General features: G+C 63.4%; 53 protein-coding genes (2 of these 53 cut by a window edge). 26 read left to right on the forward strand and 27 right to left on the reverse strand.

Annotation, left to right across the window (positions count from 1 at the left end; all coding sequences use genetic code 11):
- The 5 genes from pcaQ to D886_RS0121675 all read left to right on the forward strand — a co-directional run.
- Window positions 1-186, forward strand: the end of a protein-coding gene (gene pcaQ, locus D886_RS0121655; protein WP_027595899.1) for a pca operon transcription factor PcaQ. It extends 747 nt beyond the left edge of the window; only the last 186 of its 933 coding nucleotides appear in the window; its start codon lies off the left edge, out of view; it ends in the stop codon at window positions 184-186.
- Window positions 187-408: 222 nt separating this feature from the next.
- Window positions 409-1,155, forward strand: a complete 747-nt coding sequence (locus D886_RS0121660; RefSeq protein ID WP_027595900.1) for an FKBP-type peptidyl-prolyl cis-trans isomerase — start codon at window positions 409-411, stop codon at window positions 1,153-1,155.
- A gap of 280 nt (window positions 1,156-1,435) precedes the next feature.
- On the forward strand, window positions 1,436-1,876 hold the full coding sequence (locus D886_RS0121665) for a YkvA family protein (RefSeq protein ID WP_027595901.1): 441 nt from the start codon (window positions 1,436-1,438) through the stop codon (window positions 1,874-1,876).
- A gap of 100 nt (window positions 1,877-1,976) precedes the next feature.
- Entirely contained in the window at window positions 1,977-2,318 is a 342-nt protein-coding gene (locus D886_RS0121670) for a helix-turn-helix transcriptional regulator (RefSeq protein WP_027595902.1), read from the forward strand.
- Window positions 2,315-2,683 carry a hypothetical protein gene (locus D886_RS0121675; protein WP_027595903.1) on the forward strand — a complete coding sequence of 123 codons (369 nt, stop codon included), beginning with the start codon at window positions 2,315-2,317 and terminating at the stop codon, window positions 2,681-2,683. Before D886_RS0121670 ends, D886_RS0121675 begins: the two co-directional genes overlap by 4 nt.
- 174 nt (window positions 2,684-2,857) lie before the next feature.
- Here D886_RS0121675 and D886_RS0121680 read toward each other — a convergent pair whose 3' ends face one another.
- Window positions 2,858-4,939: a carboxy terminal-processing peptidase gene (locus tag D886_RS0121680; protein ID WP_027595904.1), complete on the reverse strand. Its 2,082-nt coding sequence runs from the start codon at window positions 4,937-4,939 to the stop codon at window positions 2,858-2,860.
- 140 nt (window positions 4,940-5,079) lie between these two features.
- Between D886_RS0121680 and D886_RS0121685 the strand changes: the two genes are divergently transcribed.
- Window positions 5,080-6,042, forward strand: a complete 963-nt coding sequence (locus D886_RS0121685) for an NAD(P)H-quinone oxidoreductase (RefSeq protein WP_027595905.1) — start codon at window positions 5,080-5,082, stop codon at window positions 6,040-6,042.
- A gap of 121 nt (window positions 6,043-6,163) precedes the next feature.
- On the opposite strand, the gene D886_RS0121690 is transcribed toward D886_RS0121685, so the two are convergent.
- The 6 genes from D886_RS0121690 to D886_RS0121715 all read right to left on the reverse strand — a co-directional run bounded on the left by D886_RS0121690 (window position 6,164) and on the right by D886_RS0121715 (window position 11,459).
- Window positions 6,164-6,817 carry an HAD family phosphatase gene (locus D886_RS0121690; RefSeq protein ID WP_027595906.1) on the reverse strand — a complete coding sequence of 218 codons (654 nt, stop codon included), beginning with the start codon at window positions 6,815-6,817 and terminating at the stop codon, window positions 6,164-6,166.
- Window positions 6,818-6,831: 14 nt separating this feature from the next.
- On the reverse strand, window positions 6,832-7,821 hold the full coding sequence (locus D886_RS0121695) for an ABC transporter ATP-binding protein (RefSeq protein WP_027595907.1): 990 nt from the start codon (window positions 7,819-7,821) through the stop codon (window positions 6,832-6,834).
- A gap of 1 nt (window position 7,822) precedes the next feature.
- Window positions 7,823-8,617 carry an ABC transporter permease gene (locus D886_RS0121700; RefSeq protein WP_027595908.1) on the reverse strand — a complete coding sequence of 265 codons (795 nt, stop codon included), beginning with the start codon at window positions 8,615-8,617 and terminating at the stop codon, window positions 7,823-7,825.
- The gene (locus D886_RS0121705; protein ID WP_027595909.1) at window positions 8,607-9,446 is read right to left on the reverse strand and encodes an ABC transporter permease subunit; all 840 of its coding nucleotides are present in this window, start codon (window positions 9,444-9,446) and stop codon (window positions 8,607-8,609) included. Before D886_RS0121705 ends, D886_RS0121700 begins: the two co-directional genes overlap by 11 nt.
- Window positions 9,443-10,249: an alkaline phosphatase family protein gene (locus D886_RS0121710; protein ID WP_027595910.1), complete on the reverse strand. Its 807-nt coding sequence runs from the start codon at window positions 10,247-10,249 to the stop codon at window positions 9,443-9,445. Before D886_RS0121710 ends, D886_RS0121705 begins: the two co-directional genes overlap by 4 nt.
- Before the next feature lie 145 nt (window positions 10,250-10,394).
- Window positions 10,395-11,459, reverse strand: a complete 1,065-nt coding sequence (locus D886_RS0121715) for an ABC transporter substrate-binding protein (RefSeq protein WP_027595911.1) — start codon at window positions 11,457-11,459, stop codon at window positions 10,395-10,397.
- A 328-nt stretch (window positions 11,460-11,787) separates the two neighbouring features.
- Here D886_RS0121715 and D886_RS0121720 point away from each other — a divergent pair, with 328 nt between their 5' ends.
- The gene (locus tag D886_RS0121720) at window positions 11,788-12,501 is read left to right on the forward strand and encodes a UTRA domain-containing protein (protein ID WP_027595912.1); all 714 of its coding nucleotides are present in this window, start codon (window positions 11,788-11,790) and stop codon (window positions 12,499-12,501) included.
- 38 nt (window positions 12,502-12,539) lie between these two features.
- Here D886_RS0121720 and D886_RS0121725 read toward each other — a convergent pair whose 3' ends face one another.
- From D886_RS0121725 to minC, 7 genes are all read right to left on the reverse strand, one after another.
- The gene (locus D886_RS0121725) at window positions 12,540-14,693 is read right to left on the reverse strand and encodes a mechanosensitive ion channel family protein (RefSeq protein ID WP_027595913.1); all 2,154 of its coding nucleotides are present in this window, start codon (window positions 14,691-14,693) and stop codon (window positions 12,540-12,542) included.
- 44 nt (window positions 14,694-14,737) lie between these two features.
- Window positions 14,738-14,905, reverse strand: a complete 168-nt coding sequence (locus D886_RS28420) for a hypothetical protein (protein ID WP_167334464.1) — start codon at window positions 14,903-14,905, stop codon at window positions 14,738-14,740.
- A 194-nt stretch (window positions 14,906-15,099) separates the two neighbouring features.
- The gene (locus D886_RS0121735) at window positions 15,100-16,389 is read right to left on the reverse strand and encodes a M18 family aminopeptidase (RefSeq protein WP_027595914.1); all 1,290 of its coding nucleotides are present in this window, start codon (window positions 16,387-16,389) and stop codon (window positions 15,100-15,102) included.
- Between the two features lie 136 nt (window positions 16,390-16,525).
- Window positions 16,526-17,161, reverse strand: a complete 636-nt coding sequence (locus tag D886_RS0121740; protein WP_027595915.1) for an RluA family pseudouridine synthase — start codon at window positions 17,159-17,161, stop codon at window positions 16,526-16,528.
- Between the two features lie 156 nt (window positions 17,162-17,317).
- Window positions 17,318-17,572 (reverse strand): cell division topological specificity factor MinE, encoded by a 255-nt coding sequence (gene minE, locus D886_RS0121745; protein ID WP_003252572.1) that lies wholly within the window; start codon window positions 17,570-17,572, stop codon window positions 17,318-17,320.
- A gap of 3 nt (window positions 17,573-17,575) precedes the next feature.
- Window positions 17,576-18,388, reverse strand: coding sequence for a septum site-determining protein MinD (gene minD, locus D886_RS0121750; RefSeq protein ID WP_027595916.1), 813 nt, complete (start codon window positions 18,386-18,388; stop codon window positions 17,576-17,578).
- A 99-nt stretch (window positions 18,389-18,487) separates the two neighbouring features.
- The gene (gene minC, locus D886_RS0121755; protein ID WP_027595917.1) at window positions 18,488-19,240 is read right to left on the reverse strand and encodes a septum site-determining protein MinC; all 753 of its coding nucleotides are present in this window, start codon (window positions 19,238-19,240) and stop codon (window positions 18,488-18,490) included.
- Between the two features lie 111 nt (window positions 19,241-19,351).
- Between minC and D886_RS0121760 the strand changes: the two genes are divergently transcribed.
- Together D886_RS0121760 and D886_RS0121765 are read left to right on the forward strand one after the other, a co-directional pair.
- Window positions 19,352-20,287 (forward strand): lipid A biosynthesis lauroyl acyltransferase, encoded by a 936-nt coding sequence (locus tag D886_RS0121760; protein ID WP_027595918.1) that lies wholly within the window; start codon window positions 19,352-19,354, stop codon window positions 20,285-20,287.
- Between the two features lie 127 nt (window positions 20,288-20,414).
- Window positions 20,415-21,563: a patatin-like phospholipase family protein gene (locus tag D886_RS0121765; protein ID WP_027595919.1), complete on the forward strand. Its 1,149-nt coding sequence runs from the start codon at window positions 20,415-20,417 to the stop codon at window positions 21,561-21,563.
- Between the two features lie 115 nt (window positions 21,564-21,678).
- On the opposite strand, the gene D886_RS0121770 is transcribed toward D886_RS0121765, so the two are convergent.
- Window positions 21,679-22,503 carry a VacJ family lipoprotein gene (locus D886_RS0121770; RefSeq protein ID WP_027595920.1) on the reverse strand — a complete coding sequence of 275 codons (825 nt, stop codon included), beginning with the start codon at window positions 22,501-22,503 and terminating at the stop codon, window positions 21,679-21,681.
- Window positions 22,496-23,794 (reverse strand): serine/threonine protein kinase, encoded by a 1,299-nt coding sequence (locus D886_RS0121775; RefSeq protein WP_027595921.1) that lies wholly within the window; start codon window positions 23,792-23,794, stop codon window positions 22,496-22,498. The genes D886_RS0121770 and D886_RS0121775 overlap by 8 nt, the downstream gene beginning before the upstream one ends.
- 191 nt (window positions 23,795-23,985) lie before the next feature.
- Here D886_RS0121775 and D886_RS0121780 point away from each other — a divergent pair, with 191 nt between their 5' ends.
- Window positions 23,986-24,354 (forward strand): hypothetical protein, encoded by a 369-nt coding sequence (locus D886_RS0121780; RefSeq protein ID WP_027595922.1) that lies wholly within the window; start codon window positions 23,986-23,988, stop codon window positions 24,352-24,354.
- 122 nt (window positions 24,355-24,476) lie between these two features.
- On the opposite strand, the gene D886_RS0121785 is transcribed toward D886_RS0121780, so the two are convergent.
- A complete protein-coding gene (locus D886_RS0121785) occupies window positions 24,477-26,042 on the reverse strand; it encodes a beta-1,6-glucan synthase (RefSeq protein WP_027595923.1) in 1,566 nt (521 codons plus the stop codon).
- A gap of 196 nt (window positions 26,043-26,238) precedes the next feature.
- On the opposite strand from D886_RS0121785, the gene D886_RS0121790 reads away from it, so the two are divergent.
- The 3 genes from D886_RS0121790 (at window position 26,239) to D886_RS0121800 (ending at window position 29,313) form a co-directional block, all read left to right on the forward strand.
- Window positions 26,239-27,099, forward strand: coding sequence for a glycine betaine ABC transporter substrate-binding protein (locus D886_RS0121790; RefSeq protein WP_027595924.1), 861 nt, complete (start codon window positions 26,239-26,241; stop codon window positions 27,097-27,099).
- A gap of 241 nt (window positions 27,100-27,340) precedes the next feature.
- Window positions 27,341-27,652, forward strand: a complete 312-nt coding sequence (locus D886_RS0121795) for a DUF485 domain-containing protein (RefSeq protein WP_027595925.1) — start codon at window positions 27,341-27,343, stop codon at window positions 27,650-27,652.
- Window positions 27,649-29,313, forward strand: coding sequence for a cation acetate symporter (locus D886_RS0121800; RefSeq protein ID WP_027595926.1), 1,665 nt, complete (start codon window positions 27,649-27,651; stop codon window positions 29,311-29,313). Before D886_RS0121795 ends, D886_RS0121800 begins: the two co-directional genes overlap by 4 nt.
- Window positions 29,314-29,380: 67 nt before the next feature.
- Here D886_RS0121800 and D886_RS28005 read toward each other — a convergent pair whose 3' ends face one another.
- Window positions 29,381-29,533 carry a DUF3309 family protein gene (locus tag D886_RS28005; protein WP_003252624.1) on the reverse strand — a complete coding sequence of 51 codons (153 nt, stop codon included), beginning with the start codon at window positions 29,531-29,533 and terminating at the stop codon, window positions 29,381-29,383.
- Between the two features lie 206 nt (window positions 29,534-29,739).
- Between D886_RS28005 and D886_RS0121810 the strand changes: the two genes are divergently transcribed.
- Both D886_RS0121810 and csrA read left to right on the forward strand, forming a co-directional pair.
- The gene (locus tag D886_RS0121810) at window positions 29,740-30,549 is read left to right on the forward strand and encodes an SDR family oxidoreductase (RefSeq protein WP_027595927.1); all 810 of its coding nucleotides are present in this window, start codon (window positions 29,740-29,742) and stop codon (window positions 30,547-30,549) included.
- A gap of 120 nt (window positions 30,550-30,669) precedes the next feature.
- A complete protein-coding gene (csrA, locus tag D886_RS0121815) occupies window positions 30,670-30,858 on the forward strand; it encodes a carbon storage regulator CsrA (RefSeq protein ID WP_027595928.1) in 189 nt (62 codons plus the stop codon).
- A gap of 5 nt (window positions 30,859-30,863) precedes the next feature.
- On the opposite strand, the gene D886_RS0121820 is transcribed toward csrA, so the two are convergent.
- From D886_RS0121820 to mnmC, 5 genes are all read right to left on the reverse strand, one after another.
- Window positions 30,864-31,091: a YheU family protein gene (locus D886_RS0121820; protein ID WP_027595929.1), complete on the reverse strand. Its 228-nt coding sequence runs from the start codon at window positions 31,089-31,091 to the stop codon at window positions 30,864-30,866.
- Window positions 31,092-31,172: 81 nt separating this feature from the next.
- The gene (locus D886_RS0121825) at window positions 31,173-32,357 is read right to left on the reverse strand and encodes an osmoprotectant NAGGN system M42 family peptidase (protein WP_027595930.1); all 1,185 of its coding nucleotides are present in this window, start codon (window positions 32,355-32,357) and stop codon (window positions 31,173-31,175) included.
- A gap of 100 nt (window positions 32,358-32,457) precedes the next feature.
- Entirely contained in the window at window positions 32,458-34,203 is a 1,746-nt protein-coding gene (gene ngg, locus D886_RS0121830) for an N-acetylglutaminylglutamine synthetase (RefSeq protein WP_027595931.1), read from the reverse strand.
- A gap of 3 nt (window positions 34,204-34,206) precedes the next feature.
- On the reverse strand, window positions 34,207-35,994 hold the full coding sequence (locus tag D886_RS0121835) for an N-acetylglutaminylglutamine amidotransferase (protein ID WP_027595932.1): 1,788 nt from the start codon (window positions 35,992-35,994) through the stop codon (window positions 34,207-34,209).
- Between the two features lie 366 nt (window positions 35,995-36,360).
- On the reverse strand, window positions 36,361-38,328 hold the full coding sequence (gene mnmC / locus D886_RS0121840; RefSeq protein WP_027595933.1) for a bifunctional tRNA (5-methylaminomethyl-2-thiouridine)(34)-methyltransferase MnmD/FAD-dependent 5-carboxymethylaminomethyl-2-thiouridine(34) oxidoreductase MnmC: 1,968 nt from the start codon (window positions 38,326-38,328) through the stop codon (window positions 36,361-36,363).
- Window positions 38,329-38,448: 120 nt separating this feature from the next.
- Here mnmC and pap point away from each other — a divergent pair, with 120 nt between their 5' ends.
- Both pap and D886_RS0121850 read left to right on the forward strand, forming a co-directional pair.
- Window positions 38,449-39,942: a polyphosphate:AMP phosphotransferase gene (gene pap / locus D886_RS0121845; RefSeq protein WP_027595934.1), complete on the forward strand. Its 1,494-nt coding sequence runs from the start codon at window positions 38,449-38,451 to the stop codon at window positions 39,940-39,942.
- Between the two features lie 268 nt (window positions 39,943-40,210).
- Complete coding sequence (locus tag D886_RS0121850) at window positions 40,211-41,176, forward strand: DMT family transporter (RefSeq protein WP_027595935.1); 966 nt, start codon at window positions 40,211-40,213, stop codon at window positions 41,174-41,176.
- Between the two features lie 152 nt (window positions 41,177-41,328).
- Here D886_RS0121850 and D886_RS0121855 read toward each other — a convergent pair whose 3' ends face one another.
- Window positions 41,329-42,723, reverse strand: coding sequence for a class II fumarate hydratase (locus tag D886_RS0121855; RefSeq protein ID WP_027595936.1), 1,395 nt, complete (start codon window positions 42,721-42,723; stop codon window positions 41,329-41,331).
- A 154-nt stretch (window positions 42,724-42,877) separates the two neighbouring features.
- Here D886_RS0121855 and D886_RS0121860 point away from each other — a divergent pair, with 154 nt between their 5' ends.
- From D886_RS0121860 to D886_RS0121890, 7 genes are all read left to right on the forward strand, one after another.
- Complete coding sequence (locus tag D886_RS0121860) at window positions 42,878-43,402, forward strand: DUF2059 domain-containing protein (RefSeq protein ID WP_027595937.1); 525 nt, start codon at window positions 42,878-42,880, stop codon at window positions 43,400-43,402.
- A gap of 10 nt (window positions 43,403-43,412) precedes the next feature.
- Window positions 43,413-43,709 (forward strand): BolA family transcriptional regulator, encoded by a 297-nt coding sequence (locus tag D886_RS0121865; protein WP_027595938.1) that lies wholly within the window; start codon window positions 43,413-43,415, stop codon window positions 43,707-43,709.
- Window positions 43,710-43,902: 193 nt separating this feature from the next.
- Window positions 43,903-44,835, forward strand: coding sequence for a rhodanese-related sulfurtransferase (locus D886_RS0121870; protein WP_027595939.1), 933 nt, complete (start codon window positions 43,903-43,905; stop codon window positions 44,833-44,835).
- Between the two features lie 3 nt (window positions 44,836-44,838).
- Entirely contained in the window at window positions 44,839-45,471 is a 633-nt protein-coding gene (locus tag D886_RS0121875; RefSeq protein WP_027595940.1) for a DsbA family protein, read from the forward strand.
- Window positions 45,464-47,296 (forward strand): ABC transporter ATP-binding protein, encoded by a 1,833-nt coding sequence (locus D886_RS0121880; protein WP_027595941.1) that lies wholly within the window; start codon window positions 45,464-45,466, stop codon window positions 47,294-47,296. Before D886_RS0121875 ends, D886_RS0121880 begins: the two co-directional genes overlap by 8 nt.
- Window positions 47,297-47,427: 131 nt before the next feature.
- Window positions 47,428-49,884 (forward strand): EAL domain-containing protein, encoded by a 2,457-nt coding sequence (locus D886_RS0121885; RefSeq protein WP_027595942.1) that lies wholly within the window; start codon window positions 47,428-47,430, stop codon window positions 49,882-49,884.
- Between the two features lie 62 nt (window positions 49,885-49,946).
- Window positions 49,947-50,732 carry a TenA family transcriptional regulator gene (locus tag D886_RS0121890; RefSeq protein WP_027595943.1) on the forward strand — a complete coding sequence of 262 codons (786 nt, stop codon included), beginning with the start codon at window positions 49,947-49,949 and terminating at the stop codon, window positions 50,730-50,732.
- Between the two features lie 125 nt (window positions 50,733-50,857).
- Here the strand turns inward: D886_RS0121890 and D886_RS0121895 are convergent, their stop codons facing one another.
- The 3 genes from D886_RS0121895 to ubiG form a co-directional block, all read right to left on the reverse strand.
- Window positions 50,858-51,598, reverse strand: coding sequence for a YciK family oxidoreductase (locus tag D886_RS0121895; RefSeq protein WP_027595944.1), 741 nt, complete (start codon window positions 51,596-51,598; stop codon window positions 50,858-50,860).
- 154 nt (window positions 51,599-51,752) lie between these two features.
- Window positions 51,753-52,424, reverse strand: coding sequence for an N-acetylmuramic acid 6-phosphate phosphatase MupP (gene mupP, locus D886_RS0121900; protein WP_027595945.1), 672 nt, complete (start codon window positions 52,422-52,424; stop codon window positions 51,753-51,755).
- Window positions 52,425-52,426: 2 nt separating this feature from the next.
- Window positions 52,427-53,125, reverse strand: a complete 699-nt coding sequence (gene ubiG, locus D886_RS0121905; RefSeq protein WP_027595946.1) for a bifunctional 2-polyprenyl-6-hydroxyphenol methylase/3-demethylubiquinol 3-O-methyltransferase UbiG — start codon at window positions 53,123-53,125, stop codon at window positions 52,427-52,429.
- 110 nt (window positions 53,126-53,235) lie between these two features.
- Between ubiG and mtnA the strand changes: the two genes are divergently transcribed.
- A complete protein-coding gene (mtnA, locus tag D886_RS0121910; protein WP_027595947.1) occupies window positions 53,236-54,312 on the forward strand; it encodes an S-methyl-5-thioribose-1-phosphate isomerase in 1,077 nt (358 codons plus the stop codon).
- Between the two features lie 356 nt (window positions 54,313-54,668).
- On the forward strand, window positions 54,669-56,178 hold the 5' portion of the coding sequence (gene gyrA, locus D886_RS0121915) for a DNA gyrase subunit A (RefSeq protein ID WP_027595948.1). It continues 1,253 nt past the right edge of the window; 1,510 of the gene's 2,763 nt are visible here — the first part of the coding sequence; the start codon lies at window positions 54,669-54,671; the stop codon falls past the right edge of the window.

Below are 56,178 nucleotides of genomic sequence, written 5' to 3' on the forward strand. Positions count from 1 at the left end.
CGGGATGCTGTGCTGATCGACCTGGGCCGTGGTGAACTGGTCGAGCTCGACTTGGGCGTGCGCGAGCCGGGCGGGTCGGTGGGCCTGTGCCGCAACGCGGCGCTGGAGCAGAGCGTGCCAGGGCAGTGGGTGTGCGAGGTGCTGCGTGAGGTGGCGGGGCAGTACCGAGAGGGGCAATACCCCTGACAACTCAGAACGAAGTGAAATTTTTGGCGCGTAAACCCAGGCGAATTCGGCATAAAGGGTCAATACTGGCCAGTGGCTCTAATGCGTCAGATGAATAACCCTTTAAGTACTGAACTTCCTTAGCAAAACCCGCTCCTATGCCGGTAGCCATTGGTCATGGCCGCCTGCTAAGCTCGCGGCTTTACCCTGATTGCCCTTATGGCGCATGAACAAGGAAATAGCATGAAACAGCATCGTTTGGCGGCTGCGGTTGCCCTGGTAGGCCTGGTATTGGCTGGCTGCGACCAACAGGCCAGCAGCCCCGAGCTGAAGACTCCGGCACAGAAAGCCTCCTACGGTATCGGCCTGAACATGGGCAAGAGCCTGGCTCAGGAAGGCATGGAAGACCTTGATTCGAAAGCGGTCGCCCTCGGCATCGAAGACGCCGTCAGCAAGAAAGAGCAGCGCATCAAGGACGAAGAGCTGGTAGAAGCCTTCACCTCGCTGCAGAAGCGCGCCGAAGAGCGTCTGGCCAAGGCCAGCGAAGAAGCCGCCTCCGCCGGCAAGAAGTTCCTCGAAGAAAACGCCAAGAAGCCGGGTGTTGTCACCACCGCTTCGGGCCTGCAATACGAAGTGATCAAGAAGGCCGACGGCCCGCAGCCTAAGCCGACCGACGTAGTGACTGTTCACTACGAAGGCAAGCTGACCGATGGCAAGGTGTTCGACAGCTCCGTCGAGCGCGGCAGCCCGATCGACCTGCCTGTCAGCGGCGTGATCCCAGGTTGGGTCGAAGGCCTGCAACTGATGCACGTCGGCGAGAAGTACAAGCTGTTCATCCCGGCCGAACTGGCCTACGGTGCCCAGAGCCCGAGCCCGCTGATCCCTGCCAACTCGGTACTGGTGTTCGACCTTGAGCTGATCGCCATCAAAGACCCGGCCCAGCTGCAGGGTGCCGAGCCAGAAGCGCCAGCAGAAGAGCCTGCCAAGTAACACTGGCTGGTTTGCGTAAAACGCCCCGTCTTGACGGGGCGTTTTCGTTTGGGGCAATCGGCTGAGAAGAACCTCTGGCGGCTGATACTGTCCGAGCAATAGCAGCGTGATGAAGTAGGATGCTTCTGACGCAAATCGTTTGCGAATCTGAAACGACTGTGTAAAAAACGCCCGATCTGACCGGGACCCTTGCCTAGTGGGCACCTGACGTCAGAAACTTCGCCCTGTTCACAAGGTTATCCACAATAAATGTGGATAACCTGTCCCTCTCGGAGGCTCCATGAGCGCACCCTGGAATTTCGCCCGTTTTCTGCCGTTGGCCGAGCGCCTGCTCAGCCGCGGGCGGTTGCCGGCCTTGCTGTTCGCCGTGGCCCGCAAAGGCCCGCGGATCGGCCAGCTGCGCGAGGATGTAAAGCTGCTGCAGTCGCTGTGCCTGGCCTGGTGGCGCGGCGAGTACCGCGCCATCAGCCCCAAAGCGCTGGTGACCATCGTTGCCGGCCTGTTGTACTTCGTCAGCCCTATCGACGCCATCCCCGACTGGCTGCTGGGCGTGGGCTTTCTTGACGACATCGCCGTGCTGGGTTGGGTGTTGAAGACCGTGGCCGATGAGCTGGCACGTTTCAAAGCCTGGCGCGACAGCCAGGCCCCAGAGCGCTTGCGCGTGGTGGAACGCTTGCCGGATACCCCCGAAGCCCTGCGCCTGGAACGCAATACGCAGTGAAATCAGCCTGAGCTGCACAGACTCCCGTACTTGGTAATATAATTGGCATAAGGATTATGCCTACGGATTACATGCCGTAATCCTAAGTAAGGGGGTTGTAATGGGTATTCAGGTTATTAGCCGGGACGGTCAGCCCGAGTACGCCGTCGTTCCCTGGGAGCAATACCAGGCACTGCTGAAGGCAGCGGGGCAGCCGCCCGTCGAGGCGGGTGTCAGTGAAGTGCAAAGCGATGCTGCCAGTGCTGCACCTTTACCGGCGTTCAGCGAGGTGGCACAGATTCGTGAGGCGAAGGGCATCGCCCCTGAGCTTTTGGCGCGCAATGTGGGTGTGAGCCCCGCGTACCTGGCCATGATCGAGTCAGGCGAGCGACAGCCGGACGCTGCCATCCGCCGCGCCCTGGCCTGGCACCTGGGTGTGGCGGGTTGGAGCGAACACTCATGAGCCAGGTCAGGATCAGCCGCCAGCACTGGCAGAGCCTGCTGGACGAGCTTGACCTGGCCCGTCGTCAACGTCATCTGCTGACGTACCGTGCGCTTATCGAGCGCTTGCAATTGCCCAGCCCGGCCATGCAGACGCTGACCGCCGCGCTGGAGTACCTGGCGGTGCTCGACGCCCGCGCCGAGCAGCCTTTGCGCAGTTCGCTGGTGATCAGCCAGGGTGCCAGCCGCCTGCCGCGCACCGGTTTTTTCGAGTGTGTAGAGCGGCTCGGGCGTTTTGCCGGGCCGGTCGATGGCATGGAAGCGGCGTCCTGGCATGCCTCGGAAGTGGTTCGGGTGTTCGAGTACCGTTACCCCGAAGAAGCCTGATTCAGCCGAGCGCAGGACGTTGTAGGAGCAGCCTTGTGCTGCGAAGAGGCCAGTGAAAACACCAAAGATCTGCGGTGTTTTCACTGGCCTCTTCGCAGCACAAGGCTGCTCACATACAAAGAAAAGGGCCGGGTGCTTTCACACCCGGCCCTTTTGGTTAACGCATGCCTAACCTCAGTGCTTGGCCACCTGCGAGCTTGCGCTCAGGTAGTCGAGCAGAATGCGCCCTGTCTCGGACAGGTAGGCATCATCTTCCGGCTTGGTGTTTTCATCTTCAGCCGGCAATGCGTCTTCATCTTCCTTCTTCAGCTCTTTGAGCGGCTCTTCGCCTTTGGCCTTGCGGCGGATGTTTTCCAGGGCCAACTGCTTGCCCTCGATCTCATCGTGGCGGGCACGGCGTTCTTGCTCGTTGAGGCTGACGGTCTTCTCGTTCATCAGCTTCTGGGCCAGGGCCAGGCGGTCGCGGATGTAGGTGAACTCGGCATCCTTGGCGCTGCGCGCTTCATGCTGTGCCTTGAGCTGGGTCAGGTACGGCTTGAACGGGTCGGCCGCTGGCTTGACCACCGGGCGGATGGTGTCCCACGGCATCGCCTCGGGCAGGGCGCTCTCGCCGATTTCCTTGGTGTCGATGATCGATGGGTAGTCGATGTCCGGCAGCACGCCCTGGTGCTGGGTGCTCTGCCCAGACACCCGGTAGAACTTGGCCAAGGTCAGTTTCAGCTCACCATGATTGAGCGGCTGGATGGTCTGCACAGTGCCTTTGCCGAAGGTCTGGCCACCGACGATCAGTGCGCGGTGGTAGTCCTGCATGGCACCGGCGAAGATCTCCGAGGCCGAGGCCGACAGGCGGTTGACCAGCAGTGCCAGCGGGCCTTTGTAGAAGGCGCCCGGGTTTTCGTCCTCGAGCACGTCGACACGGCCGTCGCTATTGCGCACCAGCACCGTCGGGCCCTTGTCGATGAACAGGCTGGTCAGCTCAGTGGCTTCCTGCAGCGAACCGCCGCCGTTGTTGCGCAGGTCGATGACTACGCCATCGACTTTCTCTTTTTGCAGTTCGGTGAGCAGCTTCTTCACGTCGCGCGTGGTGCTCTTGTACTCCGGATCACCGGCACGGTAGGCCTTGAAGTCCAGGTAGAAGGCCGGGATCTCGATGATGCCCAGCTTGTAGTCACGGCCGTCCTGCTTGAGCTTGAGCACCGACTTTTTCGCCGCCTGCTCTTCAAGCTTGACGGCTTCGCGGGTGATCGAAACGATCTTGCTGGTCTGGTCGCTCGGGGCATTGCTGGCCGGGATGACCTCCAGGCGCACCACCGAGCCTTTCGGGCCACGGATCAGCTTGACCACTTCGTCCAGGCGCCAGCCGACCACGTCGACCATTTCCTTGTTGCCCTGGGCCACGCCGATGATCTTGTCGGCCGGGGCGACCTGCTTGGTCTTGGCGGCAGGGCCTGCCGGCACCAGGCGGACGATCTTGACCTGGTCGTTGTCGCTTTGCAGTACTGCGCCGATGCCTTCGAGCGACAAGCTCATGTTGATGTCGAAGTTTTCTGCGTTGTCCGGCGACAGGTAGTTGGTGTGCGGGTCGTAGGACTGGGCGAAGGTATTGATGTAGGCCTGGAAGATATCCTCGGCACGGGTCTGGTCCAGGCGTGCCAGCTGGTTCTTGTAGCGCTTGGTCAGGGTTTCCTGGATCTGCTTGGGCTCTTTGCCAGCGATCTTCTGGCGCAGCACTTCGTCTTTGACACGCTTGCGCCACAGGTCGTCGAGCTCGGCCTGGTTTTTCATCCACGGGGCGTCCTTGCGGTCGATCAGCAAGGTTTCCTTGGTGGTGAAGTCGATCTTGTCGACGCCTTTGTTCAGCTCGGCCAGGGCAAAGTCCAGGCGCTGCTTGACGCGGTCAAGGTAGCGTTTGTAGATGGTGAAGCCCGGGTCGAGGTTGCCGCTTTTGAGGAAGTCGTCGAACTGCGTCTTCCACTTGTCGAACTCGGCGATGTCGGCCGCGGTGAAGTAGCTGCGCGCAGGGTCCAGCAGCTTGATGTAGCTGTCGTAGATGATCACCGAGCGGGCGTCATCGAGCGGTGGCTTGCTGTAGTGGTGGCGCTTGAGCAGTTCCACCACATTAAGGCTGGCGACGATTTCGTCGCGGTCCGGCTGCAGGCTGTCCCACTTGTTGGCGGCCGCCGCATTGCCGCCGAGCGTAAGGCTGCCGAGGCCAATCATCAGGGCCAGGGCGGTGCTTGGGAGGAAATGCTTCATGCTGATTCGACGTGGAGGCAATTGATCACGCATAGTAGGCCGTCTTTTCCGTTGCCGGTTCCATGGAGCCGGACAAATACTGCAAAAAGCCCGGGGCGAGGGTTCCCCAGGCTCAGTCATGATTCAACTATGGAGGCACTGTGAAGGCATTGCAAGGCGAAGACGGACATGTGGAGTGGGTCGAGGCCGAGCGCCCGGCCCTTGACGCGGGCCAAGTACGCATTCGCGTGGCTGCTGCGGGGCTGAACCGCGCCGACCTGTTGCAAATGAAGGGGCTGTACCCGCCACCGCCTGGCGCCAGCCCTTATATGGGCCTGGAGTGCGCCGGCATTATCGAAGAAGTTGGGCCGGGCGCCGATTGGCGTGTGGGCGAGCGGGTGTGTGCGTTGCTTGCCAGCGGTGCGATGGCGGAAGAAGTGGTGGTCGATGCCCGCCATGTGCTGCCGGTGCCTGAAGGCCTGAGCCTGCACGAAGCGGCGGCGCTGCCTGAGGTGTACGCCACGGCGTGGTTGAACATCTTCCAGTTGGGCGCCGTCAAAGCCGGCGAGAAAGTGCTGGTACACGCAGGGGCCAGCGGCGTGGGTTCGGCGGCGATCCAGTTGTGCAAGGCGTTTGGCAACCCGGTGTATGTGAGTGTTGGCTCGCAGGATCGCCTGGCCTACTGCGAAGCGCTGGGTGCTGCCGGTGGCGTGGTACGTAACGAGAACCTTGATGCGCTGGAAGGCGTTGGGCCCTTCGACGTGATTCTTGACCCGGTGGGTGCCAGCTATGGGGAACTCAACCTCAAGCTGCTGGCGCGTGACGGGCGTTGGGTAATCATCGGCCTGATGGGCGGACGCAAGTTCGAGCTGGACCTGGCACAGGTGCTGGGTAAGCGCCTGGAAATCACCGGCTCAACGCTGCGCAACCGTGACGACGGCTTCAAGGCCGAGTTGCTGCGTGAGTTGCTGCAGCAGGTGTGGCCGCTGTTCACCGAAGGGCGCTTGTCGGCGCAGTTGGTGGATACCTACCCGGTGGAATTTGCCCAGGCGGCGTATGCCGAGCTTGAGACTAACCAAGTGTCGGGCAAGCTGGTGATGGTGATCGATCCGAGCCTGGTGTAAGCAGGCTCGGCCTCTTCGCGGGGCAAGCCCGCTCCCACAGGTAAATCACTGATCCTGAGCCTGTGATATTCCTGTGGGAGCGGGCTTGCCCGCGAAGAGGCCAGTAGGTTCAGCGCCAATATCAGCTCCAGCTCAAGATCGGCCACCCATTGACCTCGGCATGCTCGCGCAACACCGCATCTGGGTTCACCACAAACGGATGGTCCACCTTCAACAACAACGGCAGATCGTTCCGCGAATCGGAATAGAAACTCGCCCCTTCCAGGTTCTCCTGCTCCTGATCCAGCCACTCCAGCAACCGGGTGATCTTGCCTTCACGGTAGGTCAGCACCCCATGGGTCTTGCCGGTGTACACCCCATTCACCGCCTCCAGCTCGATCGCCAGGTACTCGTCCACGCCCAACCGCGCCGCAATCGGCCCGACCAAGTGCGTACCCGAAGCGGAAATGATCAGAATACGGTCGCCACGCTTGCGATGCTCAGCGATGCAGCGGCAAGCGTCGCCGAAAATGATCGGCTCGATAACGTCCTCCACCCACGGCTCCACCAGGTGCTCGACCTCTTCCAGGGTGCGCCCGGCAATCGGCTCCAGGCTGAAGGCCATGTAGTCCTCCATCGCCAGGTGGCCCTTGCCATAGGCCTCCATCAATTCATGGTCGCGACGCAGGAAGTCCTTGCCGTCGACCCAGCCCAACCGGGCCATCTGCTCGCTCCACAGTGACGCGCAGTCGCCGTGAATCAGGGTTTCGTCCAGATCGAAAATTGCCAGTGCCATTGTGTTGAATCTCCTTAAGCCACTTCCCGCAGCGCCGTGGGGTCGATCGACAAGGATACCCGCTGGCCGTCCGGATGCAGGTCGGCAGACGAGCGGTTGAGCACGTCGACTACCAGCTCCACCTCACGCACCCGCACCCGGTAACGGATGACGTTGCCAAGCAGGCTGTGGCTGCGCACTTCACCGTCCAGTTCGCCATTCAGGCCCAGGGTGATGGATTCGGGGCGAATGGCCAGGCGGCTGGCCACCGGGCGTTGCAGCAGGCGGCTGGCGCTTTCCGGGTCGAGCAGGTTGTAGTTGCCGATAAAGCCCGCAGCAAACAGGTCCACGGGCGCGGTGTAGAGGGTTTCGGCATCGCCGCTCTGGACGATGCGGCCCTGGTTCATCAGGAAAATGCGGTCTGACATCGTCAAGGCCTCTTCCTGGTCGTGGGTGACGAAGATGGTGGTCAGCCCCAGTTCACGCTGGATCGCGCGAATCTGCTCGCGCAGGTGCTTGCGAATGCGCGCATCCAGCGCCGACAGCGGCTCGTCGAGCAGCAGCAGGCGCGGGCGGGTCACCAGTGAACGGGCCAGGGCCACGCGCTGGCACTGGCCACCCGACAGCTGGTGCGGATAGCGCCCGGCGAAGCTGCCCAGCTCCACCAGGTCGAGCACCTCACGCACCCGCGCCTGGCTCTCGTCGGCCTTGACCTTTTGCATGCGCAGGCCAAAGGCAACGTTCTGTTCCACGGTCATGTTGGGGAACAGCGCGTAGCTCTGGAACACCATGCCGATGCCGCGCTTCTGCGGGCTCAGTGGCACGATGTCCTGGCCATCGAGCAGGATGCGCCCCCCGTCCACCGGGGTCAGCCCGGCGATGCAGCGCAGCAGAGTGGACTTCCCGCAGCCGGAAGGGCCGAGCAGGGTGACGAACTCGCCGCGTTCGATCTGGCAGTCAATGTTTTCGAAAACCGGTGTGCCGGCATAGCGTTTGTGCAGTTGCTGTACGCTGACGAAGCTCATGTCAGGTCTTGTCCTTGTTCAGGCGGTTGGCGACCCAGGTGAGTACCAGCACGAAGGCGAAGTAGGAGATCACCAGCGCGCTGTTGAAGTGGCCGCTGCTGTTGCGCATGTTGTTCAGGTACACCTGCAGCGTCTCGTAGCGGGTGCCGACCAGCAGGTTGGCGAACACGAACTCGCCGAACAGGAACGAGAACGACAGCAGCAGGGCCACCATCAGGCCTTTGCGCAGGTTCGGCAGCACCACCAGAAACGCCGCTTGCCAGGTGCTGGCCCCGAGCAGTTGGGCGGCGTCCATCAGGTCGCGCAGGTTGATCGCCTGCAGGTTGTTGGTGATCGCCCGGTACATGAACGGCAGGGCGATGGTGAAATAGCAGCCGATCAGAATCCACGGGGTGCCGACCATGGCCATGGGCCCGCTGCCATACAGCTGCAGCAACCCTACGGCGGACACCACCGGCGGCACCGCGAACGGCAGCAGGATGAGGATGTTCATCAACGCGTCGAGCTTGGGGAAGTGGTAGTGCACCACGAACAGCAGCGGCAGGATCAGCACCACCGACAGTATCAGTGCGCCCACGCACACCAGCAGCGACTGGCCGAACGCCGCCAGAAAGCGCGGCTCGCTCCACAGCGCCACGTACCACTTCAGGGTCAGGCCGCTGGGCAGCAGGCTGGCCGACCAGCTCGTGGCCACGGAGTAGAGCAGGGTGCCGGCCAGCGGCAGCAGCAGAATCAGGAACAGCAGGTACACCACCAGGCGGTGGTAGAGGCTGCTGGCGTTGGTTTCAGCGCGCATGGTAGCTCCTTTTCAGCAGCCATTGATGGACCACCGTGACCAGCGTCATCAGCCCCACCAGCACCATGGCCAGGGCACTCGCAAGGTTAGGGTCGAGGCTGATGTCACCGGCCACCAGGCCAGCGATGCGGATCGGCAGCACGTTGAAGTTGCCGGTGGTCAACGCGTACACCGTGGCATAGGCGCCCAGGGCATTGGCCAAGAGGATGACGAAGGTGCCGAGCAACGCCGGGGTCAGCACCGGCAGGCCGATATGGCGCCAGAATTGCCAGTGGTTGGCGCCGAGCAGGGCGGCCGACTCACGCCAGTCTTCACGCAAGGCATCGAACGCCGGGTACAGCAACAGCACGCCCAAGGGGATTTGGAAGTAGGTGTACACCAGGATCAGCCCGCTTTTGGAGTAGATGCTGAAGTCTTCCAGCAGGCCGATCTGTTTAAGCAGCAGGGTCAGTGCGCCATTGAAACCCAGTAGGATGATGAAGGCGAAGGCCAGTGGCACGCCGGCGAAGTTGCTGGTCATGTTGGCGAAGGCACTGACAAAGTCGCGCAGCCGCGAATCCACCTGGCGCAGCGAGTAGGCCCCGAGGGTAGCGATGACGATACCGAACAGGCTCGACCAGAAGCTGATCTCCAGGCTGCGTTGCAAGGCCTGCAGGTAGAACTTCGAGGCGAACACCTTGCTGAAGTTTTCCAACCCCCAGCCCGCCTCGGACTGCACGCTGTTGATCGCCACCCAGGCCAGCGGGGCGATCTGGAAGATGATGAAGAACACGGCGAATGGCAGCAGGCAGAGCAGGGCAAGGTAACGGCCGCGATGGCTGGCATTCACTTGAGCAGCTCCCGGCACACGGTCTTGTCGTGGGCCACGCCAAGCAGCTCGCAGATGGTGCCGCACAACTCGGTTTGCAGCGGCTTGGCAGCAGGGTCGAGGCTGAAGCCATCACCAAAGACAAACAGCGGGACCTCGCGTTCCTCGGCCAGCAGGCCATTGTGCGAGCGGTCGTTGTTCATGCCGTGGTCGGCGGTGACCAGCACCTGATAACCCTCTTCGAGCCAGCGCGGCAGGTAGTCGGCCAAGAGGATGTCAGCGCTGCGTGCCGCGTTGCGGTACTGGCTGCTGTCCAGGCCATGGCGGTGGCCGACGTCGTCGATGCTCATCGGGTGCACCAGCAGGAAGTTCGGCGCATGCCGGCGGCGCAGGTATTCGGCGTCGGCCAGCAGGTGTGAATCGGGGTAGCGGTCGTCCCAGTAGAACAGGCCGTGCTGGATCGGCAGCTTCGGCGCATGGGTGTGGCGGTCGCGCTGCGCATCGAACGGCGAGCGGTTGTACAGCTCGCTCATCCAGTGATAGGCCGCCGCCGCAGTACCCAGCCCCGCTTCGCGGGCGTAGTGGAACACGCTGCGCTGGTTGGACAGGCGGTTGACGTTGTTGTGCACGATGCCGCTGTCGATCGGCGTGACGCCGGTGAGGATGCATTCGTACAACGGGCGCGACAGTGACGGTAGCTCGCATTCCACGCGGTACAGCGCGGCGCGATCGGCCTCGACGTAGGCGTGCAGGTGGCCCATGGCATGGTGGGCGACCTGGTGGTTGAGGCCGTCGAGCAGGACCAGGATGACGTTGTGTTGCATGGTGGCTCCAGTCAATAACCGCGTTGTCCTCTTCGCGGGTAAACCCGCTCCCACAAAGTTATCGCTATCCCCGAGGGCTGCGCTGTATCTGTGGGAGCGGGTTCACCCGCGAAGAGGCCGGTTCAGGCGCTAGAGATCTAGCCCCTTACTCCATCTCGATGATCACTTGCTCCTGCCACTTCTGCGGCAGTGCCTTCGAAGTCGTTTCCCAAACAGCGGCATCCTTGATCGGCTGGGCAGCACCATACTGCTCGTTAGGCAGTAGCTTGGCCTGCACATCGGCCGGCAGCTTCAGGTGCTCGGCGCGGATCGGCCGGGCGTGACCGATGGCAAGGTTAGTCTGCCCGGCATCGCTGAAGATGTACTCACGCGCCAGCTTGGCTGCGTTCGGGTGCTTGGCGTACTTGTTGATGATGGTGGTATAGCCCGAGATCACCGAACCGTCCGAGGGGATCAGCACTTCGAAGCGCTTGGGGTCGATCTGCTCGCGGTAGCTCAGGCCATTGAAGTCCCACACCACACCCACTTCCACTTCACCTTTTTCCAGGGTCTGGATGGTGGGGTTGGCGAGCGACAGGCGCTTCTGCTGGGCCAGCTTGGTGAACAGTTGCAGGCCTGGCTCAATGTTGCTTTCGCTGCCTTTGTAGGCGATGGCCGCGGCCAGTACACCATTGGCGGCCTGGGCGGCGGTGCCGACATCGCCGATGGCAACCTTGTACTTGCCTTTCTCCAGGTCATGCCAGGTTTTCGGGCGTTCTTCTTCTTTCACCAAATCCTTGTTGATGATGAAGGCGATGGTGCCGGTATAGGCCAGCGCCCAGTGCCCGTCCTTGTCCTTGGCCCATTCGGGTACCTGGTCCCAGGTGCTCGGCTTGTACGGTTGGCTCACGCCCTTGGTCACGGCAATCGGGCCAAAGGCGGCGCCGACGTCGCCGATGTCGGCACTGGCGTTGTCTTTCTCGGCCTCGAACTTGGCGATTTCCTGGGCCGAGCTCATGTCGGTGTCGCTGTGCTTGAGGCCATATTTATTGGCCAGGTCCTCCCAGGTGCCTTTCCAGTTGGCCCAGGCATCGGGCATGCCCACGCTGTTGACGGTGCCTTCCTTGCGGGCGGCGTCTTCCAGGGCCTTGAGGTCGGTGCCGGCGGCCATGGCCGTGGTACACAGGGCGATGGCCGAACCGAGCAGTGACGCCATGAAGAACTTTTTCATCCGAAGCTCCTTGGGTGGGTGCCTGTTGCGATCGTTGTCGTGAATGAGGCAGTTGTCAGCGACCTTTGGTCTAGGTCAGCAAACCTTGAGCCAAGGTAGGCCGCTTGCGTGACAGTTTGATGTAGGGGGAGGCTTCAACCGGGGGTTCCGGCTACCTGAAAATACAGCGTAGACCAGATCGCAGGCCCTGATTTAGCGGGCTTGGCCCGAAACTGGCAAAGCCCGTGCGGTGCCTTTGTCACAGGATGTTCATCAGCCCTGCCTAGGCTTGCACTACTCTCCAATTGCCCCGTCATGGGGCTGGCCTAGTCCAGATAGGTAACCTTTGATGCAACCGATGCCCCCGCGTGCGGTAACAGCCATCTGCCACGCCCTGCAGGAGCAGATCGAACACGGCCTGCTGGCGCCGGGTGGCAAGCTGCCGGCCGAGCGCAAGCTCAGCGAGGTGTTCGATACCACGCGCATTACCCTGCGCGAGGCCTTGGCACAGCTGGAGGCCCAGGGGCTGATCTACCGGGAAGAGCGGCGCGGCTGGTTCGTCGCCCCACAGCGGCTGACCTATGACCTGATCGAGCGTAGCCACTTTCATGCGATGGTGCGTGACCAGGGGCGGGTGCCGAGTACCGAGCTGTTGTCGGCGCGGCTGCAGCCGGCTTCTGCCGTTGTCTGCGCACGGCTGCAATTGCCGGCGTTGTCCAGTGTGGTGCGGATCTGCCGGCTGCGGCGTATCGATGGGCGGGCGGTGCTGTATGCCGAGCACTACCTGAACCCGCGGTATTTCCCGGGCATTCTCCAGCAGGACCTGGCGCAGTCGCTGACCGAGATTTATGGGCGGGTATACGGCATCGGCTATGGGCAGGTGTGCTTCGAGATTCTGCCGACGGCGTTGCCGATCGAGGCAGCGGCCGCGTTGAAGGTGTCGGTCGGCAGCCCGGGGCTACACATCACCCGGGTCAACAGTGACCAGCAGGGGCACCTGATCGACTGTGACCTGGAATATTGGCGGCATGATGCAATCCGCATCCGCGCCCAGGCGGGGTAATGGGGTGGCTTCTTCGCGGGCAAGCCCGCGAAGAGGCCCTAACTGGAGGAACTGGTTTCGCTCATACCGCCCCCGCCCGCCGTCACCACCTGCACCGACAACCGCGGCGTCGCCAGGTCCAGCCCCGCTTCATCCAGCTGGCGTTTCAACGCCAGGTTGAACGCCCGCGACACTTCCCATTGCTTGATCGGCGCAGTCTTGAAGCGGGCCCGCAAAATCGCCGAGCCCGACTCGAAGCTCTCTACGCCCTGCAGTTCCAGCGGCGACCAGATATTACGGCGCATCAACGGGTCGTTACGCAGTTTCTGCCCCACCTCGCGGATCAGTGTGATGGCCTGGTCGATGTTCATGCTGTGCGGGATCGCCACGCGGAAAATCGCGTAACCGAACTCCCGCGAGTAGTTCTTGATGCTCTTGATCTCGCTGAACGGGATGGTGTGCACGATGCCGTCGATGTCGCGCAGGCGCACGGTGCGGATGGTCAGGCCCTCGACCGTCCCCAGGTGCCCACCGACATCCACGTAGTCGTCGATGGCCAGCGAATCTTCGATGATGATGAACAACCCGGTGATCAGGTCGGCCACCAGGGACTGGGCGCCAAAACCGATGGCCAGGCCGATCACACCGGCACCGGCCAGCAACGGGGTGACGTTCATGCCCATGTTGGCCAGGGCAACGATCACCGCGATGATGAAGATGGCCACGAACATGACGTTGCGGATCAGCGGCATCATGGTTTGCGCGCGGGCGTTGGCCAGCCCGCGGCGCGAGCGCACCAAGGCGTGGTGCACGGCCGTGTCGGCCAGGATCCACACCAGCCAGGCGGCGATCAGCGTGCCGGCCAGGCCCAGCAGGCGCAGGCTCACCTCGTGGCCGTCGCCTTCGGCAAAGGTGATCATCGACAAGCCCCACACGCGCAGCCCCAGCTCGATGAACAGCAGCCAGATGAACAGGTGCACCAGGGCATAGGCGAAGTTGCGCAAGCGCTCGGTGTACACCGCTTGGCGCTTGTTGGCGCGTTTGGGGTTGGCCGCGTGGCGGCGCACCAGGCCGTTGAGCACCATGCACACCACCACCAGCACCGTGCACATCAACGACTGGCGAAGGGCGGTACTGGTGTCGCCGGCCGAGACGAAGGTCGCGAACAGCGAAATACCCACCAGGATCAACGCGGGCGCGAACCAGAAACTGCCAAGGATCTCGATGGTGTCGCTCAGGGTGCGCCGGGTCAGGCGCCGGTCCAAGGGTTGGTTGCGGATCAGGTGGGCGATCGGGCGGCGGAACCGCAGGATGAACAGCCCGGTGCAGATCGCCGCGATGACGTTGGCCAAGGTGGCCAGGGCATGGGCCAGGTGGGTGCCTAGTGCGACGGTCAGCCTAGGGTCGCTCATGGCCTCACCGAAGGCGGCAAAGCTGCCGATCAGCCACAGCGGGCGGAAGGCCTGGTGCCGCAGGATATGCAGGGCGCGGTGGCGGTGCGGGCCGTCGAGCAGCGAGAAGGCGATCACGCAGATGGCCGAGAAGCAGGTGCCGACCACCAACGCATACGCCAGCACCATGGCCATCGACTTGCCCAGCGACGAGGGCAGGGCGAAGCTCAGGTACACGGTGAACACCAAGGCCACCAGCCAGGGCCCGAGCTTGCGCAGGGCAAAGCGCACCAGGTCCCAGGTGCGCGGGTGCTGGGGCAGCTCTTCAGTGAGGCCGAAGCGTAGCCGCACCCGGTGGCCAATCCAGTTGAAGGCGTATGCCAGCAGGCTCCAGACCGCGATGATCGCGGCAAAGCCGAACAGGATCGCCGGCCACTGGTGCACCGGGACCACCAGTTCGGTCAGTTCTGCCTGGGCTTGCTCGATTTCCGCCGCCCAGCGGTGGAAGGGGCTGGCATCGCCACTGAACTGCTGTTCGAAATCATGCAAAGCGCCACCGATCAGGCCTAGCACGCCCTGTTCGACGGTGGGTTGTGATTGCTTGGTGGCGTCGCGCAGTTTTTTCAGGTCGGCCAGCAACTTGGCGCGTTGCTGGTCGTTTTCGAGGTTTTTGATCACCTCGTCCAGCGACTTGCCCAACGGCTCGGTGGCCTCAGGCTGCGCAGGCGCGCTGGAGCCGAGCAGGCTCGGCAGGCCCGCGGCCTGAACCGGGGTGATGAACAATAACAGCAGCAGGGACAGGCAACGCAGAAGGGCAGGCACCGGGAAATCTACCTCAGGTCAAACGATGGACCGAGTGTAGAGGTTTATGTGGGCAGTTTCTCCAGGATCTTCCAGCAGGTGAGGCCGAAGATGCCCAGTGTGCCGATCCACATCATCAGCACACCGATGTTGCGCTCGCGCAGGCTGAAGCCGATGGTCAGCAGCAGCAGGAACAGAAACACCGGCACGAACAGGGACAGAAAGGGGGACATGGACAGCAATCCTTTTGCAGTGGGGCCATGTAGTAAGCATAGCGGGTAGCAGGCGAAGCGGGTTGATCCGTGGCACTAGTAGTGCCTGTGCTGGCCCATCGCCGGCAAGCCGGCTCCCACAGGTACGCCACAGTTCTTGAGGTTTGTGCTGTTCGTGTGGGAGCCGGCTTGCCGGCGATGAGGCCAGTGCGGACTTACGGCAGGTCGCGGCTGCGGTAGAACGCCGTCAGCACTTTCACCAGGTGCGCCAGGTCATGGCTGCCGCACAACTCGCGGATCGAGTGCATGGCAAAGGTTGGCAAGCCGATATCGACCGTGCGCACACCCAGGTTGCTGGCGGTGATTGGGCCGATGGTCGAGCCGCAACCCATGTCGCTGCGCACCACGAAGCTCTGCACCGGCACTTCTTCGGCCATGCACAGGTGGCGGAAGAACCCGGCGGTTTCGCTGTTGGTGGCGTAGCGCTGGTTGTTGTTGACCTTGATCACCGGCCCGGCGTTGAGCTTGGGCCCGTGGTTGCCGTCGTGCTTGTCGGCATAGTTGGGGTGCACGCCATGGGCGTTGTCAGCCGACACCATCAGCGAGCGCTGAATGGTCCGCACATAGCTGTCACCCTCGGGCAGCAGGCGTTGCAAGGTCTGCTCGAGCATGGGGCCGTCGGCGCCACAGGCCGAGCACGAGCCGACTTCTTCGTGGTCGTTGCACACCAGCACGCAGGTTTCGTCGCTGTCGGCAGCCAGCAGCGCTTGCAGGCCGGCATAGCACGACAGCAGGTTGTCCAGGCGGGCACCGGCGATGAAGTCGCGGTTGATGCCGATCAGCGCAGCATCTTGGGTGTCGTAGAAGCTCAGCTCGTAATCCAGCACCACGTCGGCGTTGAGCTCGTGCTCACGGGCCAGCTGTTCGGTGAGCAGCGCGCGGAAGTCGATGCGCTCGTCGCCGGCGACCTGGGCCAGGATGGGCGGCAGTTCGTTCTGCGGGTTGATCTGCCAGCCTTCGTTGGCGGTGCGGTTGAGGTGGATCGCCAGGTTGGGGATCACCGCGATGGGCAGCTTGAAGTCGATCAGCTGGCTTTCGACCTTGCCGTCACGGCGGAAGGTGACTCGGCCGGCCAGGGACAGGTCGCGGTCGAACCAGGGTGCCAGCAGCGCACCGCCGTAAACCTCGACGCCCAGCTGCAGGAAGCCTTGGCGCTGCAGTTCGGGTTGCGGCTTGACGCGCAGGCACGGGCTGTCGGTGTGGGCACCGACCATGCGGATACCGCCAAGCAGGGGCGCTTGCTTGCCCAGTTTGATAGCGATGATCGAGGAGTCGTTGCGGGTGACGTAATACCGACCACCCGGCACCGTTGACCAGCTGTCGCGCTCGTCCAGGCGCTGGTAGCCGGCGGCCTCGAGGCGCTGGGCCAGGCTGGCGGTGGCATGGAAGGGCGTGGGGGAGGCCTTGAGGAAATCGATCAGGCCAGTGTTCAGTGCTTCGCGCATAACTCACTCCAGACAGCAGTGGCGCGAGTTTAACGCAGATAGATCACAAATTGTGTCGGCCTCTTCGCGGGGCAAGCCCGCTCCCACCTGTGGGAGCGGGCTTGCCCGCGAAGAGGCCGGAACTGCCACCCATCAATCAGAACGGTGCCGGGCACTCGAACTTCAACCGCTCCCCGCTGACCGGGTGGGTAAAGCTCAGCATTGCCGCATGCAGGCACAACCGGTCATAGGCCGCCAAGGCTTCAGGGTTGGCATACAAGCGGTCACCCAGCAGCGGGTGGCCGATCGACAGCATGTGCACGCGCAGCTGGTGCGAGCGCCCGGTAATCGGCGTCAACTCGACCCGGCAGTGGTCGCCGCAACGCTCCAGGACGCGCCAGAAAGTCAGGGCATGCTTGCCTTGCTCATGGTCCACCACATGCCGTGGCTTGGTCGGCGGGTCGTAGCGCAGGGGCAGGTCGATGCTGCCGCTGTCCAGCGCCGGCTGGCCCCAGCACAGGGCGGTATAGGCCTTTTCGGTCTCGCGGTCGTGGAACTGGCGCGACAGCTCGCGGTGGCTGTCGGCATCGCGGGCCAGCAGGATGATGCCGGAGGTTTCCCAGTCCAGACGGTGCACGATCAGCGCATCGGGGTAGCCGTTTTCCTGCAGGCGGGTGATCAAGCAGTCCTTGTTGTCATCGGCACGGCCGGGCACTGACAGCAGCAGGGTTGGCTTGTTGACCACCAGGATGGCGGCGTCTTCGTGGAGGATCTGGACGTTTGACAGCGGCATTGCGTGGTCTCGGTTAAATCGGGGAAAACCATTGGGGCCGCGTTGCAGCCCATCGCCGGCAAGCCAGCTCCTACAGGTACAGCGCGGACCCTGTAGGAGCTGGCTTGCCGGCGATGGGCTGCAACGCAGCCCCAATGATCACGCCAGAACGCTGAATCAGCGATCTGGCAAGGTAATGTTCAGCTCCAGAATCGAGCAGCTGCCCTGGTTTTCCAGCTCGATGTGCACATCATCGTTGCCGATGTTCACATACTTGCGGATCACTTCGAGCAGTTCTTTCTGCAGTGCCGGCAGGTAGTCCGGTTCGCTGCGCTGGCCGCGCTCATGCGCCACGATGATCTGTAGACGCTCTTTCGCCACCGACGCGCTGGTCTGTTTCTGTCTGCCACGAAAGAAGTCAAAAAGGTTCATGGTTTACTTGCCTCCAAACAGGCGCGCGAAGAATCCTTGCTTCGGCACTTCGATGAACCGCAGGGGCTTTTCTTTGCCCAGCAGACGGTCGACGGTGTCGCTATAGGCCTGGCCGGCATCGCTCTGGTCGTCGAGGATGACCGGGATGCCCTGGTTGGAAGCCTTGAGCACTGCCTGGGACTCGGGGATCACGCCCTTGAGCTTGATCGCGAGGATATCGGTAACGTCGTCGATGCTCAGCATCTCGCCTTTCTCGACGCGCTCAGGGTGGTAGCGGGTGATCAGCAGGTGTTCCTTGATCGGCTCTTCGCCGTTCTCGGAGCGGCGCGACTTGCTCGACAGGATGCCCAGCATGCGGTCCGAGTCACGTACCGAGGAAACCTCAGGGTTGGTCACGACGATGGCTTCGTCGGCGAAGTACATCGCCAGGTGCGCGCCTTTTTCGATACCGGCCGGGGAGTCGCAGATGACGTACTCGAAGTCATTCTTGAGTTCCATCAGCACTTTCTCGACGCCTTCCTGGGTCAGCGCGTCCTTGTCACGGGTCTGGCTGGCGGCCAGGACGTACAGATTCTCGAGGCGCTTGTCCTTGATCAGGGCTTGCTGCAGGTTGGCTTCGCCGTTGACCACGTTGACGAAGTCGTACACCACGCGGCGCTCGCAGCCCATGATCAGGTCGAGGTTACGCAGGCCCACGTCGAAGTCGACGATGACTGTCTTGTGGCCGCGCAGTGCGAGGCCGGTGCCGATGGCGGCGCTGGTGGTGGTCTTGCCCACACCCCCCTTGCCGGAAGTAACGACGAGAATCTTGGCCAAGGTGTTTCACCCCTAAATAAGTCGGGACAGGTGTCCCAGCAATATGCAAAAAACGGCAACAGGTAAAAAAGTTGCTCTAAAAATGACGGCAAGTATCCGTTAAAGACGGGTGATGTTCAACACGTCACCAGACAGGCTGACTTGCACGCCGAAGCCCCACAGCGGGTCGCGGCGCAGGTCTTCGCAGACCTTGTACTGGCCTGCGATCGAGACCATTTCCGCCGTCATCTGCTGGCAGAAAATGCGTGCTTTGGTGTTGCCTTTGATGCCCGCCAGGGCGCGGCCGCGCATGGCGCCGTACACATGGATGTTGCCATCGGCCAGAAGTTCCGCACCTGGGCTGACCGACGCGGTCACCACCAGGTCGCCGCCTTGGGCGTAGATCTGCTGGCCGCCACGCACCGGCGAGGTGATGATGCGGGTCGGGCGGATTTCCGGTTCGGCTGCAGGCGCAGGCGCCGGCTCGGGCTTTTTCACCTCGGGCTCGGGTTCCAGCGGCCGTTCGCGCGCGCCGGACGGCGGCAGCACCGGCAGGTCGATGGCGATCGCCGCGGCGATGTCCTCGATGCGGTTGGCGCGGATCGCCAGGGTACGCAGGCCATGGTGGCGGCAGATACGCATCAAGCCGGGCAGGTCGATGGCGCCTTCGCTGGCCGGCAGCTTGTCCAGCGCCAGCACCAGCGGCGTGTTGCTGAAAAAGTTGGGTGCCTGCGCGACTTTGGCCGCCAATTGGCGGTCGAGGGCTTCAAGGTCATTGCGCGCCAGTTCCAGCACAGTGATGGCGAGCATGCTGCCCTTGAGCTGGAACACGGAGGCGGTGTCGGGGGTCTGGTTTAGGCTCATGGTCTGCATAGACGGCTTGTTGCGAAAAAAGTGCCCTGACTTATAACGAGAACACCCGTTGCCCGCAACATGCGCTGATCCGTTGTAGAATGCGCGGCCTTTGTCTTTCCGGAAGCTTCAATGGAACGCCCGCGTTTTCGCCCCTATTTCCTTCACCCCAGATTCTGGGGCCTGTGGCTGGGCCTGGGCCTGCTGTGGCTGATCGTCCAGCTGCCTTACCGGGCCTTGCTGTGGGTCGGCACTGCCCTGGGCGCAGTGATGTACCGGGTTGCCGGCGAGCGTCGACGCATCGCCGCGCGCAACCTTGAACTGTGTTTCCCTGAAATGTCCGACGACGAACGGCAGCGTTTGTTGAAGGCCAACTTCGCCTCCACCGGCATCGCCTTCTTCGAAATGGCCATGAGCTGGTGGTGGCCCAAGGCCAGGTTGGCACGCCTGGCACATATCGAAGGCCTCGAGCACCTGCAGGCTGCCCAGCAGGCAGGGCAGGGCGCGATTCTGATGGCCGTGCACTTCACCACCCTGGAAATCGGCGCCGCGCTGCTGGGCCAGCAGCACACCATCGATGGTATGTACCGCGAGCACGGCAACCCGCTGTTCGACTTCATCCAGCGCAGCGGCCGTGAGCGGCACAACCTCGACTCGCTGGCGGTGGAGCGTGAAGACGTACGCGGCATGCTCAAGCTGCTGCGTTCGGGCCGGGCGATCTGGTATGCGCCCGACCAGGATTACGGCGCCAAGCAGAGCCTGTTCGTGCCGTTGTTCGGCATCCCGGCGGCGACCGTGACCGCCACCACCAAGTTCGCCCGCCTGGGCAAGGCGCAGGTCATCCCCTTTACCCAGAAACGCCTGGAAGATGGCAGCGGCTATCGTTTGGTGATCCATCCGCCGCTGGCGGACTTCCCCGGGGAGAGTGAAGAAGCGGACTGCCTGCGCATCAACCAGTGGATCGAGGGTGTGTTGCGTGAGTGCCCCGAGCAGTACCTGTGGGCGCACCGGCGCTTCAAGTCGCGGCCCGAGGGTGCGCCTAGGCTGTATGACAAGAAGAAACGCTGATGCCAGGCCCGGCCTCTCCTTGTAGGAGCAGCCTTGTGCTGCGAAGAGGCCGGGGAATGCTGCCCATTATCTTTAGGGCTGCACCGGCCTCTTCGCAGCACAAGGCTGCTCCTACAGGAAGGATGCCATGACCCCACCTCCGGTAACTGGTCTGATCCTCTCTGGCGGCGGCGCCCGAGCCGCTTATCAGGTCGGCGTATTGGCCGGCATCGCTGAACTGCTGCCCCCGGGCGCGCCCAACCCCTTCCCGGTCATTGTCGGCACGTCGGCTGGCGCTATCAATGCGGTCACCCTCGCCAGCGGTGCCACCCGCTTCACCGAAACCGTGCGCAACCTCACCGCTTTCTGGCAAAACTTTCGCAGCCACCTGGTGCTGCGCAGCGACTGGCCGGGGGTAATCCGCCAGGCCAGCCGCTTCGTCAGCCACAGCCTGCTGGGCCTGGGTGGCCATGCACCGGTGGCGCTGCTCGACAGCAGCCCCTTGCGCGGCCTGCTGCAAGCGCACCTGGACCTGGACGGCATCGACCACGCCCTGGCCACCGAACAACTGCGCGCCGTGGCGGTGACTGCATTCGGCTACGAGTCGGGGCAGGCGGTGACCTTCTACCAGGGCCGCGGCACCATCGAGGCGTGGTTGCGCCACCGCCGCATTGGCGTACCCACGCCGTTGAGCATCGACCACTTGCTGGCCAGTGCGGCGATCCCGCTGTTGTTCGCGCCGGTCAGGCTGGGCGACGAGTACTACGGTGACGGCGCGGTGCGCCAGTCGGCACCGATCAGCCCGGCGTTGCACCTGGGGGCCAGCCGGGTGCTGGTGGTCGGGGTCAGCGGCAACCCGCAGCGGCCATCGCCGCCGCGACCCACCCAGCGAGTGTTCAGTGGCCAGCAGCCGAGCCTGGCGCAGATTGGTGGGCACATGCTCAACAGCACCTTCATCGACAGCCTGGAAGACGACATCGAACTGCTGCAGCGGCTCAACCACCTTAGCCACTTGCTGCCTGCCCACCTGGATGCACGGCGCCTGGGGCTGGCGCCGGTGGAAGTATTGGTGGTGGCGCCCAGCCAGCCGCTGGACGAAATCGCTGCGCGGCACCGGCGTGAATTGCCGGCGGCGTTGCGGCTGTTCTTGCGCGGGCCGGGGGCGACGCGGACCAGTGGGGCGGGGGTGCTGAGTTATTTGCTGTTCGAGGCGAGTTATTGCAGTGAGCTGATCGAGCTGGGGCGCAGGGATGCTTTGGTCAAGCGGCGCGAACTGGAGCAGTTTCTGGGGATTTGATGCAAGCAGTGCTGGCCTCTTCGCGGGCAAGCCCGCTCCCACAGGGGTATCACTGGCCTGAGCGCAGTGGGGTACCTGTAGGAGCGGGCTTGCCCGCGAAGAGGCCAGTAGCTATTTACTCAGCAATCTGAAGCTTGCGCGCCTGGGTATACACATACCGAACCTTCTCATACTCGAACGGCGAGTTGAGCTGGCCATAGCGGAATTTGGTGGTATAGCGCTTGTCCACCACCTGCAGGGCAAAGATTTCCGGGTGATCGGTACTGGTTTCCGGCACATTGAGGAAGTTGACTGCCTGCTCGCCCGCATAGTCCACCGCCAGCCCGGTGGTATCGCGCAGGTTCGAGGGGCCCAGCACCGGCAGCATCAGGTACGGCCCGTCCGGCACACCATAAAAGCCCAGGGTCTGGCCAAAGTCTTCACTCTGGCGCGGCAGGCCCATCTTGGTCGCTGGGTCCCACAGCCCACCAACCCCGATCAGCGTGTTGAACATCAACCGTGCGGTGATTTCCGCCGAGCGCTTGGCTTTCAGTTGCAACACACTGTTGAACAGGTTCGGCACATCGCCGAGGTTGTTGAAGAAGTTGCTCACCCCGGTGCGCACGAAACGCGGTGTTACATACTGATAGCCGCTCACCACGGGCAGCAGCACCCATTGGTCGAGGCGGTAGTTGAAGTGGTAGATGCGCCGGTTGATTGATTCCAGTGGGTCGTAGACGTTCAGCGCCTCCAGGGTGGAGCGTTCGAACTCGCGCTGGTCCAGGCCTGGGTTGAATTTCAATGCCCGCAACGGGTCGATGAAACCATCGGCCTCCGGTGGCAGCGGCGCGGCGGTAACCTGCGGGTCGGCCTCGACCACGCTGGCGCGCGGTGCGACCTCCGCGGCCAGGGCGTTGCCAGCGACGAGCAGGGCAGTGGCGAAGAGAAGTTTGTTAACCACGGAAGAACTCCAGCATGGCGTCGCTGTTGACGCGGTAGTTGAGGTTGCCGCAATGGCCGCCATGGGGGTAAAGGGTCAGGCGGTCGCCGAACACCTTGCGCAAGAAGCCGATATCGCCTGGGCCGAGGATGACGTCGTCGGCGTTGTGCATCACGGCAATTTTCGGGCTGTCGCGCAGGTAGTCTTCCAGCGCATACAGGCTGACCTGGTTAACCAACTGCAGGATGCTGTTGCCATCGGTGCGGGCGCGCCACATCGGGATCACCTGCTCGGTCATGTAGCAGTCGAAGTCGCACTGCAGGGCACGCTTGAAGAACGGCGTGAGGCTGCTGCCCTCGGTGATCGGGAACTTCGGCGGAATGATCAGCCCGCGGCGGTTGATCAGGTCGGAGGTAAAGGCGATATCGGCTGCCGAGAAGCGGAACGAGGTGCCGATCAGCATGGCCATCTGCTCGTTGGACAAGTGCTGGCGCGACTGCTGGAAGTCGTACAGCAGGGCTTCGTTGAGGTCGATGTAGCCCTTGTCCTGGAAGTAACGGGTCAACTTGGTGAGCATCAGCTCGTAGAACGTGGTGCTGCGGTCGATGCCTTTGACCTGGGTTTGCACCAGTTTGTCGAGGTTGTTGATCGAGGTGTACAGGTTGACCGGCGGGTTGAGCAGCAGCACACGCTTGAAGTTGAAGCTGCGCCGGGTCTCGTCCAGGTGGCTGACGAACGCCGCGTCCAGCGCGCCGAGGCTGTAGCCGGTGAGGTAGAACTCGCTGATCGGCAAGCGCGGGTGCTGGGCGCGCACGGCCTGCATCACCCGGTACATGTCTTCAGCGTCATCCTGGCTGATACCCGGGGTGGCGAAGCGCGAGGCCGCACTCATGAAGTCGTAGCTGGTGGGCGAGGACAGTTGCACCACGTGGTAGCCGGCTTGGTAGTACAGCTTTTTCAGGTATTCGTTGATGCTGCTGGAATAAGGTGCACCGGTGCCAGCGATCAGGAAGATCAGCGGCGCCTTGTGGTCCTGACGGGCCAGGCGGTACTTGAGCTTTTTTACCGACCAGAAGTTGTCGGGCAGGGTGAACTCACGCTCGGGTCGCAGGTTGAGGCTGTAGTCGTCCTGGTCGATGTCCTCATCGCTGGGCAAGGTTGGGCGTTGCTCCGGCGGCGTGGTGGCGATGGTCGCCTCGAACGGGTTGGTCAAGGGGTAGCCATAGCTCGCGGCGTCGATATCCCGCGCCGAAGCGGCCACAGCCATGAGCAGGCCGCCGAGCAGGGCAGCGAGGCGCAAAGATCGGTGCATGTAACCCCCAAAAAGAAATACAAGGTGTTGCGGTGTGCAGGCTAGGACCACGGCAGTATGGGCAAAGTTGCCAAGTGCGGTGGTCTTTGGTGTGCTTGTTATCTGCAACATAGCTGCAGGAAGGTGATTTTGCCTTACAACCGGCCTTGGGCGATCATGCACGATTTCGATTTCCGCTATTGGAGAACTGGATGTCTCGTTCGCTGCCGGTCATTGCCTTGCTGTTATTTCTGCCTGCGTGGCTGGCCGCCAGCTATGGCGTGCGTTATGGGTTGATGGAAGATGCGCAGTGGGTGGGGCTGTGTGCGGCGCCCGAGGCGTTCTGGCAGTGCCAGGTGCGCTCGCTGCTGGGGCTGGGTATTCATTTTCAGGTCATCGCCTGGAGTGGGCTTGGCCTGGCGCTGGTGGCGCAGGTGGTTGCGGGTCGGGTTGGGTGGTGGCTGGCAGGTTTGGCGTTGGTGTTCGCGATACCGGCGCTGGTGCTGTATACCGCCAGTATTGCGGTGTTTGCCGTGGTGCTGGCGGGGTTGCGGCTGGTGCGGCAACCGCGTCGCGGCTGACAGGGTCCGCTGTGCGGCCCATCGCAGGCAAGCCAGCTCCTACAGGTACAGCGCAGACCCTGACACCAGCGCGGTACCTGTGGGAGCTGGCTTGCCGGCGATGGGCTGCAAAGCAGCCCCTGTCAGCCTGCACGCAATCCTAGGCTCCGCCACAACGCCGCGGCCATCAACACGCTCACCACCGCCCAGCCCCAGGCCTGCTGATTCTCCAGCCCTTCCAGAAACAACTGCGGCGCCACCCCCGCCCCCACGATAAACGCCAGCAATGCCACCTCGGCCCGCCGCGCCAGCACCGGCCGCACCAGGTAAACCACTGCCGGCAACGCCAGTGCAGCCGTGGGGAAACTGCGATAACGCGGGTCGAACACCAGCGCCAGCATGCTCACCGCCGCCGCAAAGCCCGCTGCAAGCAACAGCCAGCCAGCACGGGCCTCAAGCCAGGCAAAAACACGCTCACGCCAGCCATCGCGGCGGGCCAAGGCCAGGGCGGCGTGGGCCAGCACCAGCAGGTTGAGCGCCGCCAGCAGCCCGGCCCACAGCCACTCCCCAGCAAAGCGTGCATGGCTGCGCATCAGCTCGCCCCACAGCCCCAGGCAACCCGCGCCAAACGCGGCCAGCAACGGCAACAGCAGGGCCGCCATGGGGGTAGCGGGCTGCCCGGCCACCAACAGCATGACCAGCATCAACACCGCGCTGGCCAGCAGCCACTGCGGCCAGTAGTGCAGGTTGCTGACGGGCCCTTCGAGCACGCCTTTGTCCTGCCGGTCGGCGTCGTAAAGCCCCCAGTAACCGCCCACGGCGCCTTCGCTGGCGCGCTTCCACGGCTGGTCGAAGGCCTCGATCAGGTTGTACCGCCAGCCATTGCTTTCGGCCATCGCCACAAAGCCACGGATAAAGCGCGCCTCGTTGGCCCGGCTGGGCACGGCGGTTTCCCGTTGGCGGCCTTCGCTGGGCCAGCCGGTCTCGCCGATCAGAATGTCCTTGGGCGCAAAGCGCGTCCCGAACTCACGGCGCACATCGGCGACATGGGCCAAGGCATCGTCGATGCCGCGCGGGTCATCCTCCCAGTAAGGCAGCAAATGGATGGTCAAAAAATCCACCTCCGGGGCCACCTGGGGGTGTTGCAGCCAGAATTCCCAGACGTCGGCATAGGTCACCGGCACCTTGACCTGGCGCTTGACCTTGGCGATCAGCTCGGCAAGGCGCGTGCCGGTGACTTCCTTGCGCAGCAGCGCCTCGTTGCCGACGATCACCGCGCTGACGACATCGGGGTTGGCGTTGGCGGCGGCAATCAGCAGGTCCACTTCCTTCTCGGTGTCCACCGGGTTGGCGTTGACCCAGGCACCGAGCATCACCTTCAGGCCATGTTTGCGTGCCAGTTGCGGTATCGCCTCAAGGCCGGTCATCGAATAGGTGCGAATGCACTGAAAACGCTCCGCCAGCAAGGCCAGGTCGGCATCCATGCGCGCCGGGCGCAGGCGAAACGGCTGGTCGAACGGCGACTGGTCCTTGTCGAAAGGGGTGTAAGAAGCGCACTGCAGTTTGTGCGTGGGGCTGGCCGCATCGGGCAGGTGCACCGGCTTGCCAAGCCCGTACCAGAGCGTTGCCAGCCCGATCAGGGCAAGCAGGCAGGCTAGCAGGTACAACGGCAGGTGCAGGCGGGTGGGGCTGGGCATCGGGCGGTCCATCGTCAGGCGCAAAAGGGTAGATAGTAGCCCGGCGCCAAACCTTTGGCATGCAAGGATCGCGCAGACTGGCGTGAGCCCATGGCGCTAATGGCACAGTGCTGTCGCCTATGGTTGGTTACATGTCGTACAGGGAGCAGGTCACAAGTTGTTGCAGGAAGATGATGCAATCTCCGAGACCTGACGAGGGGATGCTTTGATGGCAACTTTGAACAAGATGCGACGTTTACTGGGTGTGGGCACCGCCCTGGTAATGGCCATGAGCGCTGCACAGGCAATGGCCAAAGAAGTAAGCATTGGTTACGTGGATGGTTGGGCCGACAGCGTGGCGACCACCAACGTGGCCGCCGAAGTGATCAAGCAGAAGCTCGGCTACGACGTGAAGTTGCAGGCCGTGGCCACGGGCATCATGTGGCAGGGCGTGGCGACCGGCAAGCTCGATGCGATGTTGTCGGCCTGGTTACCCGTGACTCACGGTGAGTACTGGACCAAGAATAAAGACAACGTGGTCGACTACGGTGCCAACTTCAAGGATGCCAAGATCGGCCTGATCGTCCCTGAATACGTGAAGGCGGTAAGCATCGCCGACCTCAAGACCGACAGCAGCTTCAAGCAGAAGATCGTCGGTATCGACGCCGGCTCCGGCGTAATGCTCAAGACCGACCAGGCCATCAAAGACTACGACCTGACAGGTTACAAACTGCAGGCCAGTTCCGGCGCTGCGATGACCGCCGAACTGGGCCGTGCCTATGCCAAGCAGCAGTCGATTGCCGTGACCGGTTGGGTGCCGCACTGGATGTTCGCCAAGTGGAAGCTCAAGTTCCTCGAAGACCCGAAAGGCGTGTATGGCGCTGCCGAAACCGTCAACAGCATCGGCAGCAAGGAACTGGCGACCAAGGCGCCGGAAGTGGCGGAGTTCCTCAAGAAGTTCAGCTGGCAGTCCAAGGACGAGATCGGCGAAGTGATGCTGGCGATCCAGGAAGGCGCCAAGCCTGAAGCGGCGGCCAAGGACTGGGTGGCCAAACACCCGGACCGGGTCAAAGAGTGGACCGGTAAGTAACCGGCAACACGCTCACCTGTAGGAGCAGCCTTGTGCTGCGAAGAGGCCGGTACAGCCCCAGAAAAACGGGGCAATCTGTACCGGCCTCTTCGCAGCACAAGGCTGCTCCTACAGGTGTTTTGTTACTTAATCGGTAAAACACTGTTGCATCTAAGACTAAGGTCGTCTGGTTGGCGTCCAACGGCAGCATAAAGTGAGGGTGTGGGTTTCATCCCCTATCTGTGCTGCTAGGACAAAAACAATGAACGACAGCATTTACCTCTCGATACAAAACAGCCCGCGCTTCAAGGAGCTGGTTACAAAACGCGAACGGTTCGCCTGGATTCTCTCGGCGATCATGCTCGGTCTCTACTGCGCCTTCATCCTCCTGATCGCCTACGGTCCTCATGTACTGGGCGCCAAGCTCAGCCCAGAGTCGTCGATTACCTGGGGCATCCCCCTGGGCGTCGGCCTGATCGTTTCGGCATTTGTCCTGACCGCCATCTACGTGCGCCGTGCCAACGGTGAGTTCGATGAGCTGAACAAGGCCATCCTGAAGGAGGCGCAACAATGATTCGCCACGCCAAAGCCCTGGCCGTTCTGGCCTGCGGCGTTTTCGCACCCGCCGTGTGGGCCGCCGATGCCCTGACCGGCGAGGTGCAGAAACAGCCGCTGAACGTGTCGGCGATCGCCATGTTCGTGGCCTTCGTCGCCTTCACCCTCGGGATCACCTACTGGGCCTCCAAACGCAACAAATCGGCGGCGGACTACTACGCAGCCGGCGGCAAGATCACGGGCTTCCAGAACGGCCTGGCAATTGCCGGTGACTACATGTCGGCGGCCTCGTTCCTGGGGATTTCCGCCCTGGTGTTCACCTCGGGTTACGACGGCCTGATCTACTCCATCGGCTTTTTGGTCGGCTGGCCGATCATCCTCTTCCTGATCGCCGAGCGCCTGCGCAACCTGGGCAAGTACACCTTCGCCGACGTGGCCTCGTACCGCCTCGGGCAGAAAGAAATCCGTACCCTGTCGGCCTCCGGTTCGCTGGTGGTGGTGGCGTTCTACCTGATCGCGCAGATGGTCGGCGCCGGTAAGTTGATCGAGCTGCTGTTTGGCCTCGACTACCACGTGGCGGTGATCCTGGTCGGTATCCTGATGTGCCTGTACGTACTGTTCGGCGGCATGTTGGCCACCACCTGGGTACAGATCATCAAGGCCGTGCTGCTGCTGTCCGGTGCCAGCTTCATGGCACTGATGGTGATGAAACACGTCAACTTCGACTTCAACACCCTGTTCTCCGAAGCCATCAAGGTGCACGCCAAAGGCGAGGCGATCATGAGCCCTGGCGGCCTGGTCAAGGACCCGATCTCGGCGTTCTCCCTGGGCCTGGCGCTGATGTTCGGTACCGCTGGCCTGCCGCACATCCTGATGCGCTTCTTCACCGTCAGTGACGCCAAGGAAGCGCGCAAGAGCGTGCTCTACGCCACCGGCTTCATCGGTTACTTCTACATCCTCACCTTCATCATCGGCTTTGGCGCGATCCTGCTGGTCAGCACCAACCCGGACTTCAAGGACGCCGCAGGCGCCTTGCTGGGCGGTAACAACATGGCCGCGGTGCACCTGGCCAATGCCGTAGGTGGCAGCGTGTTCCTGGGCTTCATCTCGGCGGTGGCCTTCGCCACCATCCTGGCGGTGGTTGCTGGCCTGACCCTGGCCGGTGCCTCGGCGGTGTCCCACGACCTGTACGCCAGCGTATGGCGCAAGGGCAAGGCCAACGACAAGGACGAGATCCGCGTGTCGAAGATCACCACCATCGCCCTCGGCGTGCTGGCGATCGGCCTGGGCATCCTGTTCGAGAAACAGAACATCGCCTTCATGGTGGGCCTGGCGTTCTCGATTGCTGCCAGCTGCAACTTCCCGGTACTGCTGCTTTCGATGTACTGGAAGAAACTGACCACCCGCGGCGCCATGATCGGCGGCTGGCTGGGCCTGGTGAGTGCAGTGGGCCTGATGATCCTAGGCCCAACCATCTGGGTACAGATCCTCGGCCACGAGAAGGCGATCTACCCGTACGAGTACCCGGCGCTGTTCTCGATGCTGATTGCCTTCGTCGGTATCTGGTTCTTCTCGGTCACCGACAAGTCCAAGGCGGCTGAGAACGAACGTGCACTGTTCTTCCCGCAGTTTGTACGTTCGCAAACCGGCCTGGGCGCTTCCGGTGCGGTTTCGCACTGACCGCTGAGGCCTAAAAAAACCGCGATACGGGTGATGCCCGTATCGCGGTTTTTTCATGCTTGGCCGGCTAGATCATGCCTAGCAGCAACAGCACCAGCAGAATCACCAACACCACGCCGATAATGCCGGAAGGGCCATAGCCCCAGCTGCGCGAGTGTGGGAAGACGGGTAAGCCACCAATCAGCAGCAGGATCAGGATGATGATGAGGATCGTGGTCATGGCGGAGTCCTTGCGTGGTTAGGGGTCAAGGGCCTCGGACTGCTGGCCTCTTGTTAAATCGGACCGGTGCGCTTGGCTAAAGATTCCATTTGTTCGGTACTGACCGCTTGGTCATGCCCTTTCATTCACTACCCTGATGGACCCTCCCTCTCGGCAATGCCTTGATTAGACTCGCCTGACAACCCATCAGCACAAGGCCTGCCACCATGCAAAACCGCATCATGATCACCGGCGCCGGGTCCGGCCTCGGCCGCGAGATCGCCCTGCGCTGGGCACGCGAGGGCTGGCGCCTGGCGTTGGCCGATGTCAACGAGGCCGGCCTGCGCGAAACGCTGGAACTGGCCCGGCAAGCCGGTGGCGACGGGTTTATCCAGCGCTGTGATGTGCGCGACTACAGCCAGCTCACGGCGCTGGCCCAGGCCTGCGAAGAGCGCTTTGGCGGCATCGATGTAATCGTCAACAACGCCGGTGTCGCCTCGGGCGGCTTTTTCGCCGAGTTGTCGCTTGAGGACTGGGACTGGCAAATCGCGGTCAACCTCATGGGCGTGGTCAAGGGCTGCAAGGCCTTCCTCCCGCTGCTGGAGCGCAGCCAAGGGCGGATCATCAACATCGCCTCGATGGCCGCGCTGATGCAGGGCCCGGGCATGAGCAACTACAACGTCGCCAAGGCCGGTGTGCTGGCCCTGTCGGAAAGCCTGCTGGTGGAATTGCGCCAAGTGCAGGTGGCGGTGCACGTGGTGTGCCCGTCGTTCTTCCAGACCAACCTGCTGGATTCGTTCCGTGGCCCGAACCCGGCCATGAAGGCCCAGGTCGGCAAGCTGCTGGAGGGCTCGCCGATCAGCGCGGTCGATATCGCCGAGTACATCCACCGGCGAGTGGCTGTCGGCGAGTTTCTGATCTTGCCCCACGAGGCCGGGCGCCAGGCGTGGCAGCTCAAGCGCGAGGCACCTGAGCGGCTGTATGACGAGATGGCCGACATGGCGGTGAAAATGCGTGCCAAGGCGCCTGCGCGATGATCTGTCTGTAGGGGAAATTACCCATGGATGTAGGTTGCTTCTGAATTGCCCTGGAACTATTGAGTAGCCTTAAGTACCCGAGGCACGCTCCGGTTTTCCCTTACGCTGGAGGATCGGATCATGCTGGTAATAGGGCGCGAAGTAGGCGAAGTCATCACCATTGGCGATGACATCCGCATCATGGTGGTCGAGACGCGGGACGGGATGGTGCGTTTTGGGGTGAGTGCGCCCCGCGAGGTGCCGGTGCACCGCGCCGAGGTGTACAAGCGCATCAAGGAGGGGGAGGTGCGCAAGGGGCGTGGCGCGTGAGGGCGTCAGTCGAGCAGCTCGCGTGGCACATCATGTTTGGCCAGGAGCTGGCATTGCTGGCTTTCCGGGTCGAACAGGATGAACGCCTGGCCCTTGGCCAACGCCTGGCGCACCCGCAATACGCGGGTTTCGAGGGGGGTGTCGTCGCCGTTGTCGGTACCGTCGCGGGTGACGAAGTCCTCGATCAGCAGGGTCAGGGTGTCGGCTTGCAGTTGGTCGTAGGGGATTAGCATGGCGGGCGATTCTGGGGGTTGAGTGTGGGCATGCTACGCGAAACGTTCGCGCATTTGGGGCCGCTGTGCGGCCCCAAACTATCAGCCCTTATTCCCAACCAAGCTATCCACCGCCGGCACCCGCGTATCGCTCTCCATCTGCGCATCGTGCTCCAGCTGATGGCTGAAGCGCTCGAGCGAGGCATTGGCTGGCTGCGAATCACTGGCAAACACCGGTGGGCTCAACAAATACGCTGACAGCAACCGGCTCAGCGCCGCCAGGCTGTCGATATGCGTGCGCTCGTAACCGTGCGTGGCATCGCAGCCAAACGCCACCAGCGCGGTCCGGATGTCATGCCCCGCCGTCACCGCCGAGTGGGCATCGCTGAAGTAGTAACGGAACAGGTCGCGCCTGACCGGCAAATCGTGGTCGCCGGCCAGCTTCAGCAGGTGACGCGACAGGTGGTAATCGTAAGGCCCCGAAGAGTCCTGCATGGCCACGCTCACCGCATGCTCGCTGGAGGCCTGGCCTGGCGCCACCGGGGCAATGTCGATGCCGACGAATTCGCTGACGTCCCAGGGCAGGGCACCTGCCGCGCCGGAGCCGGTTTCTTCGGTGATGGTGAACAGCGGGTGGCAGTCGATCAGTGGCTGTCGGCCACTTTCCACCACTGCCTTGAGCGCCGCCAGCAATGCGGCTACGCCCGCTTTGTCGTCCAGGTGGCGGCCGCTGATGTGGCCGCTTTCAGTGAACTCTGGCAACGGGTCGAAGGCGACGAAATCGCCGATCGAGACCCCCAGGGCTTCGCAATCGGCGCGGGTCGCGCAGTAGGCATCCAGGCGCACTTCGACGTGGTCCCAACTGATAGGCATCTGGTCGATGGCGGTGTTGAACGCATGCCCGCTGGCCATCAGCGGCAACACGCTGCCGCGGAACACGCCGGTGTCGGTGAACACACTGACCCGGCTGCCCTCGGCAAAGCGGCTCGACCAGCAGCCCACCGGCGCCAGCGCCAGGCGGCCGTTGTCCTGCAACTGACGCACGCTGGCGCCGATGGTGTCCAGGTGCGCGGAAACGGCGCGGTCGGGTGAGCTTTGCCGGCCTTTGAGGGTGGCGCGGATGGTGCCACGGCGGGTCAGCTCGAAGGGGATGCCCAACTCATCCAGGCGTTCGGCCACGTAGCGCACGATGGTGTCGGTGAAGCCGGTGGGGCTGGGGATGGCGAGCATCTCCAGCAGGACGCGTTTGAGGTAGTCGAGATCGGGTTCGGGGTGGTGTTCGGACATGGGTACTCCTTACTGGCCTCTTCGCGGGGCAAGCCCGCTCCCACACGTAAACCTGAAACCTGTGGGAGCGGGCTTGCCCCGCGAAAGGGCCATCATTGATTTACGCCAATCCCCGGCTATGCGGGAACAACAAGTCGATGAACCGCTCAGCCGTCGGCTGCGGTTCATGATTGGCCAGGCCGGCGCGTTCGTTGGCCTCGATGATCACGTACTCCGCCTGTTCGGCATCACGCACCATGAAGTCCAACCCCACCACCGGAATTTCCAGCGCCCGTGCCGCGCGCACCGCCGCATCGGCCAGCACGGGGTGCAGGCGCTCGGTCACGTCCTCAAGGGTGCCACCGGTGTGCAGGTTGGCAGTACGCCGCACCGCCAGGCGTTGGCCGGCAGGTAGCACGTCGTCATAGCCCAGCCCCGCCGCGCGCAGGGTGCGCTCGGTTTCATCGTCAAGCGGGATGCGGCTTTCACCGCCGGTCGCGGCCTGGCGCCTGCGGCTCTGGGCTTCGATCAGCGCGCGGATGTCGTGCTTGCCATCACCCACTACCTGGGCCGGGTGGCGTATGGCAGCTGCCACCACTTCAAAGCCGATCACCACGATGCGCAGGTCAAGGCCGGCATGGAAGCTCTCCAGCAGTACACGGCTGTCGAACTGCTTGGCGTGGGCCACTGCGTGGGTGAGCTCTTCAAGGGTGGTGAGGTTCACCGCCACCCCTTGGCCTTGTTCGCCATCCACCGGCTTGACCACCACTGCGCCATGCTCGTCGAGAAACGCCAGGTTGTCGTCGGCGTTGCCCGCCAGTTGCTGCGCTGGTACACGCAGCCCGGCGTTGCTCAGTGCTCGCTGGGTCAGGCACTTGTCTTGGCACAGGGTCATGGTCACAGCGCTGGTCAGGTCGCTTAGCGACTCACGGCAGCGAATGCGACGCCCGCCCAGGCTCAAGGTGAACAGCCCGCCTGCGGCGTCTTCGACCTGCACTTCGATACCGCGGCGCAGCGCCTCGTCGACAATGATCCGTGCATAAGGGTTAAGCCCTGCTTCAGGGCCGGGGCCGAGGAACAGGCGTTCGTTGATGCCGTTCTTGCGCTTGACGGCGAAGGTCGGCAGGTTGCGAAACCCGAGTTTCTCGTACAGGCGCTTGGCCTGGCGGTTGTCATGCAGCACCGACAGGTCCAGGTAGGCCAGGCCGCGGCTCATGAAGTGCTCGATCAGGTGGCGCACCAGCACTTCACCCACGCCAGGGCGGGTGCAGTGCGGGTCCACGGCCAGGCACCACAGGCTGCTGCCGTGCTCGGGGTCATCAAACGCCTTGGCATGGTTAAGGCCCATGACGCTACCGATCACCGCGCCGCTGTCTTCATCCTCGGCCAGCCAGTAAACCGGGCCGCCGAGGTGACGTGGCGTGAGCCGGTCAGGGTCGACCGGCAACATGCCGCGCGCTTGGTAAAGGGTATTGATCGCCTGCCAGTCCCCCAGGTTTTGCGCCCGCCGCACGCGAAAACCGCGAAACACCCGCTGCGCCGGGCGGTAGTCGGTAAACCACAGGCGCAGGGTGTCGGAGGGGTCGAGAAACAACTGCTGCGGCGCCTGCGCCAGTACCTGCTGCGGCGCGGCCACGTACAGGGCAATGTCGCGCTCGCCGTGGCGCTCGTCCAGCAATTGCTCGGCGAGTGAAACGGGGTCTGGGTAGGTATGGCCGATCAGCAGCCGGCCCCAACCACAGTGCACGGCACGTGGCTGGTCGTGGGGCTCGCTGCCATCGCCGGCCAGGCGCGCCTGCAAACGCTCGTAGGACGGTGCCTGGCCGCGCAGCAGGCGCTGGCCGTAGGCGATTTCGTGGGCTTTCATCGGTCAGATTCCTTGTTCGCTCAGCCACAGGTTGAGCGCCGCCAGCTGCCACAGCTTGGAGCCTCGCAGCGGCGTCAACTGGCCATGCGGGTTGCTCAGCAAGCGGTCGAGCATGGCCGGGTTGAACAGCCCTCGGTCTTGGCTGGGGTCGGTCAGCAGTTCGCGCACCCAACCCAGCGTCGCGCCTTCCAGGTGCTTCAGGCCTGGGACCGGGAAGTAGCCCTTCTTGCGGTCGATCACCTCATGCGGGATGACCCGTCGGGCGGCCTGCTTGAGCACCTGTTTGCCGCCATCGGGCAGCTTGAAGCGTGCCGGGATGCGTGCCGACAGTTCCACCAGGCGGTAATCGAGGAACGGCGTACGCGCTTCCAGGCCCCAGGCCATGGTCATGTTGTCGACCCGCTTGACCGGGTCGTCGACCAGCATCACCGTGCTGTCCAGGCGCAGGGCCTTGTCGACCGGGTCGCTGGCGCCAGGGCGGGCGAAGTGTTCGCGGACAAAGTCGCCGGCGGCATCGCTTTCCAGCAGCCAAGGGGCTTGCACGGTGTCACGGTACTCGGCGTGGCTGCGGTCGAAGAACGCGTCGCGGTAGGCGCCAAAGGCATCCTCGGCGCCCTCCACCTGTGGGTACCAGTGGTAGCCAGCGAACAGTTCGTCGGCACCTTGGCCGCTTTGCACGCCTTTGCAGTGCTTGGCCACTTCCCGCGACAGCAGGTAGAAGGCAATGCAGTCATGGCTGACCATCGGTTCGCTCATGGCGCGGAAGGCGGCCGGCAGCTGGTCGATGATTTCATGTTCGGCGATGCGCAACTGGTGGTGGCGGGTGCCGTAGTGGCGGGCGATCAGGTCGGAGTACTCGAACTCGTTGCCGCGTTCGCCGCCGGCATCTTCGAAGCCGATGGAGAAGGTCGACAGGTCGTCCACACCGGCTTCACGCAGCAGGCCGACCAGCAAGCTGGAATCGACCCCGCCAGACAACAGCACGCCAACGTCCACCGCAGCACGCTGGCGGATCGCCACGGCATCACGGGTGGCGTCGAGCACGCGGGTGGTCCAGCCTTCGAGGTCCAGTTCACGCTCGTCGGGGTGGGCGCCGTACTGCAACTGCCACCAGGTCTGGCGTTCGATTTCGCCGTGGCGGTCGACGCGCATCCAGGTGCCCGGCTCAAGCTTTTGCACATTGGCCAGCAGCGTGCGCGGCGCGGGTACCACGGCGTGGAAGTTCAGGTAGTGGTTGAGCGCTACCGGGTCGATCATCGGGTCGATGTCGCCGCCCTTGAGCAGGGCAGGCAGGGTCGAGGCAAAGCGCAGGCGCTCGCCGTTGCGCGACAGGTACAGCGGTTTGACGCCAAGGCGGTCGCGGGCCAGGAACAGGCGCTGGTTATCGCGCTCCCAGATGGCCAGGGCGAACATGCCATTGAGCTTGGGCAGCAAGGCCGCGCCCCAGGCGTGGTAGCCCTTGAGCAGCACTTCGGTGTCGCCATCGGACCAGAACGTGTAACCCAGGTCTTGCAGCTCCTGGCGCAGTTCGGGGAAGTTGTAGATGGCGCCGTTGAAGGCCAGCGACAGGCCGAGGGTGTTGTCGACCATCGGCTGAGCCGAACCGTCGGACAAGTCCATGATTTTCAGCCGGCGGTGGCCGAGGGCGATCGGGCCCTGGCTATGGAAGCCCCAAGCGTCCGGGCCACGAGGCGCCAGATGGTGGGTGATGCGCTCCACCGCGGCCAGGTCGGCCGGGCGAGGGGGTTGGTCGAGGGGGGTGAAACGTAACTCTCCTGCTAATCCGCACATAAGTCCTTACCGGTTTTTCCGTTGGGGAGGCGGTGCCCAGAATCAGGGCGCCGTAAGGAACTGACCGGTGAGGTTTGTAGGAGTTTTAGAACGATCTGTTATATGGGGGAGGGTGCTGGGTGTTTGGTTTGGCATTTGTTGCGCCGGTGAGATCGAGCGCCGCTTGCGCGACGCTTCGCAGCACAAGGCTGCTCCTACAGGTGTATGGCGCGATATCGAGCCGGACAAACAAGGGGTCGCGCGCCGCCTTCACAGGCGTGACTGGCCCGAAAAAGAGGTAGGAGCAGCCTTGTGCTGCGAAGCGTCGCGCAAGCGGCGCTCGATCTCAAAGGCGCAACCTATCCCCAGCCATGCACCCCAGCCCTATCACTTACCCCGAACCAACCTGCGCAAGGCAAACCGGTTCGGATGGCACGCCTCAGCCACCGCCCGTGGTACCGGCAGCGGCTCCCCGCACACCCAGGCCGCAATCAATTCGCCCGACAGCGGGGCCGTGATCAACCCCCGCGACCCATGCCCGCTGTTCACATACAGCCCATCGAGCCAAGGGCATTCCACCTCCGGCACCTGCCGCGCGTCCTTGCCCAGCACGGCGAAGGCTTCGGTAAACGCCTGCGGGTCGGCCATGGGCCCGACGATTGGCAGGTAATCCGGGCTGGTGCAGCGAAACGCCGCCCGGCCCTGCAACTGCTCAGGGTCGAGTGCAGCGGTGTCCAGGCGCTGGGCCAGGTCCACAGAAATATCGTCCAGCAGCGCCAGGTTGCCCTTGTGCTCGGCAACGGTCGGCGCCAGGTCGTCACTGTGGAAGTCGAAGCTGGCGCCCAGGGTGTGTTCGCCCTCGCGCGGCGGCGCCACATAGCCGTCCGCACACACCACCGTACGCAGGGCGCGGCTGCTGTCGGTGGCCGGCAGGCGGGTGATCTGCCCGCGGATGCGCTTGAGCGGCAGCTGTGCGCAGGGCGCGAAATGCCGCACGTCGGCAGCACCGGCCAACACCACCAGCGGCGCGCTGGCCAGCAAGCGTTCGCCGTCCCAGGCCTGCCACAGGTGATCGACCTTGCGCAGTTCGATCACCTCATGGTGCACCCGAAGCTGGATCCTGGGGTGTTGCAACTGCGCCTGGCACAAGGCCGGCGGGTGTACCCAGCCGCCTTCCGGATAGAACAGGCCACCTGCGGGTAATGCCACCCCGGCGATGGCTTCGGCCTGGTCACGGTCAAGTGCGTGCAGCAGGTCGTGGTCGAACGCCTCGGCCAGTTTGCCCTGGCGTTCGGCCTCCTTGCTGTCGAACGCCAACTGCAGCACCCCGCAAGCATCCCAGTCGCGGCCGCGCTGCAAGTGCGCTAGCTGGCGCCGGGTGTAGCCGAAGCCGGCCAGGATCATCTGTGAAAGGGCCGTACCATGGGCAGACAGCTTGAGGTACAGCACCCCTTGTGGGTTGCCGGAGGCTTCCTGAGCAGGCGCCGCATGGCGCTCCAGTACCGTGACCTGCCAGCCACGCCTGGCCAGGCTCGCGGCACTGGCACTGCCCGCCAGCCCGGCACCGATCACCAGCGCCTCGCGTGGCCCCGCAGCACGGCGCGGGCGGCCATACCAGGGCAGCTGTTTACGCAGGGCGGTCGGCCCGGTGTAGGCACCGCTCATCACCTCCCACTTTTTGCCAATGCCCGGCACCTTCTTCATGGCGAAGCCGGCCTCGACCAGGCTGCGCCGCACCCAGCCGGTGGTGGTGAACGTGCCCAGTACGGTGCCTGGGTGTGACAGCTGCGCCAGTTGCGCGAACAGCTCTGGGGTCCACATGTCGGGGTTCTTGGCCGGGGCGAAGCCGTCGAGGAACCACACGTCGATGCGTGCATCAAGCTGCGGCAACTGCTCGAGCACATCGCCGATCAGCAGGGTCAGGGTCACCCGGCCGTTGGCGAAGGTGAACTGCTGAAACCCTGGGTGCACAGCCACGTACTGCTCAAGCAGTGGCTCGGTATAGGCCGCCAGCTCTGGCCACAGGCGCACTGCCCGGGCCATGTCGTCGTGGCCGAGCGGGTATTTTTCGACACTGACGAAATGCAGGCGGGCGTCGGCGTGGGCGTGCTGGTCGAATAACTGCCAGGCGCAGAAAAAATTCATGCCGGTGCCGAAACCGGTTTCGCCGATCACCAGGCAGGTGTGCGGCGTTAGGTCGGCGAAACGCTCGGCCAGGCGGGTCTGGCCGAGGAAGACGTGTTTGGTTTCTTCGATGCCTTCGTTGACGGCGAAGTACACGTCGTCGTACTGCCGCGAATGGGGGCGGCCCTGGTCGTCCCAGTCGATCTGGGCATGTTGGAGGAGGGTGGACATGGTGGGCTCGGTTGCAGCGGATGCGGGATTTTATGCCATCTGCGGTTTTTACGCTGGTTGCACGAACACAGCCCCAGCACAAATCCGCTAGTCTTGGTTATCCAATGAAGGAGCCACTGCATGTTCGAATCCGCTGAAATCGGTCACAGCATCGACAAGGAGACCTACGACGCCGAAGTGCCCGCCCTGCGCGAGGCGCTGCTCGAAGCCCAGTACGAGCTCAAGCAGCAGGCGCGCTTCCCGGTGATCGTGCTGATCAATGGCATCGAAGGCGCCGGCAAGGGCGAGACGGTCAAGCTGCTCAATGAGTGGATGGACCCGCGCATGATCGATGTGCTCACCTTCGACCAGCAGACCGACGAAGAACTCGCCCGGCCACCGGCCTGGCGCTATTGGCGGGCCTTGCCGCCGAAAGGGCGGATGGGCGTGTTTTTTGGCAACTGGTACAGCCAGATGCTGCAGGGCCGTGTGCATGGGGTGTTCAAGGACGCCGTGCTCGACCAAGCCATCACCGGTGCCGAACGCCTGGAGCAGATGCTGTGCGACGAAGGCGCGCTGATCATCAAGTTCTGGTTCCACCTGTCCAAGAAACAGATGAAAGCCCGCCTAAAGGCGCTCAAGGACGACCCGCTGCACAGTTGGCGCATCAGCCCGCTGGACTGGCAGCAGTCCGAGACCTACGACCGTTTCGTGCGCTTTGGCGAGCGGGTGCTTCGCCGCACCAGCCGTGACTACGCGCCCTGGCACGTGGTCGAGGGGGTCGACCCTTACTACCGCAGCCTGGCGGTGGGGCGCATTCTGCTGGACGGCCTGCAAGCCGCCCTCGCCAACAACCCCAAGGGCAAGCACCAGGGCAACGTCGCGCCGTTGGGTCGCAGCATTGACCAGCGCAGCTTGATCGGTGCCCTGGACATGACCCTGCGCCTGGACAAGCAGGATTACCAGGAACAACTGGTTACCGAGCAGGCACGCCTGGCCGGCCTGCTGCGCCACAAGCACATGCGCCGGCATGCCCTGGTGGCGGTGTTCGAAGGCAACGACGCGGCTGGCAAGGGCGGCGCGATCCGCCGCGTGGCGGCGGCGCTGGACCCACGCCAGTACCGCATCGTGCCCATTGCCGCGCCCAGCGAAGACGAACGCGCGCAACCGTACCTGTGGCGTTTCTGGCGGCACATCCCGGCGCGGGGCAAGTTCACTATCTTCGACCGCTCCTGGTATGGGCGGGTGCTGGTGGAGCGGGTCGAGGGGTTCTGCAGCCCGGCCGACTGGATGCGTGCCTACAGCGAGATCAACGATTTTGAAGAGCAGTTGGTGAATGCCGGTGTGGTGGTGGTCAAGTTCTGGTTGGCGATCGACCAGCAGACCCAGCTGGAGCGTTTCGAAGAGCGTGAGCAGATCCCCTTCAAACGCTACAAAATCACCGAGGACGACTGGCGCAACCGCGAAAAGTGGGACCTGTATACCGAGGCCGTGGGCGACATGGTCGACCGCACCAGCAGCGAGATCGCGCCATGGACACTGGTTGAGGCCAATGACAAGCGCTGGGCCCGGGTGAAGGTGCTGCGCACCATCAACGAGGCGCTGGAAGCAGCGTTTGCCAAGGACAAGAAATAGCCACCTGTGCCCGTTGGTCATTGGGGCTGCTGTGCAGCCCATCGCCGGCAAGCCGGCTCCCACAGGTGGGGCGTGAATCTCAGCAGGCGGTGTATCTGTGGGAGTCGGCTTGCCGGCGATGGGGCGCGCAGCGGCCCTTTCGGACTGCCCGTCCAGCCATGCCGCGGTGGAATGACCTGATGAATTCTTTTCCCGGCACTTAGCCCCGCGCCAGCCGCCAAGCCCGTAGAATCCAAGCACCCCCAACACGGGCTTGATCGAGGGCTTTATGCACACCACTTCCGGACGCTGGGTCTATGGCCTGCTGTTGGCACTTCTGACCGCGCTGCTGTGGGACATCCTGCCGATCAAGCTCAAGCAGGTGCTGCAGGTGATGGACCCGGTCACCGTCACCTGGTACCGCCTGTTGGTGTCTGGCGGGCTGTTGTTCGCCTGGCTGGGGGCCAAGCGCCAGTTGCCCTCGTTCGGCAAGCTCGGGCCCAAGGGCAAGGGGTTGGTGGCCGTGGCCGTGCTTGGCCTGATGGGCAACTACGTGCTCTACCTGATCGGCCTCAAGCTGCTTAGCCCTGGTACCGCGCAACTGGTGGTGCAGGTAGGCCCGGTGCTATTGCTGGTGGCCAGCGTGTTCGTGTTCAAGGAGCGCTTCAGCCTGGGGCAGGGGCTGGGCCTGGTGGTGTTGATCGGCGGTTTCGGGCTGTTCTTCAACCAGCGTCTGGAAGAGCTGCTGACCTCACTCGGCACCTACACCACTGGCGTGCTGACCATTTTGCTGGCGACCAGCATCTGGGTGTTCTACGCCTTGAGCCAGAAGCAGCTGCTGACGGCATGGCATTCGCAGCAGGTGATGATGGTGATTTACCTGAGCTGCGCCGCGCTGCTCACGCCTTGGGTGCATCCACTGGAAGCGTTGCAACTGACGCCGCTGCAAGGCTGGCTGCTGTTGGCTTGCTGCCTGAATACCCTGGTGGCGTATGGCGCCTTTGCCGAGGCACTGGCGCACTGGGAGGCCTCAAGGGTAAGCGCGACGCTGGCGTTGACGCCGTTGGTGACCTTTGTGGCGGTGGCGCTGGCGGCCTGGGTGTGGCCCGACTATGTGCATGCCGAGGACATCAATGCCCTGGGGTATCTGGGGGCGGTGACGGTGGTGCTGGGGTCGGCGCTGGTGGCGCTGGGGCCTTCGTTGGTTGCCGGTTGGCGCGCCAGAAAGGCACGGTTGGCGCAGGTCCATCAATAGCATGCGCTAGCCACCGTCCTTGGACCAGCCTTGTGCTGGTGTAGGAGCAGCCTTGTGCTGCGAAGAGGCCAGTGAAAATAGCGAAAAATCACTGTGTTTGCACCGGCCTCTTCGCAGCACAAGGCTGCTCCTACAGGGGAGGGGGGATCGGGTCAGCCTTTACCGCCCGGCGCCAGCATGTTTTCCGGCCTGACCCACTGATCGAACTGTTCATTGGTCAGGTACTTCAACGCCAACGCCGCCTCGCGCAAGGTCGTGCCCTCGGCATACGCCTTCTTGGCAATTTCCGCTGCCTTGTCATAGCCAATATGCGGGTTCAATGCCGTCACCAGCATCAACCCTTGCTCCAGGTGCGCCGCCATCTGCTCGGCATCCGGCTCGATCCCGGCCACGCAGTGCTGCTGGAAGTTGCGGCAGCCATCAGCCAGCAGTTCAACCGACTGCAGCAGGTTGTGGATGATCACCGGTTTGAACACGTTCAACTGCAAGTGGCCTTGGCTGGCAGCAAAACCGATCGCCGCGTCGTTGCCCAGCACCTGGCAGGCCAGCATGGACAGTGCCTCGCACTGGGTCGGGTTGACCTTGCCGGGCATGATCGAGCTGCCCGGCTCGTTGGCCGGCAGGCGCACTTCCGCCAGCCCCGTGCGGGGGCCGGAGCCAAGCAGGCGCAGGTCATTGGCAATTTTCATCAAGGCCACGGCCAGGGTCTTCAGCGCCCCCGCCAGGCTGGTCAGCGGTTCATGGCCGGCAAGGGCGGCGAATTTGTTGGGCGCGGTGACGAATGGCAATCCGGAAAGGGCCGCCAGCTCGGCCGCGATGGCTTCGGCAAAGCCGTGTGGCGCGTTCAGGCCGGTACCGACGGCCGTGCCGCCCTGGGCAAGTTCGCAGACTGGGGGCAGGGTGGCGCGAATGGCGCGCTGGGCGTAATCGAGCTGGGCAACGAAGGCCGAGACCTCCTGGCCGAAGGTGATCGGCGTGGCGTCCATCATGTGCGTACGGCCGGTCTTGACCAGTTTGAGGTGGCGCGCCGACAGTTCGGCCAACCCCGAGGACAACTCGGCGATCGCCGGCAGCAGTTTTTCATGCACCGCCTGGGCCGCGGCAATGTGCATGGCGGTGGGGAAACAGTCGTTGGAACTCTGCGAGCGATTGACGTGGTCGTTGGGGTGCACGGGCGTCTTGCCGCCACGGCCCTTGCCGGCCAGTTCGTTGGCGCGCCCGGCGATGACTTCGTTGACGTTCATGTTGCTCTGGGTGCCGCTGCCGGTTTGCCAGACCACCAGCGGGAACTGATCGTCATGCTGGCCGTCGAGCACTTCGTCGGCGGCCTGCTCGATCAGCCGGGCGATATCGGCCGGCAGGTCGCCGTTGCGGTTGTTGACCCGTGCCGCGGCTTTCTTGATCAGCGCCAGGGCGTGCAGCACCGCGAGCGGCATGCGTTCCTTGCCTATGGCGAAGTTGATCAGCGACCGCTGGGTCTGCGCACCCCAATAGGCGCCCTCAGGAACTTCGACCGGGCCCAGGCTGTCTGTCTCGATACGGCTCATTCTGCGCTCACTCCTTTGTGGTTCGAAATCGCAGTTTAGGCCCTGATTCGACAGCGCGGTTCCCTCGCTCGTCGTGCCCACTTGAGCACATCGCCACCACAGCGCAGAATGCTCTACTCTGAGGTACCCGCCTCCCTCTCTTGAAGGAAATGCAATGACCCGTCTCCGTGTCCTTTGTGCCGCCGTCGCCCTGGCCTGTGCCAGCGGTCAGGTACTCGCTGCCACCGCCAGTCACAACGCTGCCGCCGAGAAATTCCTGACCCTGGCCAACGCCGACAAGCTGGGCACCCCGGTCTATATGCAGGTCCAACAAATGTTCGCCCAGCGCTTCGCCCAAACCAAGGCGCCTGCGTCCAAGCAACCGGTGCTGCAAAGCTACCAGGCCAAGGCCAACGCCGCCCTGGACAGCGCCATCGGCTGGAACAAGCTGAAGCCGAAAATGGTCGACCTGTACACCGCCACCTTCACCGAGGCCGAGCTCAAGGACCTGGTCAAGTTCTACGAGTCGCCGCTGGGCAAGAAAGTCCTGCGCGAAATGCCTAAGGTTACCCAGCAGTCGGCCCAGCTGACCCAGCAGAGCCTGGAGCCTGCGGTACCGGTGGTCAACAAGCTGCTCGAAGACATGACCAAAGAGCTTGACCCGAACGCTGGCAAGGCCGCCGCCCCCGCCAAGAAGTGAGTAACGCGTGATGAGCATGCAGCACCGCATCGAGCAACAACTGGCCGCGCTGGCGCCGCAACACCTGGAAGTGCTCAATGAAAGTCACATGCACAGTCGTGGTCAGGAGACCCACTACAAGGCAGTGATCGTCAGCGAGCAGTTTGCCGGGCTGAACAGCGTCAAGCGTCACCAGAAGGTCTACGCCACCATGGGCGAGCTGATGGGCCAGATCCACGCCCTCGCGATCCACACCTACACCGCTGAAGAGTGGGCCAAGGTCGGGGCCGCACCGGCCTCGCCGGTGTGTGCGGGCGGCGGGCACTGAATCCTTTCTAGCGTTCTGGTAGAATCCGCAACAATCCCAAAGGGGGCCGCTTTGCGGCCCATCGCAGGCAAGCCAGCTCCCACACCCTGTACCTGTGGGCGCTGGCTTGCCTGCGATGGGCTGCGAAGCAGCCCCCTGTTTTTGTTACCCCGGTCCGCCCCTTACGAGGGCAACCACCTGGAGATTCACGTTCATGTCACAACCGATCGTCGTCGCGGCGCTGTACAAATTCGTCACCCTGCAAGACTACGTCGAGCTGCGCGAGCCGCTGCTCAAGGCCATGCTCGACAATGACGTCAAAGGCACCCTGCTGCTGGCCAACGAAGGCATCAACGGCACCGTGTCGGCCACCCGCGAAGGCATCGACGGCCTGCTGGCCTGGCTGCGCAACGACCCGCGCCTGGTGGATGTCGACCACAAGGAATCCTACTGCGACGAACAGCCGTTCTACCGCACCAAGGTCAAGCTGAAGAAAGAGATCGTCACCCTTGGTGTGCCGGGCGTGGACCCCAACCAGCAGGTGGGCACCTACGTCGAGCCCAAGGACTGGAACGCCCTGATCAGTGACCCTGAAGTGCTGCTGATCGATACCCGCAACGACTACGAAGTGGCCATCGGCACGTTCAAGGGCGCCATCGACCCCAAGACCGAGACCTTCCGCGAGTTCCCCGAGTACATCAAGGCCAACTTCGACCCGAGCAAGCACAAGAAAGTGGCGATGTTCTGCACCGGCGGTATCCGTTGCGAAAAAGCCTCCAGCTACATGCTCGGTGAAGGCTTCGAGGCGGTCTATCATCTTAAAGGTGGCGTCCTGAAGTACTTCGAAGAAGTGCCTCAGGAAGAAAGCCTGTGGGACGGCGACTGCTTCGTCTTCGACAACCGCGTCACGGTGCGCCATGACCTGAGCGAAGGCGAGTACGACCAGTGCCATGCCTGCCGCCACCCGATCAACGCAGAGGAGCGTGCGTCCGAGCACTATTCGCCAGGTGTCAGCTGCCCGCACTGCTGGGACAGCCTGAGCGAAAAAACTCGCCGCAGCGCCATCGACCGGCAGAAGCAGATCGAGCTGGCCAAGGCCCGCAACCTGCCGCACCCGATCGGTTACAACTACAAAGCCGAGGCCTGATGCATGTCTGCACGCCTGCTGTATGTGATGGACCCTATGTGCTCCTGGTGCTGGGGTTTTGCGCCGGTGGCCACGGCCCTGATCGCCCAGGCGCGTGAAGCCGGCGTGCCGACCCACCTGGTGCCAGGCGGCCTGCGCACCGGCGGCAGCGCCTTGGATGCGTCGACCCGCAAGTACATCCTCGAGCATTGGCAGGCGGTGGCCGACGCCACTGGCCAGCCGTTTCGTTTCGAGGGCGCCATGCCTGACGGTTTTGTCTACGACACCGAACCTGCCTGCCGCGCCCTGGTCACCGCCCGTGAGCTGGACGCCGAGCGCGTCTGGCCACTGCTGGCGTTGATCCAGCGCGCGTTCTACGAGGCCGGTGTCGACGTGACTACCGCGCCGCACCTGGTTGAGCTGGCCGAACAGGCGGGCTTCGACCGTGCGGTGTTTGCCGAGGCCTTTGCCCGCGCCGACACGCGTGTAGCCACCGCAGCCGATATTGCATGGGCGCAAGACTTGGGCATCGCCGGTTTCCCCACCCTGCTGGCCGAGCGCAACGGCCAGCTGGCGCTGCTGACCAACGGCTACCAGCCGCTGGAGCGCCTGCAACCCTTGCTCGGCCGCTGGCTGCAGCAGGCTGCCTGTGCTTGATGTGCCCGGGTCGCCCGACCCTGTGCCAGGGAAACCCCACAGTGCGGCCGATCGACTGAGCTGGGCGGAAATCCGCCGCCTGGCCCTGCACCACAAGAAAAACCTCTGGTCAGCCAACCTGATTGCCGTGCTCGCGGCGTGCTGCAGCGTGCCGATCCCCTTGCTGCTGCCGCTGCTGGTGGATGAAGTGCTGCTGGGCCACGGCGACGCCGCGCTGAAGTGGATGAACCACCTGCTGCCGGCCAACTGGCAGGTCGCGGCCGGCTATATCGGCCTGATGCTGGCGCTGACGTTGTGCCTGCGCCTGGCCGCCCTGGCCTTCAACGTGGTGCAGGCCAAGCTGTTTGCCGGGCTGGCCAAGGACATCGTCTACCGCCTGCGTATTCGGCTGATCGAACGGCTCAAGCGGATTTCCCTCAAGGAATACGAAAGCCTGGGCAGCGGCACGGTGACCACTCACCTGGTCACCGACCTGGACACCCTCGACAAATTCGTCGGCGAGACCCTCAGCCGCTTCCTGGTCGCCATGCTGACCCTGACCGGCACGGCGGCCATCCTGATCTGGATGCACTGGCAACTGGCGTTGCTGATTTTGCTGTTCAACCCGCTGGTGATCTACTTCACCGTGCAGTTGGGCAAGCGCGTCAAGCACCTGAAAAAGCTCGAAAACGACAGCACCGCGCGCTTTACCCAGGCGCTGTCGGAAACCCTCGACGCCATCCAGGAGATCCGCGCCGGCAACCGCCAGGGCTATTTCCTGGGGCGCCTGGGCGTGCGCGCCCGGGAGGTGCGTGACTACGCCGTGGACTCGCAATGGAAGAGCGATGCCAGCGGCCGCGCCAGTGGTTTGTTGTTCCAGTTCGGCATCGATATCTTCCGCGCCGCGGCGATGCTCACTGTGCTGTTTTCCGACCTGTCGATCGGCCAGATGCTGGCGGTGTTCAGCTACCTGTGGTTCATGATCGGCCCGGTGGAGCAACTGCTCAACCTGCAGTACGCCTACTACGCCGCCGGTGGCGCCCTGAGCCGGCTCAACGAGCTGCTGGCGCGTGCCGACGAGCCGCAGTACCCGGCGGCCAGTGACCCGTTCGTGGGCCGCGAAACAGTGGGCATCGAGGTGCGCGACCTGCGCTTCGCCTATGCCGACGAGCCGGTGCTCGAGCACCTCGACCTGTCCATCGCCCCAGGCGAGAAGGTGGCCATCGTGGGCGCCAGCGGTGGCGGCAAGAGCACCTTGGTGCAGCTGCTGCTTGGCCTGTACAGCGCCCAGGCGGGGACCATCCGCTTTGGCGGTGCCAGCCTGCAGGAAATCGGCCTGGAAACCCTTCGTGAAAACGTCGCGGTGGTGCTGCAGCACCCTTCGTTGTTCAACGACAGCGTGCGCGCCAACTTGACCATGGGCCGCGAGTGCAGCGACGAAGCCTGCTGGCAGGCGCTGCGCATTGCGCAGTTGGACGCCACCATCGCCGCCTTGCCGCAAGGGCTGGACAGCGTGGTCGGGCGTTCCGGTGTGCGCCTGTCCGGGGGGCAGCGGCAACGGCTGGCGATTGCCCGGATGGTTTTGGCCGAACCCAAGGTGGTGATTCTCGATGAAGCCACGTCGGCGCTGGATGCTGCCACCGAGTACAACCTGCACCAGGCCCTGGCGCGCTTCCTCAGCGGCCGCACCACGCTGATCATCGCCCACCGCCTGTCGGCCGTGAAACAGGCCGACCGGGTGTTGGTGTTCGATGGCGGGCATGTGGCCGAAGATGGCGACCATCAGCAGTTGATTGCCGAGGGTGGTTTGTACGCCAAGCTGTACGGGCATCTGCAGCAGACCTGAGCCTCTTGTTACGGGCGGTGCGAATCGCCCCATTCCTTGTCATAAAAAACCCCTCCACGCAGATGGCAAATGGCCTACGCTGTGCTTGTCTGGGTTGATTCGAGCCTTATCTGCTCTGTGACAGGGACTCCATGAAGGGACATCGCACTCTAGAAGCGCCGAAGCTGCTGGGTATCATCTGGCCCTTCATTGCCGTCGTGATCTTCCAGGCGGCATTGGCCGGTCTCAGCCTCTATACGCTATCGGCGGTACGCGCCTATGTCGCGGGCGAGAGCTTGTGGTCCAAGGCTCAGAAAGACGCCATCTACTACCTCAACCTGTACGCCGACAACCGCGACGAAAGCACTTACCAGCGCTATCGCCAGGCCATCACCGTGCCCCATGGCGATCACCAGTTGCGTGAAGTGCTCGACCAGCCCAATCCGGACTTGAACGCCGCGCGCGATGCCGTGTTGCAGGGGGGCAACCACCCCGACGACGTCGAACGCATCATCTGGTTCTATCGCAACTTCCGCAGCATCAGCTACATGCAGACGGCCATCGATTATTGGGACATCGGTGACCGCTACCTGGGCCAGTTGGATGTGCTGGCGGACGAGATGCGCACAGGCTTTGCCGGTGGCCAGGTCGATGCCGGCACGATCAGCGACTGGAAGGCCCGCATCGTCGCCATCAACGAAGGTGTGACGCCGGCCGCCAGGGCTTTCAGCGATGCCCTGGGCGAGGGTTCGCGCATGCTGCTGCAGGTGCTGCTGATCACCAACCTGCTGACTGCCTTGTTCCTCATTACCATTGCCTGGCGCCGCTCCAGCAAGTTGCTGGCCCAGCGCCAGGCGTTCGCCAGTGCCCTGCAGGCCGAAAAGGAGCGGGCGCAGATCACCCTGCAGGCGATTGGCGATGCGGTCATCACCACCGATGTCGATGGCTATATCGGCTACATGAACCCGGCGGCCGAGCAACTTACCCACTGGCAGGCCGGCCAAGCCCAAGGGCTGCCACTTTCGGCGCTGTTCAGCCTAGTGGACGAGCAGGCCGAAGAGGACGGCCGCAGCCTGGTCGAGCAGGTGCTCAGTGGCAGCCTGAAGGGCGGCGCCGAGCATGCCCGGTTGATCCAGCGCCTGGACGGCAGCACCGTGTCGATCAACCTGGTGGGCTCGCCCATTGTCAATGACGGGCAGGTCAGCGGCATCGTGCTGGTGCTGCACGACATGACCCAGGAGCGCCAGTACATCGCCAACCTGTCCTGGCAAGCGACCCATGACGCCTTGACCGGCCTGGCCAACCGCCGCGAGTTCGAATACCGCCTGGAGCAGGCGCTCAACGGCCTGGCACGTCAGGCTGGGCGGCATTCACTGATGTTCCTCGACCTCGACCAGTTCAAGCTGGTCAACGACACCTGTGGCCACGCGGCGGGCGACGAGTTGCTGCGCCATATTTGCGCCGTATTGCAGTCGGGGCTGCGCGAAGGGGACACCCTGGCCAGGCTGGGTGGCGATGAGTTCGGCGTGCTGCTGGAAAACTGCCCGCCGGACCAGGCCGAGCGAATTGCCGAGCAACTGCGCCAGATGGTCCAGAGCCTGCACTTTGTGTGGAAGGGGCGCCCGTTCGTCACCACCGTGAGCATTGGCCTGGTGAACATGGCGCAGGCCCCCGGTACCCTGGAGGCCTCGCTGCGCGCCGCCGACATGGCCTGCTACATGGCCAAGGAAAAGGGCCGCAACCGGGTGCAGGTGTACCACGCCGACGACAGCGAGCTGTCCATGCGCTTTGGCGAGATGGCCTGGATCCAGCGTTTGCACGTGGCCCTGGAAGAAAACCGCTTCTGCCTGTACGCCCAGGAAATCGCCGCGCTGAAGACCATCGAAGGCCCTGGCCATATCGAGATTCTGCTGCGCCTGCACGACGAGAGCGGCCGCACCATCCTGCCCAGCAGCTTCATCCCCGCCGCCGAGCGCTATGGCCTGATGACCGCCCTTGACCGCTGGGTGGTGCGCAATGTGTTCCAGGTGATTCGCCAGTGCCTGGACGAAGGGCGCGAAGGGCCGTTGTCCATGTGCGCGATCAACCTGTCGGGGTCGAGCATCGGCGACGACAACTTCCTCGAGTACTTGCAGCGCTTGTTCGTCGAGTACGCCATCCCGCCACGCATGATCTGCTTCGAGATCACCGAAACCAGCGCCATTGCCAACCTCGGCAGTGCCATTCGTTTCATCAACGAACTGAAAGGGCTGGGGTGCCGGTTCTCGCTCGACGACTTCTGTGCCGGCATGTCGTCGTTCGCCTATTTGAAGCATTTGCCTGTGGATTTCCTCAAGATCGACGGCAGTTTCGTCAAGGATATGCTCGACGACCCGGTCAACCGGGCCATGGTCGAGGTCATCAACCACATCGGCCATGTCATGGGTAAGCGGACCATCGCCGAGTTTGTCGAAACCCCCTTGATCGAACAGGCCCTGCAGGAAATTGGCGTGGATTACGCCCAGGGCTACCTGATCGAACGGCCCCAGGTGTTCACCTGTGACAGCCTGCAGCGCCAACGGATCGCCGCACGGCCTCTGTTGCAGCGGGCACCTGGCACGTTTCGTTAGCTAGACAGCGGCTTTCGCTGACACAACACGTCCGAAAAATCACAAGGAACAAGGAGCTGAAAGTGATTGATGCATTCGTTCGTATCGGGCCATTGATGGACCCCGCCAGTTACCCTCAATGGGCCCAGCAACTGATTGAAGAGTGCCGCGAAAGCAAGCGCCGGGTAGTCGAGCATGAGTTTTACCAGCGCCTGCGTGATGGCCAGTTGAAGCCTTCGACCATCCGCCAGTACCTGATTGGCGGCTGGCCAGTGGTCGAGCAGTTCTCCCTGTACATGGCCCATAACCTGACCAAGACCCGCTATGGCCGCCACCCCGGCGAAGACATGGCGCGGCGCTGGTTGATGCGCAACATCCGCGTCGAGCTCAACCATGCCGACTACTGGGTGCACTGGTGCCATGCCCATGGCGTTCACCTGCATGACCTGCAGGCACAGGAGGTGCCGCCAGAGTTGAATGGGCTCAATGACTGGTGCTGGCGGGTGTGTGCGACCGAAAACCTGGCGATTTCCATGGCGGCGACCAACTACGCCATCGAAGGCGCGACGGGGGAATGGTCTGCGGTGGTGTGCGCCAATGACACCTACGCCCAAGGCTTCCCGGAGGAGCAGCGCAAGCGCGCCATGAAGTGGCTGAAGATGCATGCGCAGTACGACGATGCGCACCCGTGGGAGGCGCTGGAAATCATCTGTACCTTGGCGGGGGAGAACCCGACGCTGGGGTTGCGTACCGAATTGCGCCGGGCGATCTGCAAGAGTTACGACTGCATGTACCTGTTCCTGGAGCGCTGCATGCAGTTGGAAGGGCGTCAGCAGGGGCGGGTGCGGCCGGCGTTGGCGGCGGGTTGATGGCCCCCTGTACTGGCCCTATCGCCGGCAAGCCGGCTCCCACAGAATTTCACCAAGCCAGAAGGCAATGAAACCCCTGTCGGAGCCGGCTTGCCGGCGATAGGGCCAGTACAGGCCACCCAAAATCACTGGGCGTTGAACGCCTGCCCATTCACCCCAGTGCTGTCTGGCCCCATCAGGTACAGGTACACCGGCATGATCTCTTCAGGCAGCGGGTTGTTCTGCGGGTTCTCGCTCGGGTAAGCCTGGGCCCGCATCGCCGTGCGTGTGGCGCCCGGGTTGATGCTGTTGGAGCGCACCGGCGCAACCCCTTCCAGTTCGTCGGCCAAGGTCTGCATCAGGCCTTCGGTAGCGAACTTCGACACCCCGTAGGCGCCCCAGTAGGCCCGGCCTTTGCGCCCGACGCTGCTGGAGGTGAACACCACCGAGGCGTCCTCCGACAGCTTGAGCAGCGGCAGCAGGGTGCTGGTGAGCATGAAGGTGGCATCGACGTTGATGTGCATCACGCGCATGAAGTTGTCACCCGACAACTGCTCCAGTGGCGTGCGCGGGCCGATGATCGAGGCGTTGTTGAGCAGGCCATCCAGGCGCCCGAACTGGTCTTCGATCATGACTGCCAGCTCGTCATACTGGTGGGGCAGGGCGGTTTCCAGGTTGAACGGGATCACCACCGGTTGCGGGTGCCCAGCGGCCTCGATCTGGTCGTAGACCTCGTTGAGGTTGGCCTCGGTCTTCCCCAGCAGCAGCACGGTGGCACCGAGCGCGGCATAGGCCTTGGCAGCGGCGGCACCGATGCCGCGGCCGGCTCCGGTGACCAGGATGACCCGGCCTTGCAGCAGGTCGGGGCGGGCGGTGTAGTCGAACATTGTGTGGTCCTTCGAGTTCGTTGGCGCGGCACCTTACCCTGTGGGAGCGGGTTTACCCGCGAATGCGTCAGGTCAGGCAATCAAGCTGCCTGGTCCGGCCCTTTCGCGGGTAAACCCGCTCCCACAGGGACAAGGTAGGGGCTTGGAGTGAGGCTCAGCAGCCGCACAGCGCGCTGTCGATCACCTTGCGCAGTTCCAGCGGGTGGTCCACCACCACGTCGGCACCCCAGTTGTTCGGGTTGTCCTCTGGATGAATATAGCCGTAGCGCACCGCCGCCGTGCGGGTGCCGGCATCGCGGCCAGACTCGATGTCGCGCAGGTCGTCGCCGACGAACAGCACGCTGGCCGGGTCCAGGTTCAAGGTTTTGCAGGCCAGGATCAGCGGCTCGGGGTCGGGCTTGCTGTTTTTCACGTGGTCCGGGCAGATCAGCAGCGCCGAGCGCTCGGCCAGGCCCAGGCGCTGCATGATCGGCTCGGCAAAACGTACCGGCTTGTTGGTGACCACGCCCCACAGCAGGTTGCCTTTCTCGATGTCGGCCAGCAGCTCTGCCATACCGTCGAACAGCTTGCTGTGCACCGCGCAGTCGCGCTGGTAGCGCTCGAGAAACTCCAGGCGCAGGGCCTCGAAGCCTTCAGCCTCGGGGTCCATGGCGAAGGTGGTGGCGACCATGGCACGGGCACCGCCGGAAATAACCCCGCGAATCAGGTTGTCGTCCACGGCCGGCAAGCCGCGCTCGGCGAGCATGGCCTGGCAGATGGCGATGAAGTCCGGCGCCGTGTCGAGCAGGGTGCCGTCCATGTCGAAGAGTACTGCTCGCAAACGCATGCTCATTCCTCGCGCAGGGTCTGGATCATGTAGTTGACGTCCACGTCGTTGCAAAGCTTGTAGTGCTTGGTCAACGGGTTGTAGGTCAGGCCGATGATGTCCTTGACTTCAAGGCCGGCAACACGGCTCCAGGCGCCCAGTTCGGACGGGCGGATGAACTTCTTGAAGTCGTGGGTGCCGCGCGGCAGCATCTTCAGGATGTACTCGGCGCCGACGATGGCCAGCAGGTAGGCCTTGGGGTTGCGGTTGATGGTGGAGAAAAACACCTGGCCGCCAGGCTTGACCATGCGGTAGCAAGCGCGAATCACCGACGACGGGTCGGGGACGTGCTCGAGCATTTCCAGGCAGGTGACCACGTCGAACTGCCCAGGCATCTCTTCGGCCAGTGCTTCGGCGGTGATCTGACGGTATTCAACTTCGACGCCGGACTCCAGTTGGTGCAACTGGGCCACTGCCAGCGGCGCCTCGCCCATGTCGATGCCGGTTACCGAGGCGCCACGCAGGGCCATGGATTCGCTGAGAATGCCGCCGCCGCAGCCCACGTCCAGCACTTTCTTGCCAGCCAGGCCGACCCGCTCGTCGATCCAGTTGACGCGCAACGGGTTGATTTCATGCAGCGGCTTGAACTCGCTTTCACGGTCCCACCAGCGGTGGGCCAAGGCTTCGAACTTGGCAATTTCGGCGTGGTCGACGTTGCTCATTTAAGAGTCCTCTGAAACTTCGCTAAATTGGGCCGGAGTATACCCGAGCGCTCAAGCCCGAGGGTCGCTATAATCGCCGGCTTTTGATATCCGAACGACGGGGAGAGGCGATGCGCGAGCGACTTTTGGCGGCGGAGAAGGTGACCGCGATCCGCTGGCAAGGCGGCGTTCTGCATCTGCTCGACCAGCGCCTGCTGCCCGCGCAGGAGGTCTGGCTGGCCTGCGACAATGTCGCGCAGGTGGTGAACGCGATCCGTGACATGGCGGTGCGCGGCGCGTCGGCCATCGGCATTGCCGCGGCCTACGGCCTGGTCCTCGCCCTGGAAGAGCGCCTGGCCGAGGGCGGCGACTGGGAGCAGGACCTGGAAGAAGACTTCCTCAGCCTGGCCGAGGCGCGGCCCACCGCCGCTAACCTGTTCTGGGCGCTGAACCGCATGCGTGAGCGCCTGCAGCGCTTGCGCCCGGAAGAAGACGTGCTGGCCGCGCTGCAAGCTGAGGCGGTAGCGATTCATGAAAGCGACCGTGAAGCCAACCTGACCATGGCCCAGTACGGCATCGAACTGATTCGCCGCCATCAGGGCAACGCCCAGACCCTGCTCACCTACGGCAATGCCGGCGCCCTGGCCAGTGGCGGTTTTGGCACCGCGCTGGGGGTGATCCGCGCGGGTTACCTGGAGGGCATGGTCGAGCGGGTGTATGCCGGCGAAACCCGCCCCTGGCTGCAAGGCTCGCGCCTGACCGCCTGGGAGTTGGCCAACGAGGGCATTCCGGTGACGTTGTGCGCCGATTCGGCCCTGGCCCACCTGATGAAGAGCAAGGGCATCACCTGGGTCGTGGTCGGTGCCGACTGCATCGCGGCCAATGGTGATGTGGCGAGCAAGATCGGCACCTACCAGCTCGCGGTCAGTGCCATGCACCACGGCGTGCGCTTCATGGTCGTGGCGCCGAGCACCAGCATCGACCTGAACCTGGCCACCGGCGAGGACATCCCGCTTGAAGAGCGCGATGCAGACGAGCTGCTGGATTACGCCGGCACCCGCGTGGCGCCGCAGGTGGAGGTGTTCAACCCGGTGTTCGACGTGACCCCGGCCGACCTGATCGACGTGATCGTGACCGAGAAGGGTATCGTCGAACGCCCGGATACCGCCAAGCTGGCTCAGTTGATGTGCCGCAAGCGTTTGCACTGAGGGGTGTGGCTACACATTTCTCTGTAGGAGCAGCCTTGTGCTGCGAAGAGGCCAGTACCGGCGCCGGGTATTTCTGCTGCTTGCATCGGCCTCTTCGCAGCGCAAGGCTGCTCCTGCATGAGCCTTGCACAACCTGTAGTGTCAAGGCCTGCCACATCTCCCCACCCGCACTGCCTTTGTGATAACATCCGGCAGTTTCCAAGACCGCCCATCACGGCGGCCAAATTTGCGCAGATCCATGGCACAACTCATTGATTTGTCGTAAGTCGTCGCAGCACTGCGCGTCGCGACGGCGAGCTTCGTTCGGCCCTTGATGGCGCTGCGAAGTTTCACCAGAAAAAGGAATCAGGCTTCTCATGGGCGAACTGGCCAAAGAAATCCTCCCGGTCAATATCGAAGACGAACTGAGACAGTCTTACCTCGACTACGCGATGAGCGTGATTGTCGGGCGAGCGCTGCCCGATGCGCGTGACGGCTTGAAGCCCGTGCATCGTCGCGTTCTCTTTGCGATGAGCGAACTGGGCAACGACTGGAACAAACCGTACAAGAAGTCCGCCCGTGTGGTCGGTGACGTGATCGGTAAGTACCACCCGCACGGCGACACTGCGGTCTACGACACCATCGTGCGTATGGCCCAGCCGTTCTCGCTGCGTTACCTGCTGGTCGACGGCCAGGGCAACTTCGGTTCGGTCGACGGCGACAACGCCGCGGCCATGCGATACACCGAAGTGCGCATGGCCAAGCTGGCGCACGAGCTGCTGGCCGACCTGCACAAAGAAACCGTCGACTGGGTGCCCAACTACGACGGCACCGAGCAGATCCCGGCAGTCATGCCGACCCGTATTCCCAACCTGCTGGTCAACGGTTCCAGCGGTATCGCCGTGGGCATGGCGACCAACATCCCGCCGCACAACCTCGGCGAGGTCATCGACGGCTGCCTGGCGCTGATCGACAACCCGGATGTCACCATCGATGAGCTGATGCAGTTCATCCCTGGCCCAGACTTCCCGACTGCCGGCATCATCAACGGCCGCCAGGGCATCATCGAGGCCTACCGCACCGGCCGTGGCCGCATTTACATGCGTGCCCGTTCCGAAGTCGAAGACATCGACAAGGTCGGTGGCCGCCAGCAGATCGTCGTCACCGAGCTGCCGTACCAGCTGAACAAGGCGCGTCTGATCGAGAAGATCGCCGAGCTGGTCAAAGAGAAGAAGATCGAAGGCATTACCGAGCTGCGTGACGAGTCCGACAAGGACGGCATGCGCATCGTCATCGAGCTGCGTCGCGGCGAGGTGCCGGAGGTGGTGCTCAACAACCTCTACCAGCAGACCCAGCTGCAGAGCGTGTTCGGCATCAACGTCGTGGCCCTGATCGACGGCCGCCCGCGTCTGCTCAACCTCAAGGACCTGCTCGAAGCGTTCGTCCGCCACCGCCGTGAAGTGGTGACGCGCCGTACCGTGTTCGAGCTGCGCAAGGCCCGTGAGCGTGGCCACATCCTTGAAGGCCAAGCGGTCGCGCTGTCCAACATCGACCCGGTCATCGCCCTGATCAAGGCCTCGCCGACGCCGTCGGAAGCCAAGGAAGCGTTGATTTCCACTGCCTGGGAATCCAGCGCTGTGCAGGTCATGGTCGAGCGCGCCGGCGCCGATTCCTGCCGCCCTGAAGACCTCCCGGAGCAGTTCGGCCTGCGCGAGGGCAAGTACTACCTGTCGCCGGAACAGGCCCAGGCGATTCTTGACCTGCGTCTGCACCGCCTGACCGGCCTGGAGCACGAGAAGCTGCTGGCCGAGTACCAGGAAATCCTCGAGCAGATCGGCGAACTGATCCGCATCCTCAGCAGCGCCGAGCGCCTGATGGAAGTGATCC

The sequence above is a fragment of the Pseudomonas sp. LAIL14HWK12:I7 genome (assembly GCF_000483465.1).
In the GTDB taxonomy this organism is placed as follows: Bacteria; Pseudomonadota; Gammaproteobacteria; order Pseudomonadales; family Pseudomonadaceae; genus Aquipseudomonas; species Aquipseudomonas kermanshahensis.

Coding starts and splice junctions, on each gene's coding strand:
- D886_RS0121680 (WP_027595904.1), bottom strand. CDS start 4,939: ATGAAGCATTTCCTCCCAAGCACCGCCCTGGCCCTGATGATTGGCCTC.
- D886_RS0121715 (WP_027595911.1), bottom strand. CDS start 11,459: ATGAAAAAGTTCTTCATGGCGTCACTGCTCGGTTCGGCCATCGCCCTG.
- D886_RS0121660 (WP_027595900.1), top strand. CDS start 409: ATGAAACAGCATCGTTTGGCGGCTGCGGTTGCCCTGGTAGGCCTGGTA.
- ngg (WP_027595931.1), bottom strand. CDS start 34,203: ATGAAAGCCCACGAAATCGCCTACGGCCAGCGCCTGCTGCGCGGCCAG.
- D886_RS0121800 (WP_027595926.1), top strand. CDS start 27,649: ATGATTCGCCACGCCAAAGCCCTGGCCGTTCTGGCCTGCGGCGTTTTC.
- D886_RS0121850 (WP_027595935.1), top strand. CDS start 40,211: ATGCACACCACTTCCGGACGCTGGGTCTATGGCCTGCTGTTGGCACTT.
- D886_RS0121710 (WP_027595910.1), bottom strand. CDS start 10,249: ATGCAACACAACGTCATCCTGGTCCTGCTCGACGGCCTCAACCACCAG.
- mupP (WP_027595945.1), bottom strand. CDS start 52,424: ATGCGTTTGCGAGCAGTACTCTTCGACATGGACGGCACCCTGCTCGAC.
- D886_RS0121860 (WP_027595937.1), top strand. CDS start 42,878: ATGACCCGTCTCCGTGTCCTTTGTGCCGCCGTCGCCCTGGCCTGTGCC.
- D886_RS0121765 (WP_027595919.1), top strand. CDS start 20,415: ATGACCCCACCTCCGGTAACTGGTCTGATCCTCTCTGGCGGCGGCGCC.
- pap (WP_027595934.1), top strand. CDS start 38,449: ATGTTCGAATCCGCTGAAATCGGTCACAGCATCGACAAGGAGACCTAC.
- minC (WP_027595917.1), bottom strand. CDS start 19,240: ATGCAGACCATGAGCCTAAACCAGACCCCCGACACCGCCTCCGTGTTC.
- D886_RS0121810 (WP_027595927.1), top strand. CDS start 29,740: ATGCAAAACCGCATCATGATCACCGGCGCCGGGTCCGGCCTCGGCCGC.
- D886_RS0121790 (WP_027595924.1), top strand. CDS start 26,239: ATGGCAACTTTGAACAAGATGCGACGTTTACTGGGTGTGGGCACCGCC.
- D886_RS0121665 (WP_027595901.1), top strand. CDS start 1,436: ATGAGCGCACCCTGGAATTTCGCCCGTTTTCTGCCGTTGGCCGAGCGC.
- D886_RS0121795 (WP_027595925.1), top strand. CDS start 27,341: ATGAACGACAGCATTTACCTCTCGATACAAAACAGCCCGCGCTTCAAG.
- D886_RS0121760 (WP_027595918.1), top strand. CDS start 19,352: ATGGAACGCCCGCGTTTTCGCCCCTATTTCCTTCACCCCAGATTCTGG.
- D886_RS0121785 (WP_027595923.1), bottom strand. CDS start 26,042: ATGGACCGCCCGATGCCCAGCCCCACCCGCCTGCACCTGCCGTTGTAC.
- D886_RS0121700 (WP_027595908.1), bottom strand. CDS start 8,617: ATGCGCGCTGAAACCAACGCCAGCAGCCTCTACCACCGCCTGGTGGTG.
- D886_RS0121870 (WP_027595939.1), top strand. CDS start 43,903: ATGTCACAACCGATCGTCGTCGCGGCGCTGTACAAATTCGTCACCCTG.
- D886_RS0121780 (WP_027595922.1), top strand. CDS start 23,986: ATGTCTCGTTCGCTGCCGGTCATTGCCTTGCTGTTATTTCTGCCTGCG.
- D886_RS0121855 (WP_027595936.1), bottom strand. CDS start 42,723: ATGAGCCGTATCGAGACAGACAGCCTGGGCCCGGTCGAAGTTCCTGAG.
- D886_RS0121820 (WP_027595929.1), bottom strand. CDS start 31,091: ATGCTAATCCCCTACGACCAACTGCAAGCCGACACCCTGACCCTGCTG.
- D886_RS0121720 (WP_027595912.1), top strand. CDS start 11,788: ATGCAACCGATGCCCCCGCGTGCGGTAACAGCCATCTGCCACGCCCTG.
- D886_RS0121675 (WP_027595903.1), top strand. CDS start 2,315: ATGAGCCAGGTCAGGATCAGCCGCCAGCACTGGCAGAGCCTGCTGGAC.
- D886_RS0121735 (WP_027595914.1), bottom strand. CDS start 16,389: ATGCGCGAAGCACTGAACACTGGCCTGATCGATTTCCTCAAGGCCTCC.
- mtnA (WP_027595947.1), top strand. CDS start 53,236: ATGCGCGAGCGACTTTTGGCGGCGGAGAAGGTGACCGCGATCCGCTGG.
- D886_RS0121775 (WP_027595921.1), bottom strand. CDS start 23,794: ATGCACCGATCTTTGCGCCTCGCTGCCCTGCTCGGCGGCCTGCTCATG.
- D886_RS0121835 (WP_027595932.1), bottom strand. CDS start 35,994: ATGTGCGGATTAGCAGGAGAGTTACGTTTCACCCCCCTCGACCAACCC.
- D886_RS0121865 (WP_027595938.1), top strand. CDS start 43,413: ATGAGCATGCAGCACCGCATCGAGCAACAACTGGCCGCGCTGGCGCCG.
- D886_RS0121895 (WP_027595944.1), bottom strand. CDS start 51,598: ATGTTCGACTACACCGCCCGCCCCGACCTGCTGCAAGGCCGGGTCATC.
- D886_RS0121875 (WP_027595940.1), top strand. CDS start 44,839: ATGTCTGCACGCCTGCTGTATGTGATGGACCCTATGTGCTCCTGGTGC.
- D886_RS28420 (WP_167334464.1), bottom strand. CDS start 14,905: ATGTCCCCCTTTCTGTCCCTGTTCGTGCCGGTGTTTCTGTTCCTGCTG.
- D886_RS28005 (WP_003252624.1), bottom strand. CDS start 29,533: ATGACCACGATCCTCATCATCATCCTGATCCTGCTGCTGATTGGTGGC.
- minE (WP_003252572.1), bottom strand. CDS start 17,572: ATGAACCTTTTTGACTTCTTTCGTGGCAGACAGAAACAGACCAGCGCG.
- ubiG (WP_027595946.1), bottom strand. CDS start 53,125: ATGAGCAACGTCGACCACGCCGAAATTGCCAAGTTCGAAGCCTTGGCC.
- D886_RS0121740 (WP_027595915.1), bottom strand. CDS start 17,161: ATGCCGCTGTCAAACGTCCAGATCCTCCACGAAGACGCCGCCATCCTG.
- mnmC (WP_027595933.1), bottom strand. CDS start 38,328: ATGTCCACCCTCCTCCAACATGCCCAGATCGACTGGGACGACCAGGGC.
- D886_RS0121690 (WP_027595906.1), bottom strand. CDS start 6,817: ATGGCACTGGCAATTTTCGATCTGGACGAAACCCTGATTCACGGCGAC.
- D886_RS0121825 (WP_027595930.1), bottom strand. CDS start 32,357: ATGTCCGAACACCACCCCGAACCCGATCTCGACTACCTCAAACGCGTC.
- D886_RS0121670 (WP_027595902.1), top strand. CDS start 1,977: ATGGGTATTCAGGTTATTAGCCGGGACGGTCAGCCCGAGTACGCCGTC.
- D886_RS0121695 (WP_027595907.1), bottom strand. CDS start 7,821: ATGAGCTTCGTCAGCGTACAGCAACTGCACAAACGCTATGCCGGCACA.
- csrA (WP_027595928.1), top strand. CDS start 30,670: ATGCTGGTAATAGGGCGCGAAGTAGGCGAAGTCATCACCATTGGCGAT.
- D886_RS0121885 (WP_027595942.1), top strand. CDS start 47,428: ATGAAGGGACATCGCACTCTAGAAGCGCCGAAGCTGCTGGGTATCATC.